The sequence below is a fragment of the Achromobacter spanius genome (assembly GCF_002812705.1).
Taxonomy (GTDB): domain Bacteria; phylum Pseudomonadota; class Gammaproteobacteria; order Burkholderiales; family Burkholderiaceae_B; genus Achromobacter; species Achromobacter spanius.
Window position 1 is genome coordinate 5,182,593 of record NZ_CP025030.1, and the last position, 56,402, is coordinate 5,238,994.

The following is a 56,402-nucleotide window of genomic DNA, read 5'->3' on the forward strand; positions in this document are numbered from 1 at the left end:
AGGTCTTGCGGCACGAAGACATCTTCAAAGAACACTTCGCAGAATTCGGCGTCGCCCGTCATCTGGCGGATGGGTTCCACCCGCACGCCGGGGCTGCGCATGTCCACCAGCAGGAAGCTTAGGCCCTTGTGCTTGGGGGCGCTGGCGTCCGTGCGCGCCAGCACGAAACACCACTGCGCGCGGTCGGCAAACGACGTCCATATCTTGTGGCCGTTGACCCGGTAGCCGCCCGCCACGGCTTCGGCGCGCGTGCGCACCGAGGCCAGGTCGGACCCGGCCCCGGGTTCTGAATAGCCCTGGCACCACACCTCGCGGTTGGACAGGATGCCGGGCAGGAAGCGGCGCTTCTGGGCCTCGCTGCCAAAGTGCAGCAGCGTGGGCGCCAGAATGCCGTGGCCGATCAGGTTCACGCCCAGCGGCGCGCCGCAACGCGCATGCTCTTCATGGAACACGGCCTGGCGCGACAGCGGCAAGCCCTGTCCGCCGTAGTCCCGGGGCCAGCCCAGGCCAGACCAGCCGCTGGCGCACAGCGCGTCTTCCCAGGCGCGCCGGAAATCCAGGTCGCGCGGGGCCGCGCCGCCCGGCCAACCGCGCACGAAGCTGGCGTAGGCGTCGTTCAGCCACGCGCGCAGTTGCTGGCGGAAGGCGGCGTCGTCTGTAGCCACGCTGGCTTGCGTGGCTTGTTCCTGTCGACCCATTCCTGCTACTCCAGTCGGATGTTGGAATCGCGCGCCACCTTGGCCCAGGTGCTTACGTCTTGCCGGATAAAGGCGGAGAAGGCCTTGGGGTCGCTGCCGATGATGTCCAGCCCCAGGCCCTTGAACTGCGCCTTCACCTCGGGTTGCGCCAGAATCTGCGCCAGGTTCTGGTAGAGCTTGTCGATCGCGGCTTGCGGCGTGCCCGCCGGCGCCACCAGTCCCAGCCATGGCATCGCCGAATAGCCCGGCAGACCGGAGGCCGCCACCGTCGGCAGGTCCGGCACGGAAGCCGAAGGCTTCGTCGTCGTCACCGCCAGCGCGCGCAGCTTGCCGTCCTTCACGAAGGGGCCGGACGAGGCCCAGGCGTCGAACATCACCTGGATGCGCCCGGCCACCAGATCGTTCAGCGCGGGCGCGCTGCCCTTGTACGGAATATGCGCCATCTGCACGCCGGCCATGCTGTTGAAGAGTTCGGCCTCAAGGTGCGTGGAGCTGCCGGCGCCCACCGAGCCATAGCTGACCTTGCCCGGGTTGGCTTTCAGATAGGCGATGAGCTCGCCCACGTTCTTGGCCGGAATCGACGGATGCACCTCCAGCACATGCACCACCGACGCCACCTGACTGACCGGCGCGAAGTCCTTGATGGGGTCGTAATTGACCTTGGCGTAGATGCTGGGCGCGATGCCCAGCGACGATGCCGCCATCAGCAGCGTGTAGCCATCGGGCGCGGCGCGCGACACATAGTCGGACGCAATCATCGTGCCGCCGCCCGGCTTGTTTTCCACGATGACGGTCTGACCCAGCTTGGCGGTCAGCCGTTCGGCCAGCAGGCGGCTCATGATGTCCGCCGCGCCGCCAGGCGAAAACGGCACCACGATACGCACGGGCCGGTTGGGATACGGGTCCTGGGCGTGCGATGGGCCTGTCACGCCGATGCAGGCCAGCGCCACGCCGGCCAATAGTCTTTTCATCATGCTTGTCTCCTCCTGGGGGATGCGCTTGCGCGGTTTGCGCGGTTGCACTACGGGGTTGCGGGCAGGATCAGCGCGTCCAGTACCGCAACGCCTTGTCCCGCCTCTTTGATCAGCAAGGGATTGACTTCAATTTCCGCCACGTGCGCGGGCGCGGCAAACATGGCGTTGCCCACGGCGACAATACTTCGGCAGGCCGCCGCCAGATCGGCTCGCGGCTTGCCCCGGTAGCCGTCCAGCAGCGCAAACGCCTTCAGCTCGCGCAGCATCTGCATGGCCATGTCTTCGTCCACGGGCAACAGCCGGTGGCTGGTGTCTTGATAGATTTCCGTCAGCACGCCGCCCAGCCCCACCGTCAGCACGGGGCCAAAGACCGGGTCGCGGGTGGCGCCCACGATCAGCTCGGCCACGCCGCGTTCCATCTTCTGCACCAGCACGCCGTCGATGCGCGCATCGGGTTGCGCCGCAGCCGCCGAATGCAGGATCCGTTCGCGGGCCGCTTTGACCGCGTCGTCATCCGCCAGCCCCAGCGCCACGCCGCCCACTTCCGTCTTGTGCGCGATGTCGGCGCTAAGAATCTTCAAGGCCACGGGATAGCCCGCGGCGCGTGCATCGGCCACGGCTTCGTCGGCATTGCGCGCCGGGCGAGCCTGGGCCTGCGGCAGGCCGAAGGCGGCCAGGTAGACGCGTGCATCGGCTTCATTGCAGGGCAGCGCCGGCGCCACGGCCGCGTCCAGGCGCGGCGCGGGCGCGGTGCGATGGCCGCCGCGCGCGTCGCACCACAGGAGGTAAGGCGCCAGGGCGGACACCGCCTGCCCCAGGTCTTCAAACACGGCCACCTCGGCCTCGCGCAAGGCGGCGCGGCTTTGGGCCAGGCCGGTATCGATGGCGATGAACAGGCGCGCATGCTGGCGCGACGCCTCGACCAAGGCATCGGCCATGCGGTCCAGCATGTAGCCGGGTGCGTAGACCACCACCGCGTCGATGGCGTCGGTGGTGGCCAGGGCCTGCAGCACCGTGCGCACGAAGTCGGGGTCGTTGACCACGTTGCCGGTCACGTCCACCGGGTTGCCGACCATGCCGTAATCGGGAATGCCGCCGCGCAGCACGGCCTGCAAGTCTTCGGGCAGATCGGGCAAGTCCAGGCCCGCGCCGATGAACTTGTCGGCCAGGATCGCGCCCAGCGCCCCGGACATCGTCAACACGGCCACCCGCTTGCCGGCGCTGCGATGGCGCAGCGTGGCCAGGCTGGCCAGGTGCGCCATCTGCGCAAAATCCGTGGCTTCAATCACGTTCAGTTGGCGAAACGCCGCCGCGTACACGCGCCGGTCGCCGGCCAGCGCTGACGTATGCGAACGCACGGCCTGCGCGCCCTTCTCGGTGTTGCCGGCCTTCAATGCAATCAGCAGCTTGCCCTGGCGTTCCAGTTCGCGGCAGGCCCGCACGAAGCGTTCGCCGTCACGCAGTTGTTCGATATAGCCCAGCACGATTTCCGTGCGCGGATCGCCCGCCAGGTATTCGAGGTACTGCGAGAAATCCAGGCAGGCTTCATTGCCGGTGTTGATGAAATGCGAGAAAGGCAGGTCAAGCCGGCGCGCGATGGCGTACACCGCCGCGCACACATTGCCGCTTTGCGTCAGCAGGCTGACCACGCCCGGCCCGGACTGTGCCGGCGCGGTCTTGAACACCGACGCAAACGCCGTGTGCGCCTGCGTGTTCAAGTTGGCGAAACCCATGCAGTTGGGCCCGGCCACGGCCATGCCGCTTTGCGCCACGAAGGCTTCCAGTTCGTCTTGCAGGCGCACGCCCTCACCGCCCGCTTCCGCAAAGCCCGCCGCATAAACGATGGCCGCGCGCACGCCCTTGGCATGGCAACGGCGCAGCATGGGCGTGACGTCGGCCGCGGCAATCGCCAGCACCGCCAGGTCGACCGGCTCGGGCACCGATTCAATGTCGGGCCAGCAGCGCTTGCCGAACACTTCCTGGTACTTCGGGTTGACGGGATAGATGCCGCCCGCGTAGCCAAAGCGCGTCAGCAATTCCAAGGGCATGCCGCCGATACGGCCCGCGTTGGCGCTGGCGCCGATCATCGCGATGGAATGCGGATCCAGCAGGCAATCCAGCGCGGGCCTCATGCCGTTTCGCCCTTCTTGTTGCGCTGAATGGCTTGCGCCAGGCCGCGCTCGCGCACCGCCTGGAATTCTTCGCTCAAGTGCGATAGTTGATGCGTGTCGAAGTGGGCCGACAACGCGGTGCGAAAGCCCTGCGCATCGGCGGTGCGGTTCAACGACCGCTTGATCAGCCGCAGCCCGAACGGCGGCGCCTGCGCGATGCGCCGCGCCAACGCCAGCGTGGCCTCGTCCAGCTCGGCTTCAGGCACCACGCGGTTCACCATACCGATGCGCAGCGCTTCCTGGGCGTCGACCTTTTCACCGGTGTAGAGCATTTCCTTGGCTTTGCGCAGGCCCATCACCCAGGGGTGGATCAGCACTTCGGTGGCGGCGGCCGCAAGCGTGTGGCCGACCGGGTCGGAGAAGTACGCGGTGTCGGCGCACACGACCAGGTCGCACATATTGGCGATCATGAAGCCGCCGGCCACGCAGGCGCCCTGCACCTGGGCCACCGTGGGCTTGGGAAAGTCCCAGATGCGCAGGCAGTAGCCGTAGTAGCGGCGCGATTCATATTCCCAGCGTTCTTCCACGGTGAAGTCCGCGCGCTTGGCCTGCGCTTCCTTCAAGTCGTGGCCCGCCGAGAAATGCGCGCCGCGCCCGGCCAGCACCACCACCCGAACGGCGTCGTCCTGCTCGGCGCGGGTCAGGGCGTCGTCCAGCTCATCCAGCATCTGCTGGCTTTGGGCGTTGCGCGCGGACTCGCGCGCCAGGCTGATGCGGCAGACCGAGTCGTAGTGCTCGACGGCCAGGGTGGCGTATTCCATAGTCTCCTCGTCTCTTGCGGGGCCCGCGCTCGTGTGGCCCGGGTCGGTTGGGTTGCAGCGCTTGCACTGCATCGATTTGATTGAATTAACGCACCTGGAATCCTAGAATACAAAATATTCAATCAATTTTTCCCACAATATGAACAAGACGATGGCCACTGGCGGGACCCAAAGCATGCGCCGGGCCTTGGGGTTGCTGCGGGTGCTGGCGCAGCACCAGGAAGACGGCATTGACCTGCAAGGCGTCATGGCGGCAAGCGGGCTGGAGCGCTCAACTGCCCATCGCCTGCTGAGCTGCCTGCTGGAAGAGCAGTTCGCCGAACGCGACGGGCGCACCCGGCGCTACCGCCTGGGTGTGGATTCCATGCAGTTGGGCTTTGCCGCGCTGCGCCGCACGCCGCTGCTGGACGCGCTGCGCCCCTTCGCGCAGAAGCTGGCGCGGCTGTCGGGCGACACCGTGTTCCTGGTGATACGCCAGGGCGACTACGCGCTGTGCCTGCTGCGCGAGGCGGGTTCGTTTCCGGTGAAGGTATTCACCATCGACCAGGGCGAACGCCGACTGCTGGGCGTGGGCGCGGGCGGCCTGGCGCTGATGGCCAGCCTGGCGGATGAAGAGATTGCGTCGCTGTATGCGCGGCACGCGGCCAGCTACGCACAGATCGGCGTATCAAGCACTGCCCTGATGAAGGCCGTGAAGCAGACGCGCGCGGCGGGGTACTCCGAGATCGTGGACACGATCACGCCGGGCGTGTCGGGGGTGGGAGTAGCGTTTCCGGTGTCGGAACTGACGTGGGTGGCGTTCAGCTTCGGCGCCATCAGCAGCCGGCTGGATGCGCCGCGCCGCGCCAAGATGGGGGCACTGCTGCGCGCCGAATGCCTGGCCTGGGCGCAGGACTATCTGGGTCATGAATGAGGGACACGCGCCCCGCGTGGTGGCGGGGCGCGTATCTGGTCAAGCACTATCACTCGACTGCAAGCACATTCAGTCAGACAAACTCATTCAGCGAAATTCACGCGCTTGCTGCCGGCAACTTAAATGCGCTCGAAGATAGCAGCGATGCCCTGCCCGCCGCCGATGCACATCGTCACCAGCGCGTAGCGTCCGCCCACACGTTGCAGTTCATGCAACGCCTTGACGGTGATGATCGCGCCGGTGGCGCCAATGGGGTGGCCCAGGCCGATGCCGCTGCCGTTGGGGTTGACCTTGGCCGGGTCCAGCTTCAGTTCGCGCGAAACGGCGCAGGCTTGCGCGGCAAAGGCTTCATTGGCTTCGATGACGTCCAGTTGGTCCACCGTGAGGCCGGCGCGCTTGAGCGCGGCCTGCGTGGCGGGCACCGGGCCGATGCCCATGATGTCCGGGTCCACGCCCGAATGCGCGTAAGCCACCAGGCGCGCCAGCGGCTTGACGCCACGCTTGGCCGCCACCGATGCGTTCATCAGCACCACGGCGCCCGCGCCGTCGTTCAGGCCCGACGCATTGCCCGCCGTGACGGTGCCGTTCTCTTTCTTGAACACGGGCTTGAGCGCGGCCATGGTGTCGGCCGAGACGTCGCGGCGCACGTGCTCGTCGGTGTCGAACACGACTTCGCCCTTGCGTGTCTTCAACACCACCGGCACGATCTGGTCACGGAAATAGCCGGCGTCGATGGCGGCCGCCGCGCGGCGATGCGATTCCACCGCCAGCAGGTCCTGGTCTTGCCGGCTGATGCCGAACTTGGCCGCCACGTTTTCGGCGGTAACACCCATGTGCATGCGACCGAAGGGGTCGGACAAGGCGCCGGTCATCATGTCCAGCATGGTGCTGTCACCCATGCGGGCGCCCCAGCGTTGCGACGGCACGATGTACGGGGCGCGGCTCATGCTTTCGGCGCCCGCGCCGATGGCGATGTCGGCATCGCCCAGCATGATGGTTTGCGCGGCGGACACAATGGCTTGCAGGCCCGAGCCGCACAGGCGGTTGACGTTGAAGGCCGGCGTTTCCTTGGCGATGCCGGCGTTCATGGCCGCCACGCGCGACAAATACATGTCGCGCGGTTCGGTGTTGATGACGTGGCCCACCGCAACGTGGCCGACCTCGTCGCCCTTGACGGCGGCGCGTTCCAGCGCGGCACGGATGACGGTGGCGCCCAGGTCGCAGGGCGGTACATCTTTCAGCGCGCCGCCAAAGTCGCCAATGGCGCTGCGGACGGCCGACGCGACGATAACTTCATTCATGGTGTTTCCTCCTTGTGATGTTTTCCATCATACCGCCGGCCTAGCGCCGCCGCGCCGCAAGGAATTGGGCGACGGCATCCGCGTGCTCGTCGGTCTTGTGGGCCAGCGCCTGATACGCCGCCGACAATTCCAGCAAGGCGTCCAGCCGCGCATGCTGGCTTTCACGCAAGAGCCGCTTGGTCAGCCGCACGGCCTGGGGCGAATTGGCCGCCATGCGGCCCGCCAGCGCGCGCGCGGCGGGCAACAGCTCCACGGCGGGCACCACGCGCGACACCAAACCCCATTCCAGCGCGGTGGCCGCGCTGATGGCGTCACCGGTGAACGACATTTCGGCGGCGCGCGCCATGCCGATCAGGCGCGGCAAAAACCACGCGCCGCCGTCGCCGGGAATGATGCCCAGCTTGACGAAGCTTTCCGCAAACGTGGCGGCTTCCGACGCGATGCGCACGTCGCACATGCAGGCCAGGTCGCAGCCCGCTCCGATGGCCGGCCCGTTCACCGCCGCAATCGTCGGCACCTCCAGCGCGTGCAGCGCCAGCGGCAGGCGTTGTATGCCATGCCGGTATTCCTGGCGCAGTGCCACGCTACCCACCTCGGGGCCGATCTGCCGCTGCATCTCGTTGATATTGCCGCCTGACGAAAACGCCTTGCCCGCCGCGGTCAGGATCAGCACACGCACGGCCGGGTCGCGTTCGATACGCGCAAACACCGCCAGCATCTGGTCCACGATGTCGCTGCCGGTCAAGGCGTTGCGCGTGGCCGGGTCGTCCAGCGTCAGCGTGGCCACGCCGTCCGCGTCCAGCTCGAAATGCACGAGTTCCGTCATGTTGTGCTCCTGACATAAAAGTTCTTGGATCGCCTGCGCGCGCGGCGGCGAAAGCCATCAGCGTAGGCCCCGCGCCTGGGCATCGTCCAATATTAGTTTTTGGCTTGCTGATACAAGATCGGTATCGGAAATCACGAAAATAATATTGGACGCCTGTCTGCTCGCTCAGTGATAGTCGTTGGATGCGCCCGCCCCGGGCATGCCACCCCATTCGGTTCACCGCCATGATCGATACGCTGGAACTGACCACCATTCCTTGCGCCGACGAAGCCTTGCGCGCTGAGGTTCGCGCCTTTCTGGCGGACACGCTGGACGGCCTGGAACCCGACGAGCGCGCGCGCTCCTGGATGGGCTTTGATGCCGGCTTCAGCCGCCAGCTTGCCGAGCGCGGGTGGCTCGGCCTGACGCTGCCGCGCGAGTACGGCGGCGCCGAACGCGGCCACTTCGCGCGCTTCGTGCTGTCCGAAGAATTGCTGGGCGCGGGGGCACCGGTGTCGGCGCACTGGATTGCCGACCGCCAGAGCGCGCCCCTGATCCTGAAATACGGCTCGCCCGCGCAACGCGCGTTCTATCTGCCGCGCATCTGCCGCGCAGACGCCTTCTTCTGCATCGGCATGAGCGAGCCCGGGGCCGGGTCCGATCTGGCTGGCATTCGCACTCGCGCAGACCTGATCAGCGCCGAACGTGGCGGCTGGCGCCTGAACGGCAGCAAGATCTGGACGACCAACGCGCACCGCTCGCACTACATGATTGCGCTGGTCCGCACGTCGGGTACCGCCGAAGACCGCCATCAAGGCTTGTCGCAACTGATCGTGGACCTGTCGCTGCCCGGCGTGACCGTGCGCCCCATTCAAGACCTGACGGGCGATGCGCATTTCTCGGAAGTGTTCTTCGACAACGTCGAACTGTCTGCCGACGCGCTGATCGGGGAGGAAGGCGCGGGCTGGGCGCAGGTGAATGCTGAACTGGCCTTCGAGCGCAGCGGCCCCGAGCGCTTGTATTCCAGCATTGCGCTGCTGGAATGCTGGCTGACGCATTGCCGTGGCCTGTCGGACAACACCGCCAGCCGCGCCACGCTGGGCGCGATCCTGTCGCAGATGGCGGTGCTGCGCGCCCTGTCGCTGGCGGTGGCGGGCAAGCTGGCGGCCGGCGAAAGCCCGGCCACCGAGGCCGCGTTGGTGAAAGACCTGGGCACCGAACTGGAACAACGCATTCCGCAACTGATCGGCGATGCGCTGGGCCGCCAACCCGAGGTGCCGCCGCCCCTGCCGCTGCTGCGCACGCTGGCCTACCTGGAACAGATTGCTCCCACGTTTTCCCTGCGCGGCGGCACGCGCGAAATTCTGCGCGGCATCATCGCGCGCGGCCTTGCCCTTCGATAACTACTGGACGCCCCCCATGGACACCCTGCTTGGCGACGCCGCCGAACGCCTGTTCGCCCAGACCTGCACACCCGCGCTGCTGCGCGCCACCGAACAAGGCCAGCCCATCGACGCCGCCTGGCAGGCCTGCGAGGACGCGGGCTTCGCGGACGCGCTGGTGCCGGAATCGCAGGGCGGCGCCGGGCTTGCATTGGCCGACGCCTTGCCCGTGGCGCTGGCGGCGGGCCGCCACCTGTGCCCCTATCCCATCGTGCATACGATGCTGGCGCGCGCCTGGCTGGCGGCTGTCGGGCAAACACCGCATGCCCGGCCGGCGGGCGCCATCGCCATCGCGCCTGATGGCCTGGCCATTCATGGCAAGCGCATCACGGGCGTCAACGTGCCCTGGGTTCGCGTGGCCGCTTATGTGCTGGCAGAGATCAACGGGCAGGCCTGGCTGCTGCCCGTGCAGGCGGGCTGTGTGCACGACAACGGCGTGCATGGCGCGCTGGACGGCGAAGCATCGTGGTCCATGGCGGACGCACAATGCCTGGGCAGCGGACCGGCGCTGGATGCGCTGGCGGCCGTGGCCTACACAGGCTTGATGGCCGGTGCGATGGAACGGGTGCTGGACATGACGCTTGCACACGCCAACACGCGCACGCAGTTCGGCCGCGCCATCGGCCGCTTTCAAGCCGTGCAGCAGCAGATCAGCGTGATGGCCGAACAAGTGTGGGCAGCGCGCATGGGCGCCCAACTGGCGTTTCAAGACCGCGACGGCTTGCCGCAAGCCATGCTGGCGGCCGTGGGCAAATCACGCGCCAGCCAGGCGGCGCCGCTCGTGGCCGACATTGCGCATGCCGTGCATGGCGCCATGGGGATCACGGCGGAATTCGACTTGCAGTTGTATACGCGGCGCTTGCGCGACTGGCGGCGGGCAGCAGGATCAGAAACCTACTGGCATGAACGCATCGGCGCGCATGCGCTGGCCAGCAACGCCAGCGCGCTGGACACGGTGCGCACCACGCTGCAAGGCGCAGCCTAGGCGGGTGATACGAAACGCACGGTCCGGATGGCGACCGCGATAGGGTCCAAGTATCATCGAAGGCCTTTATTTCGCGCTACCCCCCGCCTTGGACCGCCCTCATGGATTTCCGTCATCTACAGCAATTCCTGGTGCTGGCCGACACCTTGAATTTTCACCGCGCGGCCGAAAAGCTGCACATGTCGCAGCCGCCGTTGTCGGTGTCGATCCGCAAGCTGGAAGAGAGCGTGGGCGTTGCGCTGTTCGTGCGCGGCCGCCAAGGCGTGCAACTGACCGAGGCCGGCCTGGCGGCGCTGGACGAAGCGCGCCGCGCCTTGTTCCATGCCGAGCAATTCCAGTTGGCCGCGCGCGCCGGCGCGGCGGGCGAAGGCGGCACGGTGCGCGTCGGTTTCGTGGGGTCGGCCACGCACGCCATCCTGCCGCGCGTGCTGCCCTTGTTCCGCCAACGCTATCCGGGCGTGACGGTGGTGCTGCGCGAAGCCACCTCCATCCGCATCATGCAGGACCTGGCCGACGACGCGCTGGAGGTCGGCATCGTGCGCGTGCCGGTGGCCATGGGCTCGAACGTTCGGCTTGCCCCCTTGACCACCGAGAACTTCGTGCTGGCCGTGCCCAAGGGCCATGCCCTGGCGCGCCGGGGCCGACTTCGGTTGGCCGACCTGGCCGACGAGGCCTTCATCATGTACACCGCGACCGAAGCCGCGGGCTTGCGCATGGCGGCCATCAACGCTTGCCAGTTGCGCGGCTTCACGCCCCGCATCACGCAGGAGGCGGTGCAGGTGCAAACCTTGTTGAGCCTGGTTGAAAGCGGGCTGGGCGTGGCGCTGGTTCCGGCCGGCGCCCGCCGCCATCCCAGCCCGAACGTGGTCACCAAGACCCTGTCCGATTTTCCCACCGACGCCACGATCGGCATTTCCCTGGCCTGGAATCCGGCTACCGAACGCAGCGCCGCGCGCAACCTGCGCGAGCTGGCGGTCCACGCATTCCGCCCCCGGCCAGCCAAATAACCGCGCCGCGCTTGCGGCAAGGTGGCCGGCAGGCTTAGGATGGAGCATGACCGCGCGGCAGCGCCCTGACCGTTATCGAAGGGTGCAACGCGCGGTCCGCGGTTGAACCTTGTCAGCGATACGGGAGCACATCGTGAAAACAGTGGCTGAGATTCTCAGGGAAAAGTCGAACCATTCCGTGGTGACGGTTTCACCGGATTCCTCGGTGTTCGACGCCATCAAGACCATGGCCGAACGCAGCATCGGCGCGGTGGTGGTCGTGGAAGGGGAAACGGTGCTGGGCATGCTCTCCGAGCGCGATTACGCCCGCAAAGTGGTCCTGCAGGATCGTTCGTCGCGCAGCACCAAGGTGCGCGACATCATGACCGACTCGGTCTATTACGTGGGCCCTAACGACACGCGGGAACACTGTATGGCCATGATGACCGAACGGCATTTTCGCCATCTACCGGTCATCGACAACGAAAAGCTCATAGGCCTGCTGTCCATCGGCGATCTGGTCAAGGACGTCATGAGCGAACAGAAGTTCATCATCCACGAACTGGAACGCTACATCAGCGGCGGCCACGCCTAGGGCGGCTTGGCGCAACCCCGCGCCAACGCGGCGCTGGCGGCTACCCCGCCGCCAGTATCCGCGCCGCCGGCACGATCAAGCCCATGCCGGCCGCCAGCAACAGCACGAACACCATGCGCTTGACGGTCTTCATTGACCCGGACGTGCTGAAGCGCCGCGCCGCCCACGTCACGACAATCACGACGGGCAGCGCGTACACGCTGAGCCAGAACGACGAGGCCTCGAATTCGCCCTGCGCCGTCACCAGCGTCAGGCGCACCACGGCATTCAGCGAAAACAACACCAGCAGGCTGTTGCGGATGGCCACCAAGGGCAAGGGCTGGCGATACAGGTGATACACCATCGGCGGCCCGGCGCTGGAGAACAGGCCGCCCAACACCCCGGATATGCCCCCAAAGAACCAGAAAGACGCCTTGGACGACAGGCGTTCCAGCGGTTTGGCGCGCGCCACCAGCAGCACGGCACAAGCCAGGATCGTGATGCCCAGCAGCAACTGCAACAACACCGTCATTGACCCGCTGATCCACGTCAACGCGGCAACGCCCACGCCCACGCCGACAAAGCTGGCGATCATGGCGGGCCGCATCAGCGACCAGTTCACTTGCGGCTTGGTCCGGGCCAGCGTGACGGCGGCATTCACCAGCGACAGCACGCTGACCACATTGGCCACTTCGGCCACCGAGGCCAACTGAAACACGCCGGACAGGCCCAAAAGCACGAGTCCGAACGCAAAGCCGGTCATGGTCTGGGCATAGGTGGCGAGCGCCACGCAGGCCAGAAACAGCAAGTGATGGGTGAGGGTCATGCGGAGGGATGGGGTGGAGTCGCGGCGATGATATCACCCGGGCATCGGCCGCTTTGGCCCCGGTAGCAGGCCAAAGACGGCCAGCCGCCGTCAACGCCGGGCACATATTGTCACAACCGGAAGCGTACCCGCACCCCGCGCGCGATGCCCTGCCGCTATCCTTCCCGCCCTGTCCCCCTGTCCGCTTTGCCCCGGCCAACCCCGCACAGAATGACGCCCAAACACACCACGATCAACACGGTCACGCTGACCTGCTCAACCTGCGGCAGCGCGCAGTTCACCAAGCTCGCCACCAACGAATACCGCTGCAATCACTGCCACGCGCTGACGCTGGTGGAAGACGACGTTGCGCAGCGGCTGGAGAAAATCCTGGCGGGCATGCAGCGGCCCGCGCCCCCCGCGCCGATCAAGCCCCGCGTGGTGGCGATCGTCGCGCTGGTGGTGGCGGCGGTGGTGGCCATTCCGCTAGTGGCGTCGATGTTGACATCAAGCCGCCCGTCGGCGCCTTACCGCGCGCAACCCGTCACGCCGCCCATCGATGCCGCCAAGGTCAAGCTGACGGACGTGCGCGAAACCCAGAAGCACGGGCGCAAGCAGTTGGTGATGATCATGCGCAACGAAACCGGCCAGAAGATCGACCCGCCCCGCGTCACGGCGACCTTCTACCAAGGCGACCTGACGCTGTCGTCCACATCGGCATCGCCGTCGGCGCGCTCGTTGCAGCCGGGTGAATACGTGCCCGTGCTGATCTCGGTACCGGACAAGGCCTACTCGCGCTACACGCTTGAGGTGGCCACGCCCAGGGCCGCGCGCGGCAAGAACAACCAGGTCACGCCCAGCAAGGTGCAACTGGTGAAGAACGACGGCGCCTACCGCCTGGTGGGCCTGGTGAAAAACGAGGGCGACGCGCAGGCCGGCAGCACGCAGATCACCGTCATGCTGTACGGCGAAGACGGCACGATGATCGGCACCGGCAACGGCTACGCCACGGCCAACCCGCTGGCGCCCGGCGCGCTGACGGCGTTCGACGTGCGCTGCGAAATGCTTGGCGACGGCAAGGTCGCGTCCTACGACTACATGGTGCAAAGTGAAAGCTGATCGTCGCGGCGCCCCGCCGCTGTCCTGGCCGGTCAAGGCCGTATCGGTTTTGATGACGCTGACGGCCGCCCAGGCTCCCTCAAGGGCGGAAATGCCCAAGGAGGCCGATTCCGCATCCCGCATCGTGCGGGTCAGCCCGGCGGAGGTGCGGGTGATCGACCATGTGCGCCTGACCACCGAAGAACTGCTGGACCCCGGCTTTGCGCTGTTCGATAACAAAGCGCTGACCTTGTCTCCGCCGCGCCGCCTGCTTGATGAAATCGACCGCCCGCTCATGTACACGGAAGTCGTCAACACCAGCGCGGACTACGTGGCCCTGTCGCCCAAGGCGCAGATCACCGTGTTCGACGGCTCGACCCCGCTGAAGGTTCGGCAGGACTGGACCCTGCCCGCCTATCTGTACCCGGGCGAGCGCGTGCCGGTGGCGCTGGTTGGCGGCGACTACGACCGCTATACCGAAGTCAAGACCGACTGGATGCCCGCCAAGCGCGCCGCCCTGCCCGGCCCCCGGCCCAAGCTGGACATTTCCGTCGACAACACCGAAGCCGGTGTCGGCACCGGCACGCTGAACTTCAGCTACCGCTACCGTTACAAATACGTCACCGTGACGGGCCGCGTGCGCAACGAGGACCAGGTGGAAGTGAACAACGTGCGGGTCTGGGTCAGCCTGTACGACGCCCAGGACAAGCTCAGCGGCGCCAGCTTCAAGGAACTGCGCCTGCCCAAGCTGCAACCGGGCGAGAGCGCCCCGTTCGAGGTCATCGTCAAGCAGCACGGCGGGAATTTTGCACGGGTGGGCGTGGTGTACGACGTGGCCGGGCGATAGTCGGCGTCTGGGCTGGCGTCTGTGCCGGCGTCTGTGCCGGCGTCTATGCCGGCGTCTATGCCCGGCGCCTGCCCGGACCCAGCATGGCGCCCGCCCCGTCTCCACAATGCAACAGCTATCGGCTCAGGTCTTATATAAGATATAAGACATTTGCTAGCGCCTTCTGTTGCCTCTACAATTCCGCCCGACAACCCTTCTTCCAACCCGACTTTTGAGCAGGCCTCACATGCTGGATAACTACCGCCAACACGTTGCCGAACGCGCGGCTCTGGGGATTCCCCCGCTGCCCCTGACGGCTAAACAAACCGCCGAACTGATCGAACTGCTGAAGAACCCGCCCGCTGGCGAGGAGCAGAATCTGGTCGAACTGCTGACCCACCGTGTGCCGGCCGGCGTGGACGATGCCGCCAAGGTGAAGGCGTCTTACCTGGCCGCCGTGGCGCTGGGCAAGGAAGCTTGTGCGCTGATCAGCCGTGCCAAGGCGACGGAACTGCTGGGCACGATGCTCGGCGGCTACAACATTGGCCCGCTGGTCGACCTGCTGGACGATGCGGAAATCGGCACCATCGCCGCCGATGCGCTGAAAAAGACCCTGTTGATGTTCGACGCCTTCCATGACGTGAAGGAAAAGGCCGACAAGGGCAACGCCAACGCCAAGTCCGTGATGCAAAGCTGGGCGGATGCCGAATGGTTCACCAGCCGTCCGGAACTGCCGGAAAGCCTGACCATCACCGTCTTCAAGGTGCCTGGCGAAACCAACACCGACGATCTGTCGCCCGCGCCCGACGCCACCACCCGCCCCGACATCCCGATGCACGCCCTGGCGATGCTGAAGAACAAGCGCGACGGCGCGGCGTTCGAACCGGAAGAAGACGGCAAGCGCGGCCCGGTCAAGTTCATTGAATCGCTGAAGGAACAAGGCCACCTGGTTGCCTACGTGGGCGACGTGGTCGGTACGGGTTCGTCGCGCAAGTCGGCCACCAACTCGGTGCTGTGGTTCACGGGCGAAGACATTCCCTTCGTGCCGAACAAGCGCTTTGGTGGCGTGTGCCTGGGCAACAAGATTGCCCCGATCTTCTACAACACGATGGAAGACGCCGGCGCGCTGCCGATCGAGCTCGACGTTTCCAAGATGGAAATGGGCGACGTCGTCGAACTGCGCCCGTACGAAGGCAAGGCGCTGAAGAACGGCGAAGTCATCGCTGAATTCGAAGTGAAGTCCGACGTGCTGTTCGACGAAGTGCGCGCCGGTGGCCGCATTCCGCTGATCATCGGCCGTGGCCTGACCAGCAAGGCGCGCGAAGCACTGGGCCTGGCCCCGTCGACGCTGTTCCGCCTGCCCAAAGACCCGGTCGATACCGGCAAGGGTTACACGCTGGCCCAGAAGATGGTTGGCCGTGCGTGCGGACTGCCGGACGGCAAGGGCATCCGCCCGGGTACCTACTGCGAACCGAAGATGACCTCGGTCGGCAGCCAGGACACCACCGGCCCGATGACCCGCGACGAACTGAAGGACCTGGCTTGCCTGGGCTTCTCGGCTGACCTCGTGATGCAGTCGTTCTGCCACACCGCCGCCTACCCCAAGCCCGTGGACGTCAAGACGCACCACACGCTGCCGGAATTCATCAGCACCCGTGGCGGCGTGTCGCTGCGTCCGGGTGATGGCGTGATCCACTCGTGGCTGAACCGCATGCTGTTGCCCGACACCGTCGGCACCGGCGGCGATTCGCATACGCGCTTCCCGATCGGCATTTCGTTCCCCGCCGGTTCGGGCCTGGTCGCCTTTGCCGCCGCCACCGGCGTGATGCCGCTGGACATGCCGGAATCGGTGCTGGTCCGCTTCAAGGGCAAGCTGCAACCCGGCGTCACCCTGCGCGACCTGGTCAACGCCATCCCGCTGTACGCCATCAAGCAAGGCCTGCTGACCGTTGCCAAGCAAGGCAAGAAGAACATCTTCTCGGGTCGCATCCTGGAAATCGAAGGCCTGCCGGACCTGAAGGTCGAGCAAGCTTTCGAACTGTCGGATGCGTCGGCTGAACGTTCGGCCGCCGGCTGCTCGGTGTTCCTGAACAAGGAACCGATCATCGAATACATCAACAGCAACATCGTGATGTTGAAGTGGATGATCGCCAACGGCTACGAAGACGAACGCACGCTGGGCCGCCGCATCAAGGCCATGGAAGCCTGGCTGGCTGACCCCAAGCTGCTGGAGCCGGACGCCGACGCCGAATACGCCGCCGTCATCGAGATCGACCTGGCCGACGTGCACGAGCCCATCGTGGCCTGCCCGAACGACCCGGACGACGTCAAGACGCTGTCGGAAGTTGCCGGCGCCAAGATCGACGAAGTGTTCATCGGCAGCTGCATGACCAACATCGGCCACTTCCGCGCGGCATCCAAGCTGCTGGAAGGCAAGCGCGACATCCCGGTCAAGCTGTGGGTGGCCCCGCCCACCAAGATGGACGCCACGCAGTTGACCGAGGAAGGCCACTACGGCGTCTTCGGCACCGCCGGCGCCCGCACGGAAATGCCGGGCTGCTCGCTGTGCATGGGTAACCAGGCACAAGTGCGCGAAGGCGCGACCGTCATGTCGACCAGCACCCGCAACTTCCCGAACCGCCTGGGCAAGAACACGAACGTGTACCTGGGTTCGGCAGAACTTGCCGCCATCTGCTCGAAGCTGGGCCGCATCCCGACCAAGGACGAGTACATGACGGACATGGGCGTCATCAACAAGAGCAGCGACCAGATCTATCAGTACCTGAACTTCGACAAGATCGCCGACTACAAGGACGTGGCGGACGTGATCGAGGTGTAAGCCTTGCACGCTAGCCAGGTGTCTTGACCTGCTTGCAGCAGGAACGACGGCCCCGGAGCAATCCGGGGCCGTTTTCTTTTGGGGCGGGTTTTGGAAGGCGCTCTTAACGCCCAAGCAAGCGTCCGAACAGGAAACTTTTCCCCCGATACGTTTTCATACAATCGCGGTACTTTGTGACCCTTGCCCCGGCGCAGCGATCCGTTCGCGCCATGACCCGAAGGAGGAAGCCCGCCAATGACCCGGCTTTTGCTGCCGCCGCTGCTACTGCTGGCGCTTGCCGGTTGCGCCACGGCGCCGCCATCCAACCCCGAGAACATTTGTGCGATCTTCCGTGAAAAGCCGGACTGGCACGACGCCGCCCTGAAGGTGCAAAAGAAATGGGGCGCGCCCGTGCCGGTGCCCATGGCGATGATGTATCAGGAGTCCTCCTACAAACAGGACGCCGTGCCACCCCGCTACTACTTCCTGGGCTTCATCCCCTGGGGCCGCGTCAGTTCCGCGTACGGCTACGCGCAAGCCAAGGACGAAACCTGGGCCGACTACAAGCGCGAAGCCGGAAGCTGGGGCGCCAGCCGCGACGACTTCGCCGACGCACTGGACTTCATGGGCTGGTACATGAGCAAAAGCCAGCGCATCAACGGCGTATCCAAATGGGACGCGTACGCCCAATACCTGAACTACCACGAAGGCTGGACGGGCTACCGCAACCGCAGCTACGACCGCAAGGCATGGTTGAAAACGGTATCGCTGAAGGTCAAGGCGCGCGCGGAGAAGTTCACGTCGCAATACAAAAGCTGCGAAGCGGATCTGACGCGCGGGGGGTGGTTTTGGTGAGGAAAACGCGCCCGCCTCCCTGGCATTGAATTCTATACAAAAATTTGTATAATCGCCGCATGAGAGTCCTCAAACTCGTCACCTTTTTGGGTATGGCACTTGACGAACTGCGGGCCTTTCCACTGCATGCACGACGCGACGCGGGGCATCAGATAGATCAGGTACAGCGCGGCTTGGAGCCGGACGACTGGAAGCCCATGACAACGATCGGACCCGGCGTCCGCGAAATCAGGCTTCGGGAAGAGTCGGGTGCGTTTCGCGTGATATACGTCGCAAAGTTTGCTAAATCCATCTACGTCTTGCACTGCTTTCAAAAGAAGGCGGCGAAGACAGGAAAAACCTACCTGGATCTGGCTGCCAAGCGATACCGCGAACTGTTGAAGGAGCTAGGCCAATGAGCAAGCAACAATTCACCAGCGTGTGGGATGCCATTGAAGACACTCCCGCCGAAGCTGAAAACATGAAACTGCGCTCCGAACTGATGGTGGCGCTGAAAAATCACATCGCTCGTTCTGAAATGAGCCAGCAACAAGCGGCGCAACTGCTGGGCGTCACGCAGCCGCGCGTGTCGGATCTCATGCGCGGGAAGATCAACCTGTTTGCGTTGGATGCGCTGGTCAATATGGCGACTGCTGCGGGCCTGCACGTGCAGATGACGATTCAGGAAGCAGCGTGATCCGCTGTTGATTTTCTTATCCCCAAAAACAAATCCCGGCTTCGTGCCGGGATTTGTTTTTGGTATGCCGGCCGAAGCCGGCCGCCTCGATCAGAAGTCCATGCTTGCCGAAAGCAAGAACGTGCGCGGGCCACCGAGCACCAGGTAGCCGTTGCCGGGGTAGCCGCCCACCGAAGACCAGTAGTTGCGGTTGGCGATGTTTTCCACGCGGGCGCGCAGGGTGACCAGATGGCCGCCTACGTCTGTCATGTAGCGCACGCCGGCGTCAAAGCGGGTCCAGCCGGGGACTTTGAGCGTGTTGGCGTCGTTGGCATAGGACGAGCCGGTGTAGACCATGCGGCCGTCCACCGCCAGGCCTTGCACGCCGGGGATGTCCCATTCCACGCCCATGTTGGCCTGGAAGCGCGGCACGCCGATCACGCGGTTACCGTCCAGCGAAGCCGTGCCGGTCGAGCGTTGCTCGGCATCCAGCCACGTCAAGCCGCCCAGCACACGCACGCTCTTGATGGGTTCACCGTACACGGTCAGTTCCACGCCTTGGTGGCGGTCTTTGCCCGACGTGGTCAGCTCGTTGTTGGCGTTGTACATCGCGCGCGGCTTGTCCGTGGAGAACAAGGCCAGGCCGGCGCCCAGGCCGTCGCCTTCGTACTTCACGCCAATTTCTTTTTGCTTGGACACGTACGGCTGCAAGCTTTGGCCGACGTTAGGCACCGGCCTGCCGTTGGCGTTCGCGGGCGCGGTCGGACCCGCGACCAATGCTTCGATGTAGTTGGCATACAGCGAAACGCTGGGCGCCACCTTGAAGACGATACCGGCAGCCGGCGAGTTATGGCTGGCGTCGTAGGCGCCGCTTTCATTGCCCGTGTTGTAGGCGTAATCACGCTGCGACAAGCGTTGATGGCGGATGCCCAGGGTCAGCAGCACCTTGTCGTCCAGGAACGACATGGTGTCGCCCAGGGCGTAGCTGCTCATCCGCGTGCGTCCTTGCAATGCGGGGTTGTCAATATCGTTGCCGCGCAATGCCGTCGCGCTGAAGGCGGGCTTGTCGTAGGAGATCGGGTCATAGATATTCGTGGGGTAGGTATTCCCGAAATCCATGATGTAGGCGTTCTTCTTCTTCAAATCGAAGAAGGAAGCGGACGCGACGATCTCGTGGCCGACCGGGCCGGTACGCACTTTGGCGCGCAGGCCGAACTCGCCCGTGTTGACGCTGTCTTCACGGGTGTTGTCGAAGCGGTAGAAATTACCCGCGCCGGTGCTGCCGTTCGTCAGCGTCACGTTGCCCAGCGAGTTGGCTTCGTCGCTGCGGCGGAAGCCATACGCGGCCCAGCCGGTCAGCTTGTCGCTGAAGTCGTGTTCCGCGCGCACGGTGCCGAACACGTCACGTTCATTCGAATACGACCACGGCTGCGCGTAGTTGGAGCTTGCGTCCGGCGCGTCGGGTACTGTGGTCACGCCCGAGCCCATCGTCACATTCGGCCTCGCGCGCTTCAGCTTGTTTTCCTGCCAGCCGATATCCGCCGACAGGCGCGTATCCGCAGACCGCCAATCCAGGCCCAGCGACACCAGGCTGGTGCGCGAATGTTCATCATCGATGCCCGTGTCGCCGCTGCGTTGCGCGGCGTTCAGGCGGATGCCGGTGCTGTCGTCCGGGCCAAAGCGGCGGGCGATGTCGGTAGAGATCTGGAACTGGCCGCCGCTGGCAACGCCGGTGGTCACGCGGGTCAGCGGCTCGTTCGGCGCGCGCTTGGGCACCAGGTTGATCACGCCGCCGATGCCGCCGCCGCCGGGCGTGGCGCCCGTCAGGAAAGCCGTTGCGCCGCGCAGCACTTCCACGCGCTCGAACAGTTCGGTGGCGATGTACTGGCGCGGCAGCAGGCTGTACAGGCCGTTGTAGGCCACGTCGTCCGAACTGAGGATGAAGCCGCGAATGAAGTAGGACTCTTGGAAATTACCGAAACCGCGCGCCACGCGCACGCCCGAATCGTTCTGCAAGACATCGCCCACGCTGCGGGCCTGCTTGTCCTGGATCAGCTCGTTCGTGTAGCTGGTGATGCTGAACGGCGCGCTCAGGTTGTCCAGCGTGCCCAGCACGCCCACCCGGCCGCCTGTCGCCACCTGCCCGCCCGCGAACGCCGGGGCCAGGCCGCCGGCCGATGCGTCGGCGCTGGCCTCTACCTTGATGGCTTGCATCGACACCACGGAGCCGCTGTCGGTGGCGGGCTGCGCTTGGACAGGGGTGGCGGTTTGCGCATGGACGACGCCCATGCATGGCAGCGTTGCGGCCACGCAAGCGAGAGTTCGAATTTTCATATCGGGATCAAGAGAGGAAGGTGGGGCGCGTCGCCGCGCAAAAAAACACACAATCCCGATTGGGTCACGCACGGAAAACGGCTTATCAGTGGGCACTACCGCGAAAGCCTGCCATCAGGCCCTGACCGAGCCCGTTCACCAAGGGGGTCTTGAGGTCTTGAGTCGCAAATGTTATCAAACCGATAATCATTCTCAATATTTCCCCATTTTTTGCTTTTATTGACGTTGCCGTCACACAACAGACATCCCTGATAGCCGCAGGGTTAAGCCGCGAGCGGCTTGGCGCCGCGACGACTGGGCTTTACCGCCGACGGCGCGCTGACCGCACTGCACAGGCTGCCGACCAGCACGAAGTGCGCGGGCGCCCTGCCCGCCATCAAGACCAGCACGCCTTCCTCGTCATCGGCCGAGGCAGACGCGACCAGCGCCGAGCCCGCGTCCAGCACCGCGAAGTCCGGGTCGCCTGCCACTTGCCGGGGCAACGGCGGCGCCCCGATCCGACGATGCCTGGCACGCACGCCAAGCGCGCCGGACACCGCGTAGATCCAGGCGTTCCAGCCTGGCGCCAGCGGCACCAACTGGGTTGCACCGGGGCGCAGCCAGGCGTCCAGGATGGTCATGGGCGTGGGAGTGGCCAGGGGCGACTGCGAACCGGCATGGCTACCCGCCACCACCCGGACGCGGCCGGCATCGGTCTTTATCACCGGCATCTCCCAGCCACGCAGCAGCGTCGGCGTGGCGGGCAAAGGCTGGGGTTCAGCTTGGGGTTGTGATTCGGCTTGTGATTCGGCTTGGGATTCAAGCGAGCCAGGCAAGCCCATCACCATGCGCAAGCCGTTCAAGCGGACCTCGGCGTTCTGGGCAATTCCATCCGCTGCCCGCGTCCGGATGACGCCGGCATCCTCCCGCGTCCAGTGCAGATCCCCGGCCTGCATCTCATGGTCCTCGCAGTTACCGCCCAGGCTTTGCATACCGCCCCGGCAATCCTCCAGCAGCAGCGTTGCCACGCCCAGGCCGGCGTACGCGTCCTGCAAGGACGGCAGCACGGTGGCCGACGCGGTCATGGCGAAATGGTCCACCCTGAACAATGGGGAGGAAACCGGCGAAGAAACCCGAGAAGCCCCCCGGGAAGCGCCGCAGGAAAAATCGGCGTGGCAAAACGAACGGATCGTGCAGGAATCGCCGGCCGGTTGCGGCTGGCTCGCGACGACATTGCTGAGATGGATAGTCAAAAACTGCTGCCTGATTCGGATAACGCTTGCGGGTGCCGAAGCTTATGCGTTCCACCTGGCGGACAGTAGAGGCCAATTTCAGGAATAGTTGTCCTGCCACGCAGGACAATCCGCTCCCGTCCCACGATCTACGCGCCCCTCCCCGCCCATGCCCTCGCACCCGTATCACCTTGACGATCTGCTGCTGTTCAGCGAAGTCGTCGCCAAAGGCGGCTTCTCGGCTGCCGCGCGCGTGTTGAACATGCAGCGGTCCAAGCTCAGCCGGCGCGTGGCCGAACTGGAGGCGCGCCTGGGCGTGCGGCTGCTTCATCGCAACACCCGGCGGGTGTCGCTGACCCCGATGGGCGAGCAGATATACGTGCATGCCCAGGCCGTGGCCCGCGAAGCCCGCATCGCGTTCGACCTGGCGGCTTCCATGGGCGACACGCCCAGCGGCCTGTTGCGCATCACCGCGCCCTCGCCGCTGGCGGTCACGCTGCTGGGCGATATGGTGGCGCGCTTCTGCCTGGCGCACCCCGGTGTGCGCGTGCTGTTGGACACGCGCGACGAGATCATCGACCTGGTGGGCGAAGGCTATGACCTGGCGTTTCGCGCCATGGGTACGCCGCTGACCGATTCGCGGCTGATCGGGCGCGAGCTGGCGCTGGTGCCCCTGACGCTGGTCGGCGCGCCGGCGCTGGCCCAGGCGGCGCGGCCCCGCCATCCGCGCGACCTGGCGGCGCTGCCGCTCCTGGCGCATGCCACGCAAGACAATCTGCACACCTGGCGCTTTACCGGCCCGGCCGGGGAAACGGCGTCGCTTGCGTTTCAACCGCGTTGCCTGAGCAGCAATATGGCAACGCTGCGTTCCATGGTGCGCACGGGGCTGGGCGCGGCGTTGATACCGCACTACCTGTGCGCCAACATGCTGGCCAAGGGCGAGCTGGTCGAGATACTGCCGGGCTGGCGGGTCGCGCCGTCGCGCATCTACGCCATCATGCCCGCGCGCCGGGGCGAGCCCCTGGCCTTGCGCCGCTTCCTGGAAGTGGCGGCGGCCGAACTGCCCGCCCTGCTGGGGTGACGCGGTCTGCTGATGTGACGCGACCTGCTGATGTGGCGAGGCCTGTTGGCGTGACGCGCCCTGCTCAGTCCAGCTTGATGTGGTTCGCCCGGATCACCTCGCCCCAGCGCTCGCGGTCTTCCGCCACGTAGCGTTCGGTCTCGGCCTGATCGCGCGGCGCCTGGATCACCAGCCCCAAGGCCTGAAAGCGTTCCCGGAAATCCGGCTGGCGCATCACCTTGGCCACCGCGTCCCGCAGGGCGCCAGCCTCGGCCGCCGGGGTTTCCGCCGGCACCGCAACCCCAAACCACGTGGCTGCGCGAAAGCCAGGGAAGCCGCTTTCGGCCACCGTGGGCACGTCGGGCAGCACCGGCAGGCGTTCAGCCGTGGTCACCGCCAGGGCCTTGATCTTGCCTTCCTTAACCAGCGGCAGCGACGTGCTGATCACGTCGACCATCAACTGCGTGTCATTGGCCATCAGCGAACTGAGCGCGGGCGCGCTGCCGTTGTACGGAATGTGCGCCACGTCCATGCCGGTGCGCGATTTCAGCAGCTCCGTCGCCAATTGCAGCGGGTTGCCGACGCCGACCGAGGCGTAATTCAGCTTGCCGGGACGCGCCTTGGCCACGCCAACGAATTGCGCCAGCGTGGCGGCCGGCACTTCATTGTTGGCCACCACCACCAGCGGCAGTTCGGCCACGACGGACAGCACGCTGAAGTCGCGCGCCGCGTCGTAGGCGATCCTCTGATAGAGCATCGGGTTCAGCACCATGCTGGCGTTGCTGGCCAGGAACAAGGTGTAGCCGTCGGGCTGCGAACGCGCCACCTGCGTGGCGGCGATCATCGTATTGGCGCCTGGCTTGTTTTCAACCACGACGGGCTGCGCCAGTTCACGCGACAGGCGCTCGGCCAGCACGCGCGACAACTGGTCGGCCGCGCCGCCCGGCGTGTACGGCACGACCAGCTTCAACGGCCGGTCGGGAAACGCCGCCACCGCAGGCGACGCGGCGGCCGCGCAAACCCACATCGCGGCCGCGGCGCGGCCGATCCAACGATTCATCTTCAACATGCTTGTCTCCCGAGTCTGTGGCGACTCTGATTTTTTTGACGTCTATCGTGGTGTTGCCCGGCATACGGGCGGTGCAGCCTGGCGGCCCGGCGCTTATACCTTGCGCGCCTGGCCCTCCCAAAACTCGGCGCGCAAGCGGCGCTTGGCGATCTTGCCGTTATCGTCACGCGGTAGCACCGGGCGCAGCAACAGTTCGCGCGGCACCTTGTAGCGGGCGATGCGCATGGACAGCCATTGCATCAGGTCCTGCACGTCGATGTCGCTGTCTGGCGCAGGCTGGATCAGCCCCAGCAAACGTTCGCCGAATTCCGCGTCCGGCACGCCAAACACAGCGCAGTCGGCCACGCCCGGGTACTGGGTCAGGTGGTGTTCGATTTCGGCGGGATAGATGTTCACGCCGCCCGAGATCACCAGGTCTGATTCCCGGTCGCACACGAACAGGTAGCCGTCTTCGTCGACATAGCCCAGGTCGCCCAGGCCGATCAGCCCGTCGGTTTCCACCGCCAGGCGGGCTTCGGGATGGTTGCGGTAGGTGAAGTCGGCGTAGGCGGGCTGCCGCACGTAGATGCGGCCGACTTCGCCGGGCGCGCAGACGCGGCCGTCGTCGCCGTAAACGCGCACTTGCGCCGGCCCGATCGGCCGCCCCGCGCTGCCGGGCTTGGCCAGCGCCTCGTGCGAGTCAATCACGGTCACCATGCCCGCTTCGCTGGACGCATAGGTTTCATGGATGACCGGCCCCAGCCAATCGATCATCGCGCGCTTGAGTTCGGGCGCGCAGGGCGCGCCCGTCGACGCCACGAAGCGCAGGGAGGACAGGTCGAACGACGCCCGCGTGCGCGCATCCAGCTTCAGCAAGCGCACATACATGATGGGCACGAGATAGACGGTGTCGATGCGGTGCTGCTCGATCAGGCGCAAGACTTCAAGCGGGTCGAACCGCGCCGTCAGCACCAGCGTGTCGCACACGCGCAGGGCCACCTGGGCGAAGACGCTGGGCGCGCTGTGGTAGATCGGCGCCGGCAGCAGCGCGCGGCAGCCCGGCCGCAGGCCGTAGGCCTGTTCCACCACGGACTCCACCGCCGCCAGATGTTCGGCCAGGCGGTCTACCGGGAACGGCTGGCGCACCACGCCCTTGGGCCGGCCGGTCGTGCCCGAGGTGTACGCCATGTGGCCGCGCGGGGCGACCACGGGGCCGTCGTAGCGGGGCTGTGCGTTGCGCCAGGCGTTGTAGTCGGCGCTATCGCCACTACCGTTGCCACCGTTGCTATTGCCGTTGCCACTGCCACCATCGCCGCATCCACCGTCTTCGCTGCGCGCGGCGGCCACCGCATCGCCATTTCCCGCGACCCGCAGCGCGGGCAGGCCGGTAGGCAAGGCGGCGTGCACCTGACGCCACAGATCGTCCTCGGCGATCAACACCTTGGCGCCGCTGTCGGCTACCAGGAACGCCACCTCGTCAGCCGTGTAATGCCAGTTGATGGGGCAGTAATAACAACCCAGCCGTTTGCAGGCCTGGATGATTTCCAGGTACGGCATGCCGTTGCGCAGCAGCACGGCGATGACGTCGCCTTCGCGCACGCCCATCGCCGCCAGGCCCGCCGCAACCTGCTCGCCCCGGGCCACCAGCGCATCGCGCGTCAGGCTCACGTCCCCGGCAATGATGCGTGCCGTCATGCCGGCTTCCCCGCGCGTTGCGCCTTGTCTTGCGCGGTGCGCGCTTCGATGGCGGCGCGGGCGGCCGCCCAGTCGTCGTCTGACCAGTCGAAGTACTGCTTGAAGTAGGCGCCGTTGGCCAGGTAATCGCCCCCGTCCAGCGCAATTGTCTGGCCGTTGATCCAATCGTTGCCCGGCCCCAGCAGAAAGGCCGCCAGTTCGCCGATGTCATGGCCGGTGCCCAGTCGCCGCATGGGGTTCTGTTGCGTCAGGGCGTCCTGGCCGTCGCCATTGGGGCGCAAGCGCGCCGTCGCGCCTTCGGTGGGAATAACCCCCGGCGCAATGGCGTTCAAGCGGATGCCATGCCTGCCCCACTCCACCGCCAGCGATTTGGTCATGGCGTCGATGCCGGCCTTGGACATGGCCGAGGGCACCACGAACGGCGACCCGGTCCATACCCAGGTCACCACAATCGACACCACCGCGCCGCGTGTGTCGGACGCAATCCAGCGCTTGCCCACCGCCTGCGTCATGTAGAAGGTGCCCCGAAACACGGTGTCGGCAATGGCGTTGAAACCGCGCGCCGACAATTTTTCGGTGGGGCTGATGAAGTTGCCCGCTGCGTTGTTGATCAGGCCATCCAGCCCGCCATGCGTGGTCCAGATGCCTTCAACCATGGCGTCCACCGCGTCGGCGTCGCGGATGTCGACCGCATGCGCGTAGGCATGGGTGCCGTACTTGGCGCGTAGCCCGGCAGCGGCTTCTTCCACCACGGCCTGGCGGCGGCCACACAAATGCACGGTGGCGCCCAGCGAGGCCAATTGTTCGGCCATGGCCAGCCCCAGCCCCGTGCCGCCCCCCGTGACGAGGATGCGCTGGCCGCGGAACAGGTCCGCGCGGAACATGCTTTGCACCATGGTTTGTCTCCTTTATCTGATCGCAATGCGGTGTGGGAAGCAGATTATCAACGCGCCAATGGCGCGACAATCCTTCAGCCTGAGTAAACTCTGTTTCCTCAGAGGCAACAATCCAAGACAGCCATGTCCGCCTTGCCCGCGCTAGACCTGAACCTGATCCAGCTATTCGTGACCATCGTCGAGGCGGGCACGCTAAGCGAAGCGGCCATGCGCCAAGGGGTGACGCGGTCGCACGTCAGCCGCAACCTGCAAAAGCTGGAACGCGCGTTCGGCGCGCAGCTGATCCGGCGCACCACGCGCCGCCTGGAACTGACGCAGCAGGGCACGGTGCTGTACGAACATGGGGCGCGCATGGCGCGCGAGGTGGAATCGGCGCGACATGCCTTGCAGAAGCTGGGCGCGGAACCCACCGGCCACGTCCGCTTGTCCTTGCCCACCGGCCTGGGCGAACTGGACGCGCTGCGCCCCCTGCTGGTGCGTTTTGCGCTGGAGCATCCCAGCCTGAGCCTGCGGGTTCTGTTTTCCAACCGCGTCAGCGATCTGATTTCGTCAGAGATCGACGTGGCGTTGCGGGTGATTTCGCAGCCCCCGCAAGACTACGTGGCCCGCGAGCTGGGCGACGTGAAATGGCATTTGTGCGCCGCCCCCGATTATTTGCAGCGCGTGGGCATGCCCGCGCACCCGCGCGACCTGAGCCGGTTCGACTTCCTGTGCCCGCCCGGCCCCAAGCCGCAGACCACGCTGCGTTTGAGCCGCAAGGGGCAAACCTATGAAGCCAAGCTGGCGCCCCGGCTGCAATCCGAATATTTCCCTTTTCTGGCCCAGGCCGCGCGCGACGGCGCGGGCATCGCATTACTACCCGCCTACATCGTGCAACCCGACCTGGAATCGCAGCGGCTGCGTGAAGTGCTGCCGGCCTACCGGGCAGAAGGCCCCGGCGACAAGCTGTTCATCCTGACCTCGCCCACGCCCTATCCGTCGACCGCCCAACGCGCCCTGGTCGCCTTCCTGAAGCGGGAACTGGAGCCGTTGCTGCGCGGCTACCTGAACTGATCCGGACGCCCTCTTCCCGGGCCGCGCCTGCCGCCACGCCGCTGTAGGACAACCCTGGTAAAACCACGGGGTCTTGCGGGCTTGGTCCTTGTCCGCCAAAGTAGGGGTTTTGCAGTCGCTGAACGGGACCTGACTGGACTTGGGCTTGAACTTTGACGTGCGACCCAAGTCTTATATAAGATATAAGACATACGGCCGCGCGCGGGCTTGTGTCCCCTACAATGACAAACGCGCAAAAACGCCAGAAAATGCCGCCTGCGCTTGGGCGAACACAGCCGGGCAAAACCACGGAGTCCATCATGCCGCACAACACCCTAGACACTCTCAAGAATTTCAAGATCGGCAATAAATCCTGTCAGTACTATTCGCTGCCGGCGCTGGGCAAGTCCCTCGGCATCGATGTGCAGCGGCTCCCGGTATCGATCCGCATCGTGCTGGAATCCGTGCTGCGCAACTGTGATGGCAAGAAGGTCACGGAAGAACACGTCAAGCAGCTCGCCAACTGGCAGGCCAATGCCCGCCGCGAAGACGAAATCCCCTTCGTCGTGGCGCGGGTCGTGCTGCAGGACTTCACCGGCGTGCCGCTGCTGGCCGATATCGCGGCCATGCGTTCGGTGGCCGACAAGATGGGCAAGAGCCCCAAGAGCATTGAACCGCTGGTGCCGGTTGACCTGGTCGTCGACCACTCGGTCATGATCGACTACTTCGGCACCAAGAATGCGCTGGACCTGAACATGAAGCTTGAGTTCAAGCGCAACCAAGAGCGCTACCAGTTCATGAAGTGGGGCATGCAGGCGTTTGACACCTTCGGCGTCGTGCCCCCGGGCTTTGGCATCGTCCACCAGGTCAACCTGGAATACCTGGCGCGCGGCGTGCACCAGGACAAGAAAAACAACGTCTATTACCCCGATTCTCTGGTGGGCACCGACAGCCACACCACGATGATCAACGGCATTGGCGTGGTGGGCTGGGGCGTGGGCGGCATCGAAGCCGAAGCCGGCATGCTGGGCCAGCCCGTGTATTTCCTGACGCCCGATGTGGTTGGCGTTGAACTCAAGGGCCAATTGCGCGGCGGCGTCACCGCCACCGACCTGGTGCTGACCATTACCGAAATGCTGCGCCGTGAAAAGGTGGTGGGCAAGTTCGTTGAATTCTGCGGCGAAGGCACCGCCAGCCTGACCGTGGCCGAACGCGCCACCATCGGCAACATGGCGCCGGAATACGGCGCCACCATGGGCTTCTTCCCGGTTGACGAACGCACCATCGACTACTTCCGTGGCACCGGTCGCACCGAAGACGAAATCGCCGCCTTCGAAGCCTACTTCAAGGCGCAGAAGATGTTCGGCATCCCCGCCGCCCAAGACATCAACTTCACCAAGCTGCTGACGCTGGACCTGTCCACCGTGGCGCCGTCGCTGGCCGGCCCGAAGCGCCCGCAAGACCGCATCGAAATCGGCAACGTCAAGAACACGTTCATCGACCTGTTCTCCAAGCCGGTCGCCGAAAACGGCTTCAACCAGCCGGCCGAAAAGCTGGCCCAGACCTTCACCACCAGCACCGGCACCAAGATCAAGAACGGCGACATCCTGATTGCCGCCATCACGTCCTGCACCAACACGTCGAACCCGAACGTGCTGCTGGCCGCTGGCCTGTTGGCCAAGAAGGCCGTGGAAGCCGGCTTGAAAGTGCCCAAGCACATCAAGACGTCGCTGGCCCCTGGATCGCGCGTGGTCACCGACTACCTGACCAAGACGGGCCTGTTGCCCTACCTGGAAAAGCTGGGCTTTGACGTGGCCGCCTACGGCTGCACCACCTGCATCGGCAACGCCGGCGACCTGACGCCCGACCTGAACGAAGCCATCACCGGCAATGACCTGGTCTGCTCGGCGGTGCTGTCCGGCAACCGCAACTTTGAAGCGCGCATCCACCCGAACATCAAGGCGAACTTCCTGGCCTCGCCCCCGCTGGTGGTGGCCTACGCGCTGGCCGGCACCGTCACGCGCGACCTGATGACCGAACCGGTTGGCAAGGGCAAGAACGGCGACGTCTGGCTGGGCGACATCTGGCCCACGTCCGAAGAAGTCGAAGCGCTGATGAAGCACGCGCTGGACCCGAAGGTGTTCGAGGCCAACTACGGCCAGGTCAAGAGCAACCCCGGCAAGCTGTGGGAGAACATCAAGGGCGTGGCCGGCGACACCTACAACTGGCCCGACTCCACCTACATTGCCGAACCGCCCTTCTTCGAAGGCTTCGACATGACGCCGGCCGCGATGCCCACCGTCAAGGGCGCGCGCGCGCTGGGCGTGTTTGGTGATTCGGTCACTACCGACCACATCTCGCCCGCGGGTTCCATCAAGGAAACCTCGCCGGCCGGCAAATGGCTGAAGGAAAACGGCGTCATGAAGGCCGATTTCAACAGCTACGGCTCGCGTCGCGGCAACCACGAAATCATGATGCGCGGCACCTTCGCCAACGTGCGCATCAAGAACCTGATGATCCCGTCGCTGCCGGACGGCAGCCGCTTCGAAGGCGGCGAAACCCTGTTCCAGCCCACCGGCGAACAGATGTCCATCTACGACGCGGCCATGAAGTACGTGGCGCAGGGCACCCCCACCGTGGTGTTCGGCGGCGAAGAATACGGCACTGGCTCGTCGCGCGACTGGGCGGCCAAGGGCACGCAACTGCTGGGCGTGAAAGCCGTGATCACCCGCAGCTTTGAACGCATCCACCGCAGCAACCTGGTGGGCATGGGCGTGCTGCCGCTGCAATTCAAGGGCGCTGACAGCGTGGAGTCGCTGGGCATCACCGGCGAAGAAACCTACGACATCTCGGGCCTGGAAAACGGCATCAAGCCGATGCAGGACGTGACGCTGACGATCACCCGCAAGGACGGTTCGAAGCAGGACGTGACGGTGCTGCTGCGCATCGACACGCCGATCGAGGTCGATTACTACCTGCACGGCGGCATCCTGCCCTTCGTGCTGCGCCAACTGCTGGCGGCCTGACCCCGCCACCCGCTTGCGCCCCCCTCTCGGCGGCGCAATGCGAAAGCCCCGAAGCCTTGCGGCCTCGGGGCTTTTTACTGTCCATGCACTTAGCGGGTCAGTCGTCGAACTGATAGGCGTCCATGGCCAGCGCGCTGTACGAGATCTCGTCATTCAAGCGCGTGGCCGACGCACCGCCCGCGCCCAGCGCCACATACAGCGGCATCAGGTGATCGTCATGCGGATGGGCCTGCGCTGCGCCCGGCGCCCGCGCCTGCCAGTCCAGCAGCGCCGGCACGTTGTGATCGGCCAGATTGCGCGCGTACCAGTCCTGAAACTCGGGCACATAGGGCGCCGCCGGCGCGTCTTGCGGCATGCGCACATGGCGCAGATTGTGCGTCAACGACCCCGAGCCGATGATCAGGATGCCCTCGTCGCGCAGCGGCGCCAGGGCGCGTCCCAGCGCCAACTGGCCCGCGGCGTCGCGGCCCATGTCCAGCGACAGTTGCACCACCGGCACGTCGACATCGGGATACAAGTAACGCAACGGCACCCAGGCGCCATGGTCCAGCGGGCGGCGCGGGTCGCGGTCGGCGGTGATGCCCGATTCAGCCAGCAGCGTTTGCACGCGCGCGGCCAGTTCGGGCGACCCGGGCGCCGCATATTCCAGCGTATAGAGCTCAGGCGGAAAGCCGCCAAAGTCGTGCCAGGCCACTTGCTGGTCGCGCGTGGATAGCGCCAGGCCTTCGCCCATCCAATGCGGCGACACCACCAGGATGCCGCGCGGCTTGCGGCCCTGGGCCTGACTCCAGGCCGCCAGCACGGGGCCGGTCAGCCCGGGTTCAACGGCCAGCATGGGCGAACCGTGGGAAACGAATAACGTGGGCCAACGCATGGCGAAGCCTCCAGGAATTAAGTCGATGCCCAGATTTTCGAACGTTTCCGATCAGCAATAAACCCTTACGGCGGGGATGCTCTGTTGCCAATCCGGCATCAATACAGAACCGCCACGCCGCCGCCAGGCCCAACCGCCCCTGCCCTTGCAAACCCTAGCAGCCACGCCGACGCGCGCGGCGGGCGTTAAACTACGTCGTTACACACTTACTGGACGTCCCTCGAAGTTATGGCCCGATCCCGCAGCCAATCCGCTCCCCGCATGACCCGCGACGCCACCCGCCTGGTGGCGCTGTCCCAAGCGCTTAACCGTTCGGGCAGCCGCGTTGAAGACGTGTTCTGGGAGAACCAGCTTGGCGAAGCGATTCCCAAGCTGCTCAAGGCTGGGCAGGACGCCCCGCTGGAAGCGGCCCTGGACCACCTCGCGCAAAGCGACATAGGCGCCTACGAAGTCTTGATCGAACAGGCGGAAACGCTGTCCGAGTCGATGAAGATGGAGAAAGACGGCGTCGTGCACGACGTGTTGCTGATCGTCGCGCCAATTGTCGCGTGGACCCGCTACACCATCCCCACCGGCCCCGTTTCCGCCAGCGCCCAGCAGGCGCTGCTGGCGCAGTTGCACGGCCATGTGCTGTCCAGCCAGGCGCGCACCGCGTTGATGCCCATGCTGGTCAGCGTGGATCAGATGCCGCGCACCTTCGGCGAAACCTGGCAGTGGCTGCAACGCCTGGGCTCGCAAGCCCTGGGCGGCGAAGCCATCAAGCCCACGCTGAACACCGAAGTGGAAACGGCCAACATGCTGGCCGACACGCGCTACATCATCGGCGCCGTTGCCGTGCCCGAAAACGCGCCCATCTTCCGCTGGCAGGAAAGCCTGGGCGAAGCCGACGCCACGCGCGACGCCTGCCAGGAACAATGGGCCGCCCAGGCGCAACCCACCCTGGCCGCGCTGCTGCCCGGCTGCGGCTTCGAAGCCCTGTTGCCGGACGCCTACTACGTCAGCAACCGCGAAGCCGACCGGCGCGTGCGCCCCCTGTCGCTGCGCGCGGCCGTCAGTTGGCTGGAAGGCGCGGTCAACCTGGAAGCCTCGCAACTGCGCGCGGTGGTGGCCGGCTGCGGTGAAAACCGCATCGACGAATACCGCGTCAGCTTCACGGCGCGCAACAGCAATGACGTGTATTACGGCTGCGTATGGCCCTTGTATGGACGCGAGGAAGAAACTCCATCCGACGAAGGCCAACCCGACGTGGTCGATGAAATCGCGGCCTTGCTGAAGGAATACGGCGTCACCGAAATGCGCCGTATCCCCGGTGTGCTGCCGGCGGAATATTGCGAAGATTGCGGCGCGCCCTACTTCCCGAATCCGCTGGGCGAATTGGTACACGCCGAATTGCCCGAGGACGCCGAAGCCGCGCCGGCCAAGTTCCACTAAACGTCCATGCAAGCGGATATTTTCTGCCGGGTCGTCGATAACTATGGCGACATCGGCGTGTGCTGGCGGCTGGCCCGCCGGCTGTCTCAGGGTTTTGGCTGGGATATCCGCTTGTGGGTGGACGACCTGACCAGTTTCGCGCGCATCCAACCCGGCATAGCCGACCACGCCGCGCGGCAGCGCTGCGCGGGGGTGGATGTCGTGCACTGGTCCGAGACCTCCGACCCCACCCTGGGCGCGCGCGATGTCGTCATCGAGGCCTTCGCCTGCGATCCCCCGGACGCCTTCCTGCAAAGCATGCGCCAAGCGCACCCGGCCTGGATCAACCTGGAATATTTAAGCGCCGAAGCCTGGGTGGAAAGCTGCCACGGCCTGCCTTCGCAGCGGCCTGATGGGCTGGTGAAGCACTTTTTCTTTCCCGGATTCACCGCCGCCACGGGCGGCCTGCTGCGCGAACCGGGCTTGAGCGCGGAACGCGACGCGCTGCAAGCGTCGATCGATCTGCAAAACGATTTTTTGCGCGCGCTGGGCGTGGACGACGCCGTGCTCTCGCGCCGCCGCGACGGGGCGCGCACGGTCAGCCTGTTCTGCTATCCCACGGCGCCGGTGCAGGCGTTGGTCAGTGCCCTGGCGGCTGACTCGCGGCCCAGCGTGCTGCTGGCGCCCGTAGGCATCGCGCCGGGCCTGGAAGCCGCCTGCGCGGCGCCCGGCACCCCGTTGCTGGCCCGCCTGCCCTTTGTGGCCCAGCCGGATTTCGACCGCGTGCTGTGGTTGTCGGACCTGAACTTCGTGCGTGGTGAAGACTCGTTCGTCCGTGCCGCCTGGGCGGCGCGGCCGCTGGTGTGGCAGATTTACCCGCAAGATCAGAACACGCACCTGGAAAAGCTTGAAGCCTGGCTAGCCCGCTATCCGGCCCCGGAATCCGCGCAGTCGCTGATCCGCGCCTGGAACGCGCCGCAAGGCGAACAAACCATCGCGGCGGCCGCTGCGGCGCTGGCGCCGGATGCCTGGCACGCCTGGGCCACGGCCGCCCGCGACTGGGACGCCAAGCAGGCCGCCCTGCCCGACCTGGCTGAAAATCTGGCCAGATTTTGCGCAGACTTGGCCAAGAAACGTTAGAATAGAGAGTTTTCTGAGCTGCCCTGAATTTTGTCGGGCCTCAACATGACGCCTCCCGGGGTGTGCAAAAAGCCGCAAGTACGCAATGCAAGTACGCAAAGCAAGTACGCAAAGCAGTACGAAATTAAGCGTACAGCGGCTTTTTGCAAGCACGGCGAGTGCACCCTACCCCCCGGAGTTTTATCGATGAAAACCGCTCAGGAATTGCGAGTCGGCAACGTGGTCATGGTCGGCAAGGATCCCCTCGTGGTCCAGAAAGCCGAATACAACAAGTCTGGCCGTAACGCTGCTGTTGTGAAGCTGAAGTTCAAGAACCTGCTGACCGCCTCGGCCAGCGAATCGGTCTACAAGGCCGACGAAAAGTTCGAAGTCGTTCAACTGGATCGCAAGGAGTGCACCTACTCCTACTTCGGCGACCCGATGTACGTCTTCATGGACGAAGAGTACAACCAGTACGAAATCGAAGCGGAAAGCATGGGCGACGCCCTGAACTACCTGGAAGAAGCGATGCCCGTGGAAGTGGTCTTCTACGACGGCCGCGCCATTTCGGTGGAACTGCCCACGACGATCGTTCGCGAAATCACCTACACCGAACCCGCCGTGCGTGGCGATACGTCGGGCAAGGTCACCAAGCCCGCCAAGATCAACACCGGCTACGAACTGAACGTGCCGCTGTTCTGCGCCATTGGCGACAAGATCGAAATCGACACCCGCACGAACGAATACCGCAGCCGCGTTCAATAAGATCCGGCAGCAGGTACGAAAAAGCCAGGCCCCTGACAACAGGGCCTGGCTTTTTTCATGGGCGCGCTATCCGGGAATGGCAGCGCGCGCCAATTGCGTATTAGGTACCTACTGCAAGCGTTCGTCGTCCAGGAAGTCTGGCACGGCCATGACTTCGATGCCGTCCTCGGCCAGGGCCTCGCGTTCTTCGGGCGTTGCGGTGCCACGGATGGGGCGTTCATCGGCGTCGCCGTCGTGGATACGGCGGGCTTCTTCCGCAAAGCGCGGGCCAACGTTTTCGGTGTTGCGCAACAGCGCCCGCACCTGCTTCATGACCACAGCCTGCACGGCCGCCATCTTCTCAGCGTCGGACGCGCCGGCCGGCACGGCGGGCGGCTGGGCCGGCGCATGCAGGTGCGACACGTTCAAGCGCGGCGCCGACAGCCGCTTGGTGATGCTGGCCGAGCCACAAACGGGGCACGTGACCAAACCACGCGCCTGTTGCGCGTCATAGTCGTCGTGCGAACCGAACCAGCCTTCAAAAATGTGGCTGTGCTCGCACTGAAGGTCGAAAACTTTAAGAGCCATGGTCGATATATGGGGGCCAGCGGTCAGAATACAAGAATCCGCCCGCCGCGCGTGCTATCCCCTTGAAAGCGCAGGGACAAGGCGCCGCGCCCCAAGAAAAAACGGGCCCGCAGGCCCGTCTTGGCACGGCGTAATGAACAACACTTACTTGCCGCGCTTGGCGCCCGGGCCTGCATTGATCTGGGCTTGCTGGGCTTGCAGCGAATCAATCTGGCGCTGCAAATCACGCAGTTGCTCGCGCACGTCCTTTTGCTGGTCCGCCAACGCCGTGGCTTCCTGACGCGACTGTTCCTGGCGCGCCGCCACTTGCTGTTCCTGCTGCATGCGCAAGGTGCGATCTGCCTGCAGCGTGCTGAGCTGGGCGCTGCGGCTGGCCAGAAGCTTTTCAGCATGCGCGTATTCGGCTTGCAGCTTGATGCGCTTGATGTCGACTTCGGCCAGTTCCGCCGACTGCGCGGCAAACGCGCGGTAGGTGGATTCGGCCTGCTTTTCAGACACCGTCTTCAGCACGCGCCAAAAATCCTTCTGCTGGAACAAGGCCACGTAATAGGTCAGGTCCTCGGGCTTGAACAGCAGGCTGGCGCCATACGTACCGTTATAGGCAGTGCGCAGTTCCGACACCTGGCGGCTTTGGATCAGGTCTTGCAATTCGGCCACCGTCGAGGCCGGCCGAGCGGGTGCAGCAGGTGCAGCAGGTGCGGCCGGCGGGGTCACCGGCGTGGCAGCGGCAGCGGCCTGCGGGTCTTCGACCTGCTTGACCGTGGGCCGCGGCGCTTCGGGCTGCGCGCTGGCGCACGCCGCCAAGCCGGACATCACCGTGCCTAACAGCGCCATGCGTGTGGCGGCACGGATAAATTGGACGTTCATGCCTTCCCCAAAAAAATCGTTGCGGAACTATAGCAATTTATTTCGCTCACGGCTGATCCGCTTACATTAGCCGCTGGCGAGTTGTCGCCCCCTAAGGGCCTTCCCCTATTGCAGCAATCAAGATGCCTCGACGACCCCTTCCGCCGTTTCACCCTGGCCGCCACCCAGATGCAGTTTTCGCATCTTTTCCCATAGCACTTTGCGGCTGATGCCCAGCGTGTTGGCAGTGTCCTGGCGGCGCCAGCCATTGACGTCCAGCGCGGCCAGGATGCGGGCGCGCTCGGCGCGTTCGGCATCGGTGAATACCGGCGGCTCGCACATGGCGCTGGTGCCGCCCAGGGCGCCGGCGGCGCGCAGCGGTTCGGCGATCTGATCAAAGATGCGCTCGATGCGGGCCTGGTCCCACCCCTGGAATTGCCGCCGCATGATGGCCACGCGCTCGGCCACGTTGGACAGTTCGCGCACATTGCCCGCGTACTGAGTGCGCGCCACGCGCTCCAGCAGCCAGTCCGGCGGCTCGCCCTCGCCGCCCAGGCGTTCGAGCAAGGCGCGGAAAATCGCGATCTTTTCTTCGCCGCCGCGTTGCTCCAGGTTGGGAATACGCAGTTCAATCACCGCCAGGCGGTAATAGAGATCCGCGCGGAATTCGTCCTGGCCCACCAGCACGCGCAGGTCTTTATTGGTGGCCGCGACCAGCCGGAAATCCACCGGAATCTCTACCGTCGAGCCCAGCCGCGTCACGGCGCTTTGCTCCAGCACGCGCAGCAGCTTGACCTGCTGATACAGCGGCAGGTCGCCGATTTCGTCCAGGAACAGCGTGCCGCCGTTGGCTTGTTCAAAATAGCCCTTGTGCGCGCCGACCGCGCCGGTGAAGGCGCCCTTGGCATGGCCGAAGAAATGCGCTTCAAACAGCCCTTCCGGAATGGCGCCGCAGTTGACGGCCACGAAGGGGCCGTCGGACCAGGCGGCACGGTCATGCAGCAGGCGCGCAATGCGTTCCTTGCCCACGCCGGTTTCACCGTGGATCAGCGCGTTGCTGCGGCAATCGGCAAACATCTCGGCCTCGGCCAGCAGCGCCCGCATGGGCTCGGAAACGGCAATCAGCGGCTGTTCGCGCTTGGGCGCGGACCGGTTGAACCGGTCCAGCGTGCCCAACAGTTCATACAGCAGCTTGCGCAAGTCGGCCGTGGTGAAGGACAGCGGCAACGTGTAGGAATATTCAGGCGGGTAATAGCGCGAATCGCGTCCCCGCGCCTCGGCCGACACCCATATCACCGGCATGGCTTGGGCCGATAGCCAGTCGTAGCCGCTGAAGCGGTTGTCGCCCATGACCGACACCGATACCAGGGCCACGGCGGGGCGCGTCGGGTCGCGTGGCGGCGGGAAAGCGGTGCCGGCGTCCGCGCGCACCAGCATGACGTCCATGCCGGCCAGGCAGCGTTCCGCGCGGCCGGCAATGTCGGACGTGCCTTCCCAGACATACACGTCGAACTCGTCGCGGGCAAATTTTTGGGTCATCGCAGACACCATGCCGACAAAGAAAGGGCGTAGTCCAAAAGCATCCTCATCAGTACACCAGGCGGGGTTGCCCGCAATCCACCGACAGCAGCGATACGTCGGTCTGGCCCACGCTGACGCCCAGCGTGTCCAGCAATTGCTGTAGCACGGCCGACAGGGGCGCCAGCACGGGCTGCAACAGGTTCACCACGATGGACAGCACCCCGCCCACTTGCGAACTGCCGTCCAGCGCCAGCGCCGCAACCGAATTGATGCGGCACTGCCGGATGGCGCTGGGCGTGATCGCCAGCGTGCAGACCAAGTCATTGACGGGCGCCACCAGCAGCGACGTCAGGATATTGCCCACCAATTGCAGCGTGCCGCCCAGCACGCCCGTCAAGCCGCCCGTGGACAACCGGTTGCCCAACTGGTTCAGCGCGGTCGCGGACCACTGCATGTCATTGAATACCTGCGTGATGGACTTGCCGGCATTGCTGCCGCCGCCGCCCACCAGATTGGTGGCAAGCGCCGTGCGCTCCGCGGCCGTCAACGGCGTCCCGGAATTGACCAGATCGCCCAGGATGCCGCCCACCACGGCGTCCGCCAGATTCGAGGCCAAGCCGCCCAGGTCGATGGACGTGGCGTTCACCGTCTGGGTGGATGGCGCGCCCGGCGGTTCCGTCAGCGTGACCGACACCGGTGTCGTGGAATTGAAGATCGGCAGGGTGACCTTGGCGGTCAGGGGCAGAATGCCCAGCACGTTCAACACCTGATGGCGCTGGATGGCGCCGAACGAGCTGGGCTGGCAGCTATTGGTCAGCGACACGAAATTCGCGGCGGTCTGGTCGGTGCTGGATGTCATGCCGGGAAAGCGCCCCAGGCAGATGCTGGCCGCCGCCGCGGTCACGTCGATGGTGGCCTGGTGCTCGGTCAGCGGCGCCTGGCACAGGTTGGTCAGCGTGCCCGTGGATTGCGCCACATCGATGATGATGGGCAGGTCAACCCGCGTGCCCAGGGTGTTTGCCAGCAAGGGCCCCACCAGCGGGATGTTGCTGGTGTTCAAGCGCAGGTAGACGCGTATGCCCGCGCTGGTGGCCTGGGTGCCGATGCCGCCGATGGCCAGCGTGGGCGGTTCCACGACCCGCACCCGGGCGTCCACGCCCAGCAGCGGCACGCTCAAGCCCAGGTTGATCAGGTTCTGCCCGTTGGCCACGACCAGCGCGGTTTCCAACAGGTTCAGCGCATTCACGTTCGCCGCCAGGGCGCCCGTGGCGTCGCCCCCCACCACCGACAGATCCAGCACGCCGCCATCGCCAAACAGCTTCACGGGCAGGTTCAGCGGCATTACCGCCAGCACCGTGTTGATGGCATTGCTGATCAGGCCGATGTCGGCGGCTGCCGTGCCGCTTTGGTTGACGACCGTCAGCGTGGCTTGCAGCAACTGGCCAAGGGTCAGGTTGTCGAGCGCCGCCAATTCCGCCGGCGTGCCCACGCCCGTGGCCACCGACAGCGGCAAGCCCAGCGCCTGCAACAGGCCGGATGGGGTGATGTTGACGCTGGCCAGGCCGGCCGCGTCCAGCACGTCCAACTGCGCGGGCGAGGCGCCCACGGTCGACAGCAATTGCGACAGCAGCCCGCCGCGTTCCAGGCGCAGCAAGCGCGAACCCACGGTGAATGCCGCCACGGGCTGCGTATTGGTGGCCACGGCGTTGACCGATACCGTCGTGCTCAACCCCAAGGTGCCGAACAGACTGGCCAGTTCCTTGCGGATGGTCAGGCGCACGGCGTTGAGTGTCTGCGCGCCGGTGGGGTCGAACACATGCATGCCGCTGGCGTCGGCGCGGGTGGAATCCCACAGCTTGCATTCCACCGTGATGTCGTCGGCCGCGAAGGTGTCAAAGATATTGGGCAGGTTCGCCAAGGCAGACGTCTTGCCGGCCGCGCTGGCGCGCGTGCAATCCGCCGGAGATCCCATGCCCAGCACCTGCACCGCGGACAACGCGGCCAGGTCCGCGGACTTTTGCACTTCGCGCTTCATGTAGTAGCCGTAGCCCAGTTGCGCCACACCCAGCATCGCCACGCCCACCAGCACCGCGAACACGACGGCCACGGTCATGCTGCCGCGCTGGGGGGGCAAGGACACACAACGATGAGGTCTGGCAGGCATGATCGGGCAATCCTGGATCGCAATGCGGTGAGGGCGCGTCGGCGCCGGGGTTAGTTCGTGTTCTTGGTCTCCACGCGCTTTTGCAGATACTCCGGAATCGGATGCGAAAAGCTCTCCAGGTAGCGGTTCCAGGCGGCGGTGGACACCGGCCCCAGCACGGGCAGCATGTTCCCGGCGCGGCGGCCGTCCGCCTGCGCGGCCAACAAGCCCCGCGTGACGTCGCCAAACGCTTCCTCGGCCGGGGCGGCGGGCTGGGCAGCCGGGGTAGCGGTCGAGGTGGGCTGCACGACTTGTGTGGAAGCAGTGGCTGGCTGGGGCTGCGGCATCGGCGTCTGCACCTGCTGCACCACGGGCCGGGTGGGCAGTTGCGCCTGCGGCAAGGCCTGGGCCGGCGCGGCAGCGGGCGGGCTGCTGGTCATGCCGCCGGTCAGCGGCGCGTTCGATTGCGCCTGGCTGGTCAACGGCGCCAAGGCCACCAGCGTGGTGATCAACGCAGCGGTCAGCACTTGGGAAGCGGAATAGCGGGAGTCAGACATGGATCTCTTCCTCAATACGGATTAGCGCACGATGGGCCCATTGCCCAGGCCTTCCATCAACGGACTCATCACCGGCATGATCATGCCGCCGCCGCCCGACATACGGGTCGCCGACGTATCGGCCGCCGCCACGGGCACGGGCGCCGACGGACGCTGCGCGCGGATGTCGGAGGCCATGCGCAGCACCTGGCTGCGCGCCTCCTCGGTCAACTGGGCCTGGTCCATCAGCCGTTGCGCGCGCACGGGCTCGCCCTCCACCAGCAGCAGCACCGCCAGATTGGCCAGCACCTTGCCGTTGTCCGGCGCCAGCTCGGCCGCCTGCCCCAAGGGCACGCGCGCGCCGGCTGCATCGCCCGCGCGCAGCCGGGCATAACCCAGGTCACCCAGAATGCGCGGATCCATCGGCGACAACTTCGCCGCGCGCGCCAAGTCGTCGGCAGCCTGGTCGAACTGGCCGCGCGAGCCGGCGATCAAGCCCAGGCCGTGCCAACCGTCTGCCGCCTGATCGGTGCCAAGCAGCGCGCGATACGCCTGTTCGCTCAGCGCCGTCTGCCCGGTCTGGCGCAAGGCTTCCGCCCGCAGCACCGCCACCCGTGCATCGTTGCCGAACTGTTGCTGATAGGCGTCGATATACGCCAGGGACGCGAAATAGCGCTCCTGGCGTTGTGCTTCCAAAATCAGCGACAGCATCATCTCGGGCGCCTTGGGACGCGCCTTGGCATCGGCCTCTTCTTCCTTCTGCCGCGCCAGCGCCTGTTCCTGCTGTTGCTGCTGGATAAGCTGCCAGGCCGACTCCGCGCTATTGGTCTTGCATCCCGTCAAGCCCGCGCCGGCTGTCACCGTCGCCGCCACCAGGGTCCACCGCAAGACGCGCGCCTTGCTCTTGATTACGCCAGCCATTACATCCCCCCCATGCGCGACATGCCGCGCAATACCGCGATAAACCCCGCCCCGCCCGTCACGATCAACAGCGCGGGCAGCAAGGTCACGATCATGACCCCCGTCATCTTGACGGTGGTCTTGCCGACCTTTTCCTTCAGTTCCAACCTGCGCTTGTCGCGCAGGCGCTCCCCAAACCGATTCAAGGGCTCTTGCACCGCGCCGCCGTGCTGGTCCACCTGCGCAATCAAGCGGCAGATGGCCGACAGGTCGTCGTTGTCAAAGCCCGAGGCCAGCCGCGCCAGCGATTGCTCGCGGCTGCGGCCGCGCACGTGCAGTTCAGACGCCAGCCGCAGCTCATGCGACAGCACCGGCAGCACTTGCGCGAATTCCTTGATCAGCACCTGCATGCTTTGGTCGATGGACAGCCCCACCCCTTGCAGCAAGCGCAGCAGGTCGATCAACAACGGCAGCTCGTCGCCGGCCATCCGCTTGCGGCGCGACAAGCGCCGGCTGACCACCCACTTGGGCAGCATGTAGCCGATGGCGAAGCCGAAGAACGCCGCGGCCAAGCCGCCCATCGGGGAGTCGATCAATTGCTTCTGCTGGTTGAGCAGCACCGCCGCGACGGGCAGCACGATGGCCAGGCCGAAGCGCGCCGCCACGAAGCGCGACCGCGCGGTGCCGGAATTTGCATAACCCGCCATGTCGACCATCTTGCGGTCCTCGGCGGCCATCAGCGTGTCGGCCAGACGGCCTTCGCTCAGGCGTTTGCCAAAGGCGTCGGCAACGCGGGTGGCCGATGAAAACCGCCCTTCTCCCGAGTTCGCGGGCATCGCCGCCGCTGCCGCGCCGGGGTTCTGGCGCGTGGCCAGCGCCTGGTCTATCACCTGGCGGCTGCGGTCCTGCCCGCGCAGGCGCCGCGCCATGCCGATGCCCAACACCAACAGCGCCACGGCCACCAGCATCAATGCCGCCGCCAGCACGGTCGATGAATTCCAGGATTGCAGCATCTCCATCGTCGCCGCCCCTTAAATTGACTTGGCCATGCGATACAGCCAATAGCAGCCGCCAATCTGCAACACCACGGCGGTCAGCAGCATCTTGAAGCCCAGCGGGTCTTCCCACAGCCCCATGAAGAGCTTGTTGTTCGCCACCATGATGAAGCCGGCAATGCCCACCGGCAGCAAGGCCAGGATCCATGCCGACAAGCGCACCTCGGCGGAGCTGGCCGTCAATTCGTTGCGGGCCTGGGCCACGTCACGCATGAAGGCGGCCATGCGTTCCAGCACCTGGTCGCTGCGGCCGCCGAACCGCATCGCCAGCGACACCACGGCAGCCACCATGTACAACTCTTTCAAGCCATACATGCGCGACACCTGCACCAGCGCCGCATCCAGTTCCTTGGCCGACCGGCTCAGGCTGGCCGCCGTTTCCACGACTTCGAGCAGGGGCTGATCCGTTGCGGCCGCCGCCGTCTGGAACGCCGCGCCCATGCTGTTGCCGATGGTGATCAAGCGCACGATGTTGTCCAGGAAGGCAGGCAGTTGCGCAATCATCCGACGCCGGCGCTTGTCGGCGCGCAGCCAGAGCAGGAAGTACGTCAGAACGGCAAGCATGATGAAAGACACCACGCCGGACAAGGGTCCCAGGAACACCCACGCCAGCACCGCGCCCGCGACCACGGGAACGGTGATCCGCAGATAGAACCCCACGCTTTGTCGCACGCCCGCCAGCAGCAGCAGGCGGTCCCAACTGGAAAACCCGCTGCGCAACGCGCGCCCGCCTTCAGCGAACGGCGCGGCTTCAGCCGCTTCGCGGCCCCGCTTGAGCTGGTTGTCCAGGAACGCCGAGCTGGCCGCGCGGCGCGCGCCGCTATTGGCATGGCGCCACAGCAGTACCGCGCCCGAAGCCAGCACCAACGCCAGCGCGCCCAGGATCAAAGCGTCTTGCATCAGCGCCTCCGGCTCCAGAATCCGCCGCCGCCGTCGTTGTCGCCAGGCGGCGTGTCGTTGTTGCGCGCGTCGTTGTTGCGCGCGTCGTTGCGCAGCTTTGCCAGCTTGGGCGTGTGCGGATGGATGCCCAGCCAGTTCCAGCGGTCCTTCTCTTCGCCCTCGGGCGTGGTGAAGGTTTCGTGGCGATACAGTTCCTGCGTCGAGATGACGTTGTCGCCCATGCCGGTGACCTCGGTCACCGACAGCACGCGGCGCTTGCCGTTGGACAGGCGGCCGATCTGCACAATGAAGTCCAAGGCGCTGGCGATCTGGCGGCGCAGGCTGTCTTCGCTGCCCTGAAAGCCCGCGAAGCCGGCCAGCATTTCAATGCGGTACAGGCATTCACGCGGTGAGTTGGCGTGGATGGTGGCCATGGAGCCTTCGTGGCCGGTGTTCATGGCTTGCAGCATGTCCATGACTTCGGCGCCGCGCACTTCGCCCACCACCACGCGATCGGGCCGCATCCGCAGGCTGTTGCGGATCAGTTCGCGAATGCTGACCGCGCCGCTGCCGTCAAAGCCGCCCTGGCGCGATTCCAGCCGCACCACGTGCGGGTGGTTCAGCGACAGTTCGGCGGTGTCTTCCACCGTCACCACACGTTCGGTCTCCGGAATGAAGAACGCCAGCGCGTTCAAGAGCGAGGTCTTGCCCGAGCTGGTGCCGCCCGACACCAGCACGTTGCAGCGGTGCTTCACCGCTTCGTGCAGCAGCCGGTAGATGTCTTCGTCAAAGGTGCCCAGCGTCAGCAGGTCGGCGGGCTTGAGCGGGTCTTGGCGGAACTTGCGGATGGACACCATCGGGCCATCGACGGCCAGCGGTTCAATCACCACGTTCAGGCGGCTGCCGTCGGGCAGGCGCGCGTCCACCATGGGGCTGGACTCGTCCAGCCGCCGGCCGATGGGCGCCAGGATGCGGCGCACGATGCGCAGCACATGCTGGTTGTCAGTGAAGCGCAGCGTCTCGCGCGCCAGCACCCCGCGCCGCGACACGAACACGTTGTCATAGCCGTTGATCAGAATGTCTTCAACGGCCGGGTCGGCCAGCAGGTCTTCGAGCGGGCCCAGTCCCGCCAGTTCCTTGGTCAGCGCCTCGGCAATCTGGCGCATTTCGCCTTCGTTGATCGGCACGCGGCGCAAGCGCACGAAGCTGGCCACTTCGATGTCGACAAATTCCTGAATCGCCGAACGCGCCCAACGACCGAACTCGGCGCCCAGCCCCTCGATACGGGAAAGCAGGTGCTCGTACGCCGCCGTCTTGACTTCCTGAAACCGGTTCGACGAGGCAAAGCCCTTGTCGCCGTCACCGCCGAATTCTATGGTCGCTGTCATGATCATGTCGGATTCCGCCGCCGCCCCGTGAATCTTGCCGTTAACCGACGATCATGCGGCGGTGCACGCCGGGCAGCCACGTGGCCAGCCAGCTTGCCCGCCCGCCGGGAGTGTTCTCTTCCGCGCTGAGTTTTTCCGCCAGCGTCTGCACCGCGCGCACATACACGTCGCGCTCGGCTTCTTCGTGCAGCAGGTGGCCCTGGTTCGTGCAGACCATCAAGGCCAGCGTGCGATCGGGCAAGGTACCCACGAGCTCCAACTGAAAGCGGTCGGCGATCTGCTGCGCGGTCATGCCGTAGCGTTCGTCGTAGCGGTTGACGATCAGCCCCAGGCTGCGGCGGTCCACGTGCAGTTGCTCAAGCTCTTGCAGCAGGCCGGCCAGCGACACCAACGCCCCGACGCTTTGGTCGGTCACTATCCAGTTCTGTTGAGACGAACGGGCCAGGCCCGCCACGAACTCCGGGTTCGTGAAGCCGCCCGCATCCGCTACAACCACGCCGAAGTGTTGGCGCATGCGCTCGAACACCAGCAGGGAGTCGGACTGCGAAACGTCGCGCATCTGGGCAAGGTCGCGCGGCAATGCCAGCACGCTCAGGCCGTTGGCGGTGTGCGCCATCGCCGAGCCCAGCAAGGTGGAATCCAGTCGGCGCAGGTTGCGCGCGGCTTCGGCAAAATCAAAGTCACTGCCGATATTCAGGTAAAGCTGGCAATCGCCCACGGGCCAGCCCAGGTCCATCAAGGCCACGCGGCTGGCCAGCGGCAGCATGGCGCCCGTTTGCTCGGCAGGTTTGGCGGGCTTGGCGCCATTGGCCGCGCTGCGCGTGGCGTGCATCTGCTTCAAGCGGTCTTGCACCATGCCGGCCAAATGCACGGCCAGCGTGCTGGTGCCCACGCCGGGGCGCGCGCCCAGCAGCAACACACTGCGGCGCGATCCGTCCATGCGGCCGCCGCCCGCCGGCAGTTCCAACAGGCGCAGTACAACGTCTTTCACTTCTTCGGGAGCCACCGTGGGGTCGACGAAATCGCTGACGCCGGCGCGCAGCGCGGCAATGGCGCCTTCAGGCTGGCTCAGCAAACCCACCGCCACGCGCGGCACGGTCGGCGCAATGCGCGCCAACACACGTGCCAGCTCGGCGGACTTGAACAGCTTGCCCGGTTCGTCTTCGCTTAGCGTGAAGTCCAGGAACACCACCTGCGGTGCAATCTCGGTCAAGCGCCGCGCCAGCTCTTCGATGCCCGGGGTTTCCTGGGTCAACATGCCCATGTCCCCCAAAGCTTGTCCAAGCTGCGCGGCTACCCCATCGCCTTTTGAGCAAAACAGAAACCGCCTTCCGTTTTGCAGGCCAACCCACTCGCTGGCATGTGTCTTCATATTACTCACCGTGAAAAGCCCGGCATTTGCTGCCCGCCCACCGGGCCCATCAGGTAATAGCCCCAGGCATTGAAAGTCGAATCCGATACTTCTTGCCGCCCGCCCGGCAGCGGCAGCGTCACGCCGCGCGCAATCGGGCGCACCAGTCGCGGCGTCACCACGATCACCAGTTCGGTGTCTTCCTGCGTGTAATCGACGCTGCGAAAGAACGCGCCGATGATGGGCAGGTCGCCCAGCATCGGCACTTTGTTGACCATCGCCTTGGTCTGCCGCGACACCAGCCCGCTGATCACGAAGCTTTCGCCATCGCCCAATTCAACGGTGGTGTCCGCGCGGCGCGTGCGCAGCGCCGGAATGACCATCACGTTATCCGAACCGGTGTTGATGGAAATGCCGTTGGTGTAGTCGAGCTCGCTGGCCTCGGGAGCCACCTTCAAGGAAATGCGGTCGCGCGACAGCACGGTGGGCGTCACGGTCAGGCCGATACCGAATGGCTTGAAGGTGACCGTGGTGGTGCCCAGGCCGCCGGCTTCCGGAATCGGCAATTCGCCGCCCGCCAGAAAGCTGGCGCTTTGGCCGGTCAGCGCCACCAGCGTGGGCTCGGCCAGCACGCGCGCCATGCCGTTGCTTTGCAAGAGGCGCAGGCGCGCCGCAAAGTTGTTGGAGTCGTAGAACAACGAGAAACCCGCGGCAAGGACGCCGCCCGGGGTAAAGCCGCCCACCGACGACGACTGGCTCGAGAGCGGCTGCGCGCTTGTGCTCGCCCACGGCCCCCCGCTGGCCGCGAAGTTGATGCCAGCCTGCTTCAGCACCGAACGCGACACTTCCACGACCTTGACCTCGACCTGGACCACGCCGCCCGTGCCGGCGGTGGACACGTCGACCACGTTCTTGTCGCCCACGGCCGCGGCCGCCGCTTTTGCGGCGGCAATCTGCGCCAGCGGGGTTTCGGAGTAACCGGACACGATGGCGCGGTCGCCAGCGATGTCGACGTTGACGCCGCCGTCGATGCCACGGCTGGCCAGCGCCGCTTGCACCGAAGACGCCACGCGCACGTTCCAGACTTGCGGCGCGGCATTGTTGCCGGTCCATATCTGAAGCTGCGTGGTGCCCGCCTTCTTGCCGTAGATCAGCAGCGAGCCCGCGCCCTTGCCCGTGGCAGGCAGGATTTTCACGTCGGCAACCTCGGGGTCGCCAATGGCGATGCGGCGCGGCGTGGCGCCATCCAGCATGAGGGATTGCTGGCCCTTGACGGCCACCGCGATATCACGGACAAGAGCATTTGCCCCCGTCGCGGGCGCGGCGGTCTGCGCCAGGCTGACGACACCGTATGTCATCGCCGCTGCGGCCGACAGGACGCAGATCATAGTGGTGCGCTGAAATATCTTCATTGTGCCGGATCTAGTTATTTTGAAAGGTCCAGCCGCAGGCGGCACCAGGCCACGCACGGCGATGGTCAATAGCGAACGCGCTCGGATTTATCTCCCCGCACGATTTCGATGGTTCTGCCGCCACCGCCGCCACCCGTCGTCGCCACGCGGTTGACGGGAGCCCGGGCCGCGGGCGTCTTGCCTTCCAGTTGCAGCAGGCTGTCGCCCGCGTACGCGCGGTTAGGGCCGGCCAGCAAGGCCTCGCGCTGCGCCGGCGTCAGGTCGGCGCGCGTGGGCAACACCGTGCCGCGTTTGGCGAACAGCGTCTCGTCGGGCACCGCGTCGTCACCTACCGGGCGCAAGGCCAATTGCAGGCGGCCGGCGCGGCTTGCCAGGATCAGCTCGTTGATATGCTCGACGGGCACCGCCAGCACCGCCGTGCGCGCCGGCTGGCTGGGGCCTTGCTGCAGCATCGATTTTTCTTCCGGGCCATCCACCGAGGCCTTGCCGTACGCCAGCACGCGCAATTGCGCCTGCAGCAACCGGGCCTGGCCGCCCGAGATTTCCTGGCTTTTCTCCACCATGAAGAACACGTCCACCAAATCGCCCGGCGCGATGCGGTTGCCGCCACCCACCACTTCATCGACCGCGATGGCGACGGCGCGCTCCCCGGGCTTGAGTTGCCTGGCAAGGCCTTGCGCCAAGAGGCTGGGCAAGATGGGGTCGCCCGCCGCGACGTCCACGCGCGTCACCGCCCCTTCCAAGGGCGCCATGGTGTCGAAGCTGTTGGACAGCGACACCTGCCATTGCGCCACCGTCAGCATTTTTTCCGCTTCGATCCGGGTGCCGGCGGGAATCGCTTCCTTGGCCACCACAACGGAATAGAACTTGACCGGCGGCGCGGCGGGCGCGGGCGCCGAGGCCACCGGCGCCGGGCTTGCCGGCGGCGCGCCGGGATGCGACGCCAGGCGCCAGGCCAGGAAGGCCAGCACCAGGCCCGCCACCAACAACATGCCCGCGATGATCTTGCTAAGACTGCTCATGGTGTCCCTTGCGATATCTGTACGACGGCTTTCGACGACAACCTGCTTGGAACCCAGTCCTTGTTCGTGCCGGGCAACAGGACGATGAACGACTGCAAGGTGGCCAGCAAAGGCCAGGACTGGGTGTTGTAGGTCATGGCGACGGTGGCGCAATTGGCCACTTGGCCGCCGGATCCCGTCCACGTGCATGGGGCGCTGGTGGTCGCGCAGGCAACCGCCGAACCCGTGGAGAAGACGCTCATGGCGGCCGCGCAGGCAGCGCCCTGCACATTCGGGCTGCCGGTGATCTGTGCATGCACGGCGGCGCGCGCGCCTTCGCCGGCGGCGGCGGCCAGTTGTTGCTGCATCCAGAACAGCACGCCGTAGCCGACCACGGCGCAGATGAAGATCAGCAGCATGGTCAAGGTCAACGACAGCTCAAGCGCGGCAATACCGCGTTGGCGGATCAAGCGAGGGCAATGGCGAAGATGACGGGGCAGAGGCATGGGCAGGGTCATGTCAACCTCCCACGCCAACCGTGTTGCCCAGATGGACCGTGGCGCGCGCGCTCAACACGCTGGAAGCCGGCATCATGGCCAACTGCAACAGCGGGAACGACGGAATCAGGGGGTTCGCGCCATAGGCGTAAGACACCGTCACTTCAATCTGGTCGGGCGCCAGAGGTTGGCCGCTGCAGGTGCCGCCGGCGCTGCTGCTCAAGGCGCCCCCGCTGCCGCACACCGCCACCTTGATGGGCGCGGACGACATCGAGGACATCCATTGTGCGATGTCCAAGGCAGTGTCACGCCCGGCATTGGCGCGCGCTGCCAGCGAGGCCGAACCGGCCTGCCATTGCAGAACCTTGCGCGCGCCGTCCTGCGCCGCCAAGGTCACCGAATTTTGTGCAAGAAACACCAGCCCGTAGGTCAGGATGCCGTAGAACACCAGAAAGAACACCACGAATACCAGGGCGAACTCAATGGCATAAGCACCACGCTGAGCGCGGCGATGCCCAGATACATCGCATAGGGAACCTGGCGCCAGCGTTGCGTCAGCGCCCAGTAGCGCGACAGGAAAACAACCACCAGGCTGTGCAGGCCGGCCAGCAGGCTCGACAGCAGCAGCACCAGCACCAGCGGCGCCAGGCCCAGCCACAATCCCAGAATGGCAATGGCCTTGATATCGCCCGCGCTCATCAGGCGCCGGCCCCAAAGCGGCAGGAACAGAAAGGCGGCCAGAAAGCCCGCCAAGGTCATCAGCCAGCCCGTCCAACGTGGGGGAAACAACCATCCGGGCACGAACGCGGCGGCGGCCAGCCAAAGCAGCTGCGCCGCGAATCCCCCCACGATCAACGTGTTGGGTACGCGGCGATAGCGCAGATCGTTGTAGATCAGCGCCCCACTCCAGCATGCGAACACCAGCAGCCACAGCACTTCCCCTGGATACAAGGCAGGACCTTCTTATCAATCAGATTCAACGGCAGGCGTGCTCATCCAGACGAACATACCCCGGTCAAGCAACTGATACAGATCGCGTACCGCGATGACTCGCCACATTGATTGAGCCGTCGCGGTACGCGTAGCACAGCAGGACGATTAACCGCCCGCGCCGCCGGCCGTATCGAGCTTGCCGCCGAGCCCCGTGAACATGTCGCCGAGGGCATCAGTGAAAGTGCCCACGGCAGCGATCAGGGCCACTGCCACCAGACCTGCGATCAGCCCGTATTCCAGGGCGGTGATGCCGTCTTCGTCGTTCCAGAACTGCGCAAGTTTCGCTTTCATTTCGAGCTCCTAACACTCGCTTGATAATTGAGCCGATCCGCAATGCGGCGCCGACCCCCTATTCCCGGTATTTCTGCTTTGCGAATGCCCCGCATCCGTTCGCAGACCGGGCCCTGCTAACCCGGCCCCAGCGTGGAGCCGGGCGCCTTGCCTGGTTCAGCCACAGGCGCCGATTCAATGAAAGAGTCGATCCGCTGCGCCATGCGCGCGCGGAATCGGTTTGATGCCCGCTGCAATTGCCAACGCATGATCAGCAACATGAGCGCGGACAGCACGAAAGCGATGTAGGGCAGCATGACCCCGCCCACTTGCAGGCTGGAACTGTCGCGAGGGGCGGTGCAGATAACAGTGCCGGCCGCCGCGCCGGTGTAATGCATGCCGCACACGGCCACCGCCATCAAAATGGCCGCGCCGCCGCGCTGAAACTCATTCTGGGTATTGAAGGCCAGCCACAGAGCGGCCGAAGCGGCAATTACGGCGATAAGCACCGATAAAACGACAATGGGCAAATTCCACAGCAACACGGCGGGCATGCGCATTGCGCCCATGCCCAGATAATGCATGGCGGCAACGCCCAGCCCCGCTGCCAACCCGCCCATGACGCAACGGCCGAACGTGAAGCTCGCGCGCCCGACATACCAGAATGCCCAACCGGAAAAGCCCGCGGCGACGAAGAAGCTGAGTATGGTCAGGCCGACTTGATAACCCACGTCGAACGGCAGGTTTTGTGCTTGCATGCCAATGAAGTGCATGCTCCAGATACCGACGCCACCCATCGCCACGGCACCAATGATGATGTAACCGATGCGGATATCACCGTCTTGGGTTTCAGTGCGGATGCCGGCCGCCGCCAACAAGGCGACATACGAACCCAGCACCGCCGTCAGGAATGACAGAGCGACCAGACCGCCGTTGAACGATAGCGGGACGACATCACCCGGGCTCATGAACGGCCCCAGCAAAAGCGCCGGAAACCAAAGTGCGGGATCGGTTGATCGCGCCAAGCATTATTGGGGTGATGCGCGCCCATTTTGTGGACTCCCGGTGGCTCATAACCGATGTGTTTTTGATACGTTTATATAGTCTCATCTATTAACATTTAATACACATCCGGGTTTTTACCTATATTCGCGATAATGCGGCTACAGACTTGTAACCGATACAGCAAAATTCGCGCCAATTTGATTAAAAAACCATAGTTAACCCTTATATATCGTGAATATTTTCGTTCCTGAGAATTTCCATATGTTGTAATTCTGTCGTGCCCATACGGTCACAAAGAAATAAATTGTTATTACTAATCGTCATTGGCCCCATACTACCCGCGGCGCACCAAAGCGCGTTTACCAATGCTGTGTCCCTTTATATATTCAATATATCGGCAATACCGAATATTCATCGGGACGGCGTCGGCGGAAACCGAGACACCCAGGCAATGAGACGTACGTACCCGGCAAGTTCGCTTACCCTCGCCCTTGTTTGCATCTTTGCCTTTGGCGCGCAGGCGCGGGCGGATGGCCCCCTGCGGGGCAATCCCGTTGACGCCCTGCCACAGCTTGAAAGACCGCCCGGCGCCGCGCAGCCGCCGCCCGCTGTGCAAACCGCCACGCCCGAACAGTTGGCGTTGCAGGCCAGGCTGGCGCAACGCATCGTGCCGCTGAACTTTGACGTAAGCGGCGTGCACGCCATTCCCTTCGACGAAGTTTCCGCGATACTAAGCCCGCTGTCGGGCAAGGAAATCAGCCTGGGCGACCTGGTCCAGCAAGTCGACAAGATCACGCAGTTGTACCGCGACAAGGGCTATCCGCTGTCTTTCGCGCTGGTGCAGAACCAGACGTTCGCCAAGGGCCTGGTGGTGGTGACCGTGGTTGAAGGCTTCATTTCGAATGTCCGGATTGAAGGCGATATCGGTAACGCGCAGGGGCGTCTGGATACCTTGGCCGGCCCGCTCATCGAAGAGCGTCCACTGAAGCAGGCCACGCTTGAGCGCCAGTTGAATCTGATGCGAACCGTGCCCGGCGTGAAGTTCACACCCAGCCTGGATCTGCCGCGCCGCGCGGATGGCGCAACTGAATTGGTCTTGGCGGCCACACGCCACCCGTTCAGTTTGACGGGCGGCATCGCCGACCTGGGTACCGGCATGCAACCCCTGGTCAATATTGGCGCCAACAGCCTCACACCGCTGGGCGAACAGGTCAAACTGACGGCGTCGGTGCCGTTCAATACCGACGACGTCAAATACGTCATGGGCGAAATCAGCGTGCCCATCGGGCCCGACGGTTTGGCGGTCAAGGTGGATGGCTACCACTATGACGCCAAACCGCAGGACGACGCGATCGAATACCTGGGGTTTGAAAGGCGCGTGAAGAACGACCGCATCGGCATTGGTGTCAGCTATCCGATATTGCTGAACAACACGCGTTCACTTACCGGTACCGTGGGTATGTACGCGGCCAATTCCAAAGACCGATATGAAGCGCGCAATTCGGATCGTTGGCTGCAACAAGACGCGCGCGTGCGTGCCGCTAATATCGAACTACGATATATACAGGTTTCTGAAAGCCAAACTTCGGACATTAGCGGCAGCGTATCCAAGGGGTTTGACGCGGCGGGCGCCAAGAAGGACATCTCGACCAATTACGGTTATTCAGCGACCCCCATTCTGGATCTGGATTTCGTCCGCTATAACCTGAACGCCAAACAAACGTTTGCGCTACCCGCGCAGTTTGGCCTGACCTTCTCTGGCGCGGCGCAATATTCCAGCAATATATTGCCGTCCTCGGAACAGGTCTCGTTCGGCAGTTGGCGTTATGCCATGGGATACCCCCAAGGCGAACAAAGCGGCGACAAAGGCGTAGGCGTGTCGGCCGAAGTGAACCGGCGCTTCGGCACCGGTTGGGAATACCTGTCCAGCGTTCAGCCTTACGCGCTGATCGACTATGCGCGCACTTGGTACAACAACAAGGACCTGCAAGCCTTGAACCAGCGGCACCTGTCATCCGTAGCGCTGGGGTTGCGGTTCACGGACGATAAATACTACTTGTTCGACTTCAACGTGGCCAAGCCCATCGGCTCCGCCACCGTCAACAATGACCGCGACGTACGCTTCAACGCCAACTATTCACTGTTTTACGACGCCTTCTGACATCGGTTTACACGCCATCCCAAAGCGCCTGTTTCGACAGGCGCTTTTCCTTTGGCACGGCGCCAGCGCAAAGCCAGATTTAGTCCGGAATCCACTCCACGTTACGTAACGTGGCCCGTAACGTAACGTCGGATCACCCGCCATTCGTAACAATCGCAGGGTTCTTGTGGTCGCAAATTAACGATCATCGTCTGTTAGTACAAACCCTGGACAAAAAAATATAAGCCATTGATACGAAAGGACTTTTAAGAAACAAAACAATAGACGAGCCACGCACAATCTCGGGTTTTGAAAAATCTTGGCACGGTTTATGCATGTAGAGCCGTATCGGGCAGTTTCTTTGCCTGGACCATCCAACCGAGGAGCTCGTCATGGTTTCCAAGATTGAAGCAGACCGCATTCGACGCATTTTGACCGCCACCGTCATGGCAGCAGCCTTGGCTGGCGCATTGACCGCTTGCGGCGGCGGCGGTAGCGATAGGTCCGCGGGCCTGCCCGGCACGAATGTTCCTTCCAACCCGGGCGGCTCGGACCCGACCACGCCTGGTGGCACGGATCCCAATAATCCCGTCAACCCCGTCACGGCGGGTTTGCTGCAAACCACCCTGGGTAACACCGGCAACGCCGTCGACAATACCCTGCCTTTGAATCTGGGCTCGACATTGGGCGGCGTGGGCAAGTCGCTGGATCCCACGGTAGCGCCCGTGGTCGACACCGTGGTGGGCCTGACGCAGCAAATCGGCGCTACGACCGGCCTGGGCGCCCCCGTGGATGGCATCACCACGCAAGCAGGCGGCCTGGTCAGCGATCTGGGCACCACCCTGAAGAGCTCCGGCCTGCCGGGCGGCCTGGATGCCGGCGTAGGCGGCCTGGTGGATGGCCTGGGCAAGACCGTGTCCAGCGCGGGAGACCTGTTGAATGCGGACCCCGCCAACCCCATGCCCTTGACGACCGTGCTGGGTACTGCCACGAACTCCGTGGGCGCGCTGACTGCTGGCCTGTCGGGCCAGGGCGGCTTGCTGAACCCGGTCACCCAAGGGCTGGGCGGAGTAACGGGTGGCATGTTGGGCGGCCCGGCCAGCCCCGTGCTGCAACCCGCTTTGTCCAACACGGGCAAAGCCGTGGACAACGTGTTGCCCTTGGGCCTGCAACCCGCACTGGGCGGCATCGGCGCGGCACTGGACATGAACGTGGCGCCGGTTGCCGGCGTGGTTACCAACCTGACGCAGCAAGTGGGCGCCACCACCAATCTGGGCGCACCGGTGGCCGGGCTGCTCTCCAGCCTGGGCGGCACAGTCGCCGGGGCCGGCAGCACGCTGCCTGGCGACACGGCGGGCTTGAACGGGGTGCTGCAAGGCTTGGGCGGCGCGGTCGCCAGCGCCGGCGGCCTGCTCCACGCCACGCCGGGCAACACCAACCCGCTGGGTGCCACGCTGGCCAACGCGACCGGCGCGGTCGCCTCGTTGACCGGCGGCCTGGGCGGCGCCACGGGTGGTCTGACGGGTGGCGGCACGGGCGGCTTGCTCAGCCCCATCACCGGCATTCTGGGGGGTGTCGGCGGCGTCGGCGGTACGCCGGCGGCGGGCGGCGTGGGTGGCTTGCTGGCACCGGTGACCGGCCTGTTGGGCGGGGTGACCGGTGCGGCGGGCGGTGCAACCGGCGGCGCCAATGGCGGGCTGCTGGGCGGCTTGCTGGGTGGCGTAACCGGTGGGACCACAGGCGGCGCGGGTGGCGGCTTGTTGGGCGGTGTGGTGGGTGGCGTGGTTGGCGGTGTATCGGCCGGCGCCACGACAGGCACCGGCGCCAGCGCGGGTGCCAGCGCCGGTGGCGCGGCCGGTGCGGGGACGGCTGCCAACGGCGGCTTGCTGGGTGGTTTGCTGGGCGGCGTCACAAGCGGCTTGACGGGCGGTACGACGGCGGGCGGCACCAACAACGGCGGCTTGCTGGGCGGTCTGCTCGGCGGCTTGTCGGCACAGAAGTAATCGATCTATCCGCTACGGAGCGACATCATGCTGCAACAAGAATCGATGGTCCACCACGAGCATGTGACCGTGATGCCTGAATCCCGCACGAGTGACTTGCGACCGGGAATGCTTGACGATATCGCCCTGATGCTGGGTCGGCAGTTCTCGGTGTACAACACCGCGTGCCAGTCAGCCCTGGCGGAAAAGCTGGGTATCCCCCTGGCCGACCTGAAAGCGCTGGAACTGGTGATGGAGTTCGACGCCTTGCCCACCGGGCAGCTTGCCCAGATGATGGGCATCAGTTCAGGCGGCGCCACCGCCTTGATCAACCGGCTGGAGGCGGCAGGCTATGTGCAGCGCGGCCGCCACCCGCTGGATCGCCGGATGATCGTGATCCGGCCGGTCGAGGAACAGTGCCAGCAGTTGGCGCAAGAACGTCAATGGGTCGCGGATGCGGTGATGTTGATGGCGCGGCGCTACGACACGGTCGAGCTGGAAACCGTGCATGCCTTCCTGGCGCAATGCGTGCGCGCCTTGCGGCACGACACGCTGGTCTGGCTTGAAACGCCCAGCGCCCATCGCGACGATCTGTAAACCCGGCGGCGTCCGCCACGACGCCGACTGACCACGCGCCCTGATTTCACGGAAATCGGGGCGCGTTTTTCATGGATGCGCGATAGGCATGCGCAACACGCGGCGCGGCGCCGATTCACCCCCCGCTGGGCGTACCGAACTCCAGACGTGGCACCGCCGCCAGCAGCCGGCGCGTCAATTCC

At 65.2% G+C, this 56,402-nt stretch carries 52 protein-coding genes (2 of these 52 cut by a window edge); 21 read left to right on the forward strand and 31 right to left on the reverse strand.

From position 1 onward, the window contains the following. The 4 genes in view from CVS48_RS23405 to CVS48_RS23420 are tightly spaced (at most 47 nt apart) and all read right to left on the reverse strand, a layout consistent with a single transcriptional unit that may run on beyond the window. On the reverse strand, positions 1-698 hold the 5' portion of the coding sequence (locus CVS48_RS23405) for an acyl-CoA dehydrogenase family protein (RefSeq protein ID WP_100856528.1). The gene continues 502 nt to the left of window position 1, outside the view; only the first 698 of its 1,200 coding nucleotides appear in the window; the start codon lies at positions 696-698; its stop codon lies beyond the left edge, outside the window. Positions 699-703: 5 nt separating this feature from the next. After that, positions 704-1,672: a Bug family tripartite tricarboxylate transporter substrate binding protein gene (locus CVS48_RS23410; protein ID WP_100856529.1), complete on the reverse strand. Its 969-nt coding sequence runs from the start codon at positions 1,670-1,672 to the stop codon at positions 704-706. A 47-nt stretch (positions 1,673-1,719) separates the two neighbouring features. After that, on the reverse strand, positions 1,720-3,804 hold the full coding sequence (locus CVS48_RS23415) for an acetate--CoA ligase family protein (RefSeq protein ID WP_100856530.1): 2,085 nt from the start codon (positions 3,802-3,804) through the stop codon (positions 1,720-1,722). After that, a complete protein-coding gene (locus CVS48_RS23420) occupies positions 3,801-4,604 on the reverse strand; it encodes an enoyl-CoA hydratase (RefSeq protein ID WP_100856531.1) in 804 nt (267 codons plus the stop codon). The genes CVS48_RS23415 and CVS48_RS23420 overlap by 4 nt, the downstream gene beginning before the upstream one ends. A gap of 139 nt (positions 4,605-4,743) precedes the next feature. On the opposite strand from CVS48_RS23420, the gene CVS48_RS23425 reads away from it, so the two are divergent. Next, entirely contained in the window at positions 4,744-5,517 is a 774-nt protein-coding gene (locus CVS48_RS23425; RefSeq protein ID WP_100856532.1) for an IclR family transcriptional regulator, read from the forward strand. A gap of 119 nt (positions 5,518-5,636) precedes the next feature. On the opposite strand, the gene bktB is transcribed toward CVS48_RS23425, so the two are convergent. Then, complete coding sequence (gene bktB, locus CVS48_RS23430; RefSeq protein ID WP_100856533.1) at positions 5,637-6,818, reverse strand: beta-ketothiolase BktB; 1,182 nt, start codon at positions 6,816-6,818, stop codon at positions 5,637-5,639. A gap of 40 nt (positions 6,819-6,858) precedes the next feature. Then, complete coding sequence (locus CVS48_RS23435) at positions 6,859-7,644, reverse strand: crotonase/enoyl-CoA hydratase family protein (RefSeq protein WP_100856534.1); 786 nt, start codon at positions 7,642-7,644, stop codon at positions 6,859-6,861. 224 nt (positions 7,645-7,868) lie between these two features. Here CVS48_RS23435 and CVS48_RS23440 point away from each other — a divergent pair, with 224 nt between their 5' ends. The 4 genes from CVS48_RS23440 to CVS48_RS23455 all read left to right on the forward strand — a co-directional run bounded on the left by CVS48_RS23440 (position 7,869) and on the right by CVS48_RS23455 (position 11,631). Continuing rightward, positions 7,869-9,026 carry an acyl-CoA dehydrogenase family protein gene (locus CVS48_RS23440; RefSeq protein WP_100856535.1) on the forward strand — a complete coding sequence of 386 codons (1,158 nt, stop codon included), beginning with the start codon at positions 7,869-7,871 and terminating at the stop codon, positions 9,024-9,026. A 16-nt stretch (positions 9,027-9,042) separates the two neighbouring features. After that, positions 9,043-10,050 (forward strand): acyl-CoA dehydrogenase family protein, encoded by a 1,008-nt coding sequence (locus tag CVS48_RS23445; RefSeq protein WP_100856536.1) that lies wholly within the window; start codon positions 9,043-9,045, stop codon positions 10,048-10,050. A gap of 101 nt (positions 10,051-10,151) precedes the next feature. Continuing rightward, entirely contained in the window at positions 10,152-11,057 is a 906-nt protein-coding gene (locus CVS48_RS23450) for a LysR family transcriptional regulator (RefSeq protein WP_100856537.1), read from the forward strand. Between the two features lie 133 nt (positions 11,058-11,190). Then, positions 11,191-11,631, forward strand: coding sequence for a CBS domain-containing protein (locus CVS48_RS23455; protein ID WP_100856538.1), 441 nt, complete (start codon positions 11,191-11,193; stop codon positions 11,629-11,631). A 40-nt stretch (positions 11,632-11,671) separates the two neighbouring features. Here the strand turns inward: CVS48_RS23455 and CVS48_RS23460 are convergent, their stop codons facing one another. Further along, positions 11,672-12,436: a sulfite exporter TauE/SafE family protein gene (locus tag CVS48_RS23460; RefSeq protein WP_100856539.1), complete on the reverse strand. Its 765-nt coding sequence runs from the start codon at positions 12,434-12,436 to the stop codon at positions 11,672-11,674. A 210-nt stretch (positions 12,437-12,646) separates the two neighbouring features. Here CVS48_RS23460 and CVS48_RS23465 point away from each other — a divergent pair, with 210 nt between their 5' ends. The 6 genes from CVS48_RS23465 to CVS48_RS23490 all read left to right on the forward strand — a co-directional run bounded on the left by CVS48_RS23465 (position 12,647) and on the right by CVS48_RS23490 (position 18,688). Further along, entirely contained in the window at positions 12,647-13,534 is an 888-nt protein-coding gene (locus CVS48_RS23465) for an FxLYD domain-containing protein (RefSeq protein WP_100856540.1), read from the forward strand. Beyond that, entirely contained in the window at positions 13,524-14,360 is an 837-nt protein-coding gene (locus tag CVS48_RS23470; protein ID WP_100856541.1) for an FxLYD domain-containing protein, read from the forward strand. Before CVS48_RS23465 ends, CVS48_RS23470 begins: the two co-directional genes overlap by 11 nt. Positions 14,361-14,586: 226 nt before the next feature. Continuing rightward, positions 14,587-17,178, forward strand: coding sequence for a bifunctional aconitate hydratase 2/2-methylisocitrate dehydratase (gene acnB, locus CVS48_RS23475; RefSeq protein ID WP_100856542.1), 2,592 nt, complete (start codon positions 14,587-14,589; stop codon positions 17,176-17,178). Between the two features lie 234 nt (positions 17,179-17,412). Continuing rightward, positions 17,413-18,012, forward strand: coding sequence for a transglycosylase SLT domain-containing protein (locus CVS48_RS23480; RefSeq protein ID WP_100856543.1), 600 nt, complete (start codon positions 17,413-17,415; stop codon positions 18,010-18,012). A gap of 59 nt (positions 18,013-18,071) precedes the next feature. Beyond that, on the forward strand, positions 18,072-18,410 hold the full coding sequence (locus CVS48_RS23485) for a type II toxin-antitoxin system RelE/ParE family toxin (RefSeq protein WP_100856544.1): 339 nt from the start codon (positions 18,072-18,074) through the stop codon (positions 18,408-18,410). Continuing rightward, positions 18,407-18,688 carry a helix-turn-helix domain-containing protein gene (locus CVS48_RS23490; RefSeq protein WP_100856545.1) on the forward strand — a complete coding sequence of 94 codons (282 nt, stop codon included), beginning with the start codon at positions 18,407-18,409 and terminating at the stop codon, positions 18,686-18,688. The genes CVS48_RS23485 and CVS48_RS23490 overlap by 4 nt, the downstream gene beginning before the upstream one ends. Positions 18,689-18,778: 90 nt before the next feature. Here CVS48_RS23490 and CVS48_RS23495 read toward each other — a convergent pair whose 3' ends face one another. After that, the gene (locus CVS48_RS23495) at positions 18,779-21,001 is read right to left on the reverse strand and encodes a TonB-dependent receptor (protein ID WP_100856546.1); all 2,223 of its coding nucleotides are present in this window, start codon (positions 20,999-21,001) and stop codon (positions 18,779-18,781) included. A gap of 263 nt (positions 21,002-21,264) precedes the next feature. Further along, a complete protein-coding gene (locus tag CVS48_RS23500) occupies positions 21,265-22,065 on the reverse strand; it encodes a pirin family protein (RefSeq protein ID WP_100856547.1) in 801 nt (266 codons plus the stop codon). On the opposite strand from CVS48_RS23500, the gene CVS48_RS29275 reads away from it, so the two are divergent. Then, complete coding sequence (locus CVS48_RS29275) at positions 22,064-22,321, forward strand: hypothetical protein (protein ID WP_126376294.1); 258 nt, start codon at positions 22,064-22,066, stop codon at positions 22,319-22,321. The genes CVS48_RS23500 and CVS48_RS29275 overlap by 2 nt on opposite strands. 60 nt (positions 22,322-22,381) lie before the next feature. Beyond that, positions 22,382-23,293, forward strand: a complete 912-nt coding sequence (locus CVS48_RS23505) for a LysR substrate-binding domain-containing protein (RefSeq protein WP_100856548.1) — start codon at positions 22,382-22,384, stop codon at positions 23,291-23,293. Positions 23,294-23,357: 64 nt separating this feature from the next. Here CVS48_RS23505 and CVS48_RS23510 read toward each other — a convergent pair whose 3' ends face one another. The 3 genes from CVS48_RS23510 to CVS48_RS23520 all read right to left on the reverse strand — a co-directional run bounded on the left by CVS48_RS23510 (position 23,358) and on the right by CVS48_RS23520 (position 26,899). Then, a complete protein-coding gene (locus tag CVS48_RS23510) occupies positions 23,358-24,341 on the reverse strand; it encodes a Bug family tripartite tricarboxylate transporter substrate binding protein (RefSeq protein ID WP_100856549.1) in 984 nt (327 codons plus the stop codon). A gap of 93 nt (positions 24,342-24,434) precedes the next feature. Then, positions 24,435-26,015 carry an AMP-binding protein gene (locus tag CVS48_RS23515; protein ID WP_100856550.1) on the reverse strand — a complete coding sequence of 527 codons (1,581 nt, stop codon included), beginning with the start codon at positions 26,013-26,015 and terminating at the stop codon, positions 24,435-24,437. Beyond that, positions 26,012-26,899: an SDR family oxidoreductase gene (locus CVS48_RS23520; RefSeq protein ID WP_100857826.1), complete on the reverse strand. Its 888-nt coding sequence runs from the start codon at positions 26,897-26,899 to the stop codon at positions 26,012-26,014. Before CVS48_RS23520 ends, CVS48_RS23515 begins: the two co-directional genes overlap by 4 nt. 135 nt (positions 26,900-27,034) lie before the next feature. Between CVS48_RS23520 and CVS48_RS23525 the strand changes: the two genes are divergently transcribed. Continuing rightward, complete coding sequence (locus CVS48_RS23525) at positions 27,035-27,964, forward strand: LysR family transcriptional regulator (protein WP_100856551.1); 930 nt, start codon at positions 27,035-27,037, stop codon at positions 27,962-27,964. A gap of 299 nt (positions 27,965-28,263) precedes the next feature. Then, entirely contained in the window at positions 28,264-30,969 is a 2,706-nt protein-coding gene (acnA, locus tag CVS48_RS23530) for an aconitate hydratase AcnA (protein WP_100856552.1), read from the forward strand. A 97-nt stretch (positions 30,970-31,066) separates the two neighbouring features. Here acnA and CVS48_RS23535 read toward each other — a convergent pair whose 3' ends face one another. Next, positions 31,067-31,843, reverse strand: a complete 777-nt coding sequence (locus CVS48_RS23535) for a DODA-type extradiol aromatic ring-opening family dioxygenase (protein ID WP_167401047.1) — start codon at positions 31,841-31,843, stop codon at positions 31,067-31,069. Positions 31,844-32,071: 228 nt separating this feature from the next. Between CVS48_RS23535 and CVS48_RS23540 the strand changes: the two genes are divergently transcribed. From CVS48_RS23540 to efp, 3 genes are all read left to right on the forward strand, one after another. Then, a complete protein-coding gene (locus tag CVS48_RS23540; RefSeq protein ID WP_100856554.1) occupies positions 32,072-33,274 on the forward strand; it encodes a DUF2863 family protein in 1,203 nt (400 codons plus the stop codon). A 6-nt stretch (positions 33,275-33,280) separates the two neighbouring features. Then, positions 33,281-34,393 (forward strand): elongation factor P maturation arginine rhamnosyltransferase EarP, encoded by a 1,113-nt coding sequence (earP, locus tag CVS48_RS23545; RefSeq protein ID WP_100856555.1) that lies wholly within the window; start codon positions 33,281-33,283, stop codon positions 34,391-34,393. Positions 34,394-34,579: 186 nt separating this feature from the next. Next, a complete protein-coding gene (efp, locus tag CVS48_RS23550) occupies positions 34,580-35,137 on the forward strand; it encodes an elongation factor P (protein WP_046804079.1) in 558 nt (185 codons plus the stop codon). A gap of 108 nt (positions 35,138-35,245) precedes the next feature. On the opposite strand, the gene CVS48_RS23555 is transcribed toward efp, so the two are convergent. The 17 genes from CVS48_RS23555 to CVS48_RS23635 form a co-directional block, all read right to left on the reverse strand. Beyond that, positions 35,246-35,704: a DUF1178 family protein gene (locus tag CVS48_RS23555; protein ID WP_100856556.1), complete on the reverse strand. Its 459-nt coding sequence runs from the start codon at positions 35,702-35,704 to the stop codon at positions 35,246-35,248. A 144-nt stretch (positions 35,705-35,848) separates the two neighbouring features. Next, on the reverse strand, positions 35,849-36,571 hold the full coding sequence (locus CVS48_RS23560; RefSeq protein ID WP_100856557.1) for a DUF2968 domain-containing protein: 723 nt from the start codon (positions 36,569-36,571) through the stop codon (positions 35,849-35,851). A gap of 117 nt (positions 36,572-36,688) precedes the next feature. Continuing rightward, on the reverse strand, positions 36,689-38,089 hold the full coding sequence (locus CVS48_RS23565) for a sigma 54-interacting transcriptional regulator (RefSeq protein ID WP_100857827.1): 1,401 nt from the start codon (positions 38,087-38,089) through the stop codon (positions 36,689-36,691). Between the two features lie 49 nt (positions 38,090-38,138). Further along, a complete protein-coding gene (locus tag CVS48_RS23570) occupies positions 38,139-40,235 on the reverse strand; it encodes a TadG family pilus assembly protein (protein WP_100856558.1) in 2,097 nt (698 codons plus the stop codon). Positions 40,236-40,285: 50 nt separating this feature from the next. Beyond that, complete coding sequence (locus CVS48_RS23575) at positions 40,286-40,771, reverse strand: DUF3613 domain-containing protein (protein WP_100856559.1); 486 nt, start codon at positions 40,769-40,771, stop codon at positions 40,286-40,288. Between the two features lie 21 nt (positions 40,772-40,792). Further along, positions 40,793-41,671: a tetratricopeptide repeat protein gene (locus CVS48_RS23580; RefSeq protein WP_100856560.1), complete on the reverse strand. Its 879-nt coding sequence runs from the start codon at positions 41,669-41,671 to the stop codon at positions 40,793-40,795. Beyond that, positions 41,671-42,669 carry a type II secretion system F family protein gene (locus CVS48_RS23585; protein WP_100856561.1) on the reverse strand — a complete coding sequence of 333 codons (999 nt, stop codon included), beginning with the start codon at positions 42,667-42,669 and terminating at the stop codon, positions 41,671-41,673. The genes CVS48_RS23580 and CVS48_RS23585 overlap by 1 nt, the downstream gene beginning before the upstream one ends. 12 nt (positions 42,670-42,681) lie before the next feature. After that, positions 42,682-43,605 carry a type II secretion system F family protein gene (locus CVS48_RS23590; protein WP_100856562.1) on the reverse strand — a complete coding sequence of 308 codons (924 nt, stop codon included), beginning with the start codon at positions 43,603-43,605 and terminating at the stop codon, positions 42,682-42,684. After that, positions 43,605-44,978, reverse strand: coding sequence for a TadA family conjugal transfer-associated ATPase (locus CVS48_RS23595; RefSeq protein WP_100856563.1), 1,374 nt, complete (start codon positions 44,976-44,978; stop codon positions 43,605-43,607). Before CVS48_RS23595 ends, CVS48_RS23590 begins: the two co-directional genes overlap by 1 nt. Positions 44,979-45,012: 34 nt before the next feature. Next, positions 45,013-46,353, reverse strand: coding sequence for a response regulator/pilus assembly protein (locus CVS48_RS23600; protein WP_167401048.1), 1,341 nt, complete (start codon positions 46,351-46,353; stop codon positions 45,013-45,015). Then, entirely contained in the window at positions 46,350-47,681 is a 1,332-nt protein-coding gene (locus CVS48_RS23605; protein ID WP_242001180.1) for a type II and III secretion system protein family protein, read from the reverse strand. Before CVS48_RS23605 ends, CVS48_RS23600 begins: the two co-directional genes overlap by 4 nt. A 119-nt stretch (positions 47,682-47,800) precedes the next feature. After that, a complete protein-coding gene (gene cpaB / locus CVS48_RS23610) occupies positions 47,801-48,757 on the reverse strand; it encodes a Flp pilus assembly protein CpaB (RefSeq protein ID WP_100856566.1) in 957 nt (318 codons plus the stop codon). Further along, positions 48,754-49,242 (reverse strand): TadE/TadG family type IV pilus assembly protein, encoded by a 489-nt coding sequence (locus tag CVS48_RS23615; RefSeq protein ID WP_100857828.1) that lies wholly within the window; start codon positions 49,240-49,242, stop codon positions 48,754-48,756. Before CVS48_RS23615 ends, cpaB begins: the two co-directional genes overlap by 4 nt. Positions 49,243-49,255: 13 nt before the next feature. Further along, the gene (locus tag CVS48_RS23620; RefSeq protein WP_404976237.1) at positions 49,256-49,693 is read right to left on the reverse strand and encodes a TadE family protein; all 438 of its coding nucleotides are present in this window, start codon (positions 49,691-49,693) and stop codon (positions 49,256-49,258) included. Next, positions 49,663-50,184 (reverse strand): prepilin peptidase, encoded by a 522-nt coding sequence (locus CVS48_RS23625; protein ID WP_242001178.1) that lies wholly within the window; start codon positions 50,182-50,184, stop codon positions 49,663-49,665. The genes CVS48_RS23620 and CVS48_RS23625 overlap by 31 nt, the downstream gene beginning before the upstream one ends. Before the next feature lie 147 nt (positions 50,185-50,331). Further along, positions 50,332-50,517, reverse strand: coding sequence for a Flp family type IVb pilin (locus tag CVS48_RS23630; RefSeq protein WP_100856567.1), 186 nt, complete (start codon positions 50,515-50,517; stop codon positions 50,332-50,334). 116 nt (positions 50,518-50,633) lie between these two features. Then, positions 50,634-51,464, reverse strand: a complete 831-nt coding sequence (locus CVS48_RS23635) for an MHYT domain-containing protein (RefSeq protein ID WP_100856568.1) — start codon at positions 51,462-51,464, stop codon at positions 50,634-50,636. A gap of 488 nt (positions 51,465-51,952) precedes the next feature. Between CVS48_RS23635 and CVS48_RS23640 the strand changes: the two genes are divergently transcribed. The 3 genes from CVS48_RS23640 (at position 51,953) to CVS48_RS23650 (ending at position 56,220) form a co-directional block, all read left to right on the forward strand. After that, entirely contained in the window at positions 51,953-53,662 is a 1,710-nt protein-coding gene (locus CVS48_RS23640) for a ShlB/FhaC/HecB family hemolysin secretion/activation protein (RefSeq protein WP_100856569.1), read from the forward strand. A 371-nt stretch (positions 53,663-54,033) separates the two neighbouring features. Next, positions 54,034-55,644 carry a collagen-like triple helix repeat-containing protein gene (locus CVS48_RS23645; RefSeq protein WP_100856570.1) on the forward strand — a complete coding sequence of 537 codons (1,611 nt, stop codon included), beginning with the start codon at positions 54,034-54,036 and terminating at the stop codon, positions 55,642-55,644. 27 nt (positions 55,645-55,671) lie between these two features. After that, entirely contained in the window at positions 55,672-56,220 is a 549-nt protein-coding gene (locus CVS48_RS23650) for a MarR family winged helix-turn-helix transcriptional regulator (RefSeq protein WP_100856571.1), read from the forward strand. Positions 56,221-56,335: 115 nt separating this feature from the next. On the opposite strand, the gene CVS48_RS23655 is transcribed toward CVS48_RS23650, so the two are convergent. Further along, on the reverse strand, positions 56,336-56,402 hold the 3' portion of the coding sequence (locus CVS48_RS23655) for an ABC transporter ATP-binding protein (RefSeq protein WP_100856572.1). The gene runs 1,640 nt beyond the window's last position; 67 of the gene's 1,707 nt are visible here — the last part of the coding sequence; the start codon falls outside the window, past its right edge — the gene reads right to left on this strand; its stop codon occupies positions 56,336-56,338.

What these genes read in the sequence shown, in the direction of transcription:
- CVS48_RS23410 (WP_100856529.1), bottom strand. Translation starts at nt 1,672, where the DNA reads ATGATGAAAAGACTATTGGCCGGCGTGGCGCTGGCCTGCATCGGCGTG.
- CVS48_RS23415 (WP_100856530.1), bottom strand. Translation starts at nt 3,804, where the DNA reads ATGAGGCCCGCGCTGGATTGCCTGCTGGATCCGCATTCCATCGCGATG.
- CVS48_RS23420 (WP_100856531.1), bottom strand. Translation starts at nt 4,604, where the DNA reads ATGGAATACGCCACCCTGGCCGTCGAGCACTACGACTCGGTCTGCCGC.
- CVS48_RS23425 (WP_100856532.1), top strand. Translation starts at nt 4,744, where the DNA reads ATGAACAAGACGATGGCCACTGGCGGGACCCAAAGCATGCGCCGGGCC.
- bktB (WP_100856533.1), bottom strand. Translation starts at nt 6,818, where the DNA reads ATGAATGAAGTTATCGTCGCGTCGGCCGTCCGCAGCGCCATTGGCGAC.
- CVS48_RS23435 (WP_100856534.1), bottom strand. Translation starts at nt 7,644, where the DNA reads ATGACGGAACTCGTGCATTTCGAGCTGGACGCGGACGGCGTGGCCACG.
- CVS48_RS23440 (WP_100856535.1), top strand. Translation starts at nt 7,869, where the DNA reads ATGATCGATACGCTGGAACTGACCACCATTCCTTGCGCCGACGAAGCC.
- CVS48_RS23445 (WP_100856536.1), top strand. Translation starts at nt 9,043, where the DNA reads ATGGACACCCTGCTTGGCGACGCCGCCGAACGCCTGTTCGCCCAGACC.
- CVS48_RS23450 (WP_100856537.1), top strand. Translation starts at nt 10,152, where the DNA reads ATGGATTTCCGTCATCTACAGCAATTCCTGGTGCTGGCCGACACCTTG.
- CVS48_RS23460 (WP_100856539.1), bottom strand. Translation starts at nt 12,436, where the DNA reads ATGACCCTCACCCATCACTTGCTGTTTCTGGCCTGCGTGGCGCTCGCC.
- CVS48_RS23465 (WP_100856540.1), top strand. Translation starts at nt 12,647, where the DNA reads ATGACGCCCAAACACACCACGATCAACACGGTCACGCTGACCTGCTCA.
- acnB (WP_100856542.1), top strand. Translation starts at nt 14,587, where the DNA reads ATGCTGGATAACTACCGCCAACACGTTGCCGAACGCGCGGCTCTGGGG.
- CVS48_RS23480 (WP_100856543.1), top strand. Translation starts at nt 17,413, where the DNA reads ATGACCCGGCTTTTGCTGCCGCCGCTGCTACTGCTGGCGCTTGCCGGT.
- CVS48_RS23485 (WP_100856544.1), top strand. Translation starts at nt 18,072, where the DNA reads ATGAGAGTCCTCAAACTCGTCACCTTTTTGGGTATGGCACTTGACGAA.
- CVS48_RS23490 (WP_100856545.1), top strand. Translation starts at nt 18,407, where the DNA reads ATGAGCAAGCAACAATTCACCAGCGTGTGGGATGCCATTGAAGACACT.
- CVS48_RS23495 (WP_100856546.1), bottom strand. Translation starts at nt 21,001, where the DNA reads ATGAAAATTCGAACTCTCGCTTGCGTGGCCGCAACGCTGCCATGCATG.
- CVS48_RS29275 (WP_126376294.1), top strand. Translation starts at nt 22,064, where the DNA reads ATGGCGAAATGGTCCACCCTGAACAATGGGGAGGAAACCGGCGAAGAA.
- CVS48_RS23500 (WP_100856547.1), bottom strand. Translation starts at nt 22,065, where the DNA reads ATGACCGCGTCGGCCACCGTGCTGCCGTCCTTGCAGGACGCGTACGCC.
- CVS48_RS23505 (WP_100856548.1), top strand. Translation starts at nt 22,382, where the DNA reads ATGCCCTCGCACCCGTATCACCTTGACGATCTGCTGCTGTTCAGCGAA.
- CVS48_RS23510 (WP_100856549.1), bottom strand. Translation starts at nt 24,341, where the DNA reads ATGTTGAAGATGAATCGTTGGATCGGCCGCGCCGCGGCCGCGATGTGG.
- CVS48_RS23515 (WP_100856550.1), bottom strand. Translation starts at nt 26,015, where the DNA reads ATGACGGCACGCATCATTGCCGGGGACGTGAGCCTGACGCGCGATGCG.
- CVS48_RS23520 (WP_100857826.1), bottom strand. Translation starts at nt 26,899, where the DNA reads ATGTTCCGCGCGGACCTGTTCCGCGGCCAGCGCATCCTCGTCACGGGG.
- CVS48_RS23525 (WP_100856551.1), top strand. Translation starts at nt 27,035, where the DNA reads ATGTCCGCCTTGCCCGCGCTAGACCTGAACCTGATCCAGCTATTCGTG.
- acnA (WP_100856552.1), top strand. Translation starts at nt 28,264, where the DNA reads ATGCCGCACAACACCCTAGACACTCTCAAGAATTTCAAGATCGGCAAT.
- CVS48_RS23535 (WP_167401047.1), bottom strand. Translation starts at nt 31,843, where the DNA reads ATGCGTTGGCCCACGTTATTCGTTTCCCACGGTTCGCCCATGCTGGCC.
- CVS48_RS23540 (WP_100856554.1), top strand. Translation starts at nt 32,072, where the DNA reads ATGGCCCGATCCCGCAGCCAATCCGCTCCCCGCATGACCCGCGACGCC.
- earP (WP_100856555.1), top strand. Translation starts at nt 33,281, where the DNA reads ATGCAAGCGGATATTTTCTGCCGGGTCGTCGATAACTATGGCGACATC.
- efp (WP_046804079.1), top strand. Translation starts at nt 34,580, where the DNA reads ATGAAAACCGCTCAGGAATTGCGAGTCGGCAACGTGGTCATGGTCGGC.
- CVS48_RS23555 (WP_100856556.1), bottom strand. Translation starts at nt 35,704, where the DNA reads ATGGCTCTTAAAGTTTTCGACCTTCAGTGCGAGCACAGCCACATTTTT.
- CVS48_RS23560 (WP_100856557.1), bottom strand. Translation starts at nt 36,571, where the DNA reads ATGAACGTCCAATTTATCCGTGCCGCCACACGCATGGCGCTGTTAGGC.
- CVS48_RS23565 (WP_100857827.1), bottom strand. Translation starts at nt 38,089, where the DNA reads ATGACCCAAAAATTTGCCCGCGACGAGTTCGACGTGTATGTCTGGGAA.
- CVS48_RS23570 (WP_100856558.1), bottom strand. Translation starts at nt 40,235, where the DNA reads ATGCCTGCCAGACCTCATCGTTGTGTGTCCTTGCCCCCCCAGCGCGGC.
- CVS48_RS23575 (WP_100856559.1), bottom strand. Translation starts at nt 40,771, where the DNA reads ATGTCTGACTCCCGCTATTCCGCTTCCCAAGTGCTGACCGCTGCGTTG.
- CVS48_RS23580 (WP_100856560.1), bottom strand. Translation starts at nt 41,671, where the DNA reads ATGGCTGGCGTAATCAAGAGCAAGGCGCGCGTCTTGCGGTGGACCCTG.
- CVS48_RS23585 (WP_100856561.1), bottom strand. Translation starts at nt 42,669, where the DNA reads ATGGAGATGCTGCAATCCTGGAATTCATCGACCGTGCTGGCGGCGGCA.
- CVS48_RS23590 (WP_100856562.1), bottom strand. Translation starts at nt 43,605, where the DNA reads ATGCAAGACGCTTTGATCCTGGGCGCGCTGGCGTTGGTGCTGGCTTCG.
- CVS48_RS23595 (WP_100856563.1), bottom strand. Translation starts at nt 44,978, where the DNA reads ATGATCATGACAGCGACCATAGAATTCGGCGGTGACGGCGACAAGGGC.
- CVS48_RS23605 (WP_242001180.1), bottom strand. Translation starts at nt 47,681, where the DNA reads ATGACATACGGTGTCGTCAGCCTGGCGCAGACCGCCGCGCCCGCGACG.
- cpaB (WP_100856566.1), bottom strand. Translation starts at nt 48,757, where the DNA reads ATGAGCAGTCTTAGCAAGATCATCGCGGGCATGTTGTTGGTGGCGGGC.
- CVS48_RS23615 (WP_100857828.1), bottom strand. Translation starts at nt 49,242, where the DNA reads ATGCCTCTGCCCCGTCATCTTCGCCATTGCCCTCGCTTGATCCGCCAA.
- CVS48_RS23630 (WP_100856567.1), bottom strand. Translation starts at nt 50,517, where the DNA reads ATGAAAGCGAAACTTGCGCAGTTCTGGAACGACGAAGACGGCATCACC.
- CVS48_RS23635 (WP_100856568.1), bottom strand. Translation starts at nt 51,464, where the DNA reads ATGAGCCCGGGTGATGTCGTCCCGCTATCGTTCAACGGCGGTCTGGTC.
- CVS48_RS23640 (WP_100856569.1), top strand. Translation starts at nt 51,953, where the DNA reads ATGAGACGTACGTACCCGGCAAGTTCGCTTACCCTCGCCCTTGTTTGC.
- CVS48_RS23645 (WP_100856570.1), top strand. Translation starts at nt 54,034, where the DNA reads ATGGTTTCCAAGATTGAAGCAGACCGCATTCGACGCATTTTGACCGCC.
- CVS48_RS23650 (WP_100856571.1), top strand. Translation starts at nt 55,672, where the DNA reads ATGCTGCAACAAGAATCGATGGTCCACCACGAGCATGTGACCGTGATG.